Annotated in this window: 57 protein-coding genes and 1 pseudogene (1 of these 58 running past the window's edge); 34 read left to right on the forward strand and 24 right to left on the reverse strand. The window is 70.8% G+C overall.

Annotation, left to right across the window (positions count from 1 at the left end; all coding sequences use genetic code 11):
* Positions 1-55: 55 nt before the first annotated feature.
* The 5 genes and pseudogenes from infB to CSR00_RS12230 form a co-directional block, all read left to right on the forward strand.
* Positions 56-2,401 (forward strand): annotated as a pseudogene (gene infB, locus CSR00_RS12210) (translation initiation factor IF-2); the annotation flags it as partial.
* Between the two features lie 173 nt (positions 2,402-2,574).
* The gene (gene rbfA, locus CSR00_RS12215) at positions 2,575-3,105 is read left to right on the forward strand and encodes a 30S ribosome-binding factor RbfA (RefSeq protein ID WP_099022674.1); all 531 of its coding nucleotides are present in this window, start codon (positions 2,575-2,577) and stop codon (positions 3,103-3,105) included.
* Positions 3,080-4,090 carry a DHH family phosphoesterase gene (locus CSR00_RS12220; RefSeq protein ID WP_099022675.1) on the forward strand — a complete coding sequence of 337 codons (1,011 nt, stop codon included), beginning with the start codon at positions 3,080-3,082 and terminating at the stop codon, positions 4,088-4,090. Before rbfA ends, CSR00_RS12220 begins: the two co-directional genes overlap by 26 nt.
* Entirely contained in the window at positions 4,074-5,411 is a 1,338-nt protein-coding gene (locus tag CSR00_RS12225) for an MATE family efflux transporter (RefSeq protein WP_099022676.1), read from the forward strand. The genes CSR00_RS12220 and CSR00_RS12225 overlap by 17 nt, the downstream gene beginning before the upstream one ends.
* A gap of 72 nt (positions 5,412-5,483) precedes the next feature.
* A complete protein-coding gene (locus CSR00_RS12230; RefSeq protein ID WP_099022677.1) occupies positions 5,484-6,314 on the forward strand; it encodes a PHP domain-containing protein in 831 nt (276 codons plus the stop codon).
* A 22-nt stretch (positions 6,315-6,336) separates the two neighbouring features.
* Here the strand turns inward: CSR00_RS12230 and CSR00_RS12235 are convergent, their stop codons facing one another.
* On the reverse strand, positions 6,337-7,113 hold the full coding sequence (locus CSR00_RS12235) for an enoyl-CoA hydratase (protein ID WP_099022678.1): 777 nt from the start codon (positions 7,111-7,113) through the stop codon (positions 6,337-6,339).
* Between the two features lie 47 nt (positions 7,114-7,160).
* Here CSR00_RS12235 and CSR00_RS12240 point away from each other — a divergent pair, with 47 nt between their 5' ends.
* Entirely contained in the window at positions 7,161-7,427 is a 267-nt protein-coding gene (locus tag CSR00_RS12240; protein ID WP_099022679.1) for a DUF2277 domain-containing protein, read from the forward strand.
* Positions 7,424-7,996, forward strand: a complete 573-nt coding sequence (locus tag CSR00_RS12245) for a DUF1802 family protein (RefSeq protein WP_099022680.1) — start codon at positions 7,424-7,426, stop codon at positions 7,994-7,996. The genes CSR00_RS12240 and CSR00_RS12245 overlap by 4 nt, the downstream gene beginning before the upstream one ends.
* Positions 7,997-8,046: 50 nt before the next feature.
* Here CSR00_RS12245 and CSR00_RS12250 read toward each other — a convergent pair whose 3' ends face one another.
* Together CSR00_RS12250 and CSR00_RS12255 are read right to left on the reverse strand one after the other, a co-directional pair.
* On the reverse strand, positions 8,047-9,735 hold the full coding sequence (locus CSR00_RS12250) for a CocE/NonD family hydrolase (RefSeq protein WP_407662431.1): 1,689 nt from the start codon (positions 9,733-9,735) through the stop codon (positions 8,047-8,049).
* A gap of 35 nt (positions 9,736-9,770) precedes the next feature.
* Positions 9,771-10,385 carry a TetR/AcrR family transcriptional regulator gene (locus tag CSR00_RS12255; RefSeq protein ID WP_099022681.1) on the reverse strand — a complete coding sequence of 205 codons (615 nt, stop codon included), beginning with the start codon at positions 10,383-10,385 and terminating at the stop codon, positions 9,771-9,773.
* A 27-nt stretch (positions 10,386-10,412) separates the two neighbouring features.
* On the opposite strand from CSR00_RS12255, the gene CSR00_RS12260 reads away from it, so the two are divergent.
* Both CSR00_RS12260 and CSR00_RS12265 read left to right on the forward strand, forming a co-directional pair.
* Complete coding sequence (locus CSR00_RS12260; protein WP_099022682.1) at positions 10,413-11,561, forward strand: sulfotransferase family protein; 1,149 nt, start codon at positions 10,413-10,415, stop codon at positions 11,559-11,561.
* Between the two features lie 8 nt (positions 11,562-11,569).
* A complete protein-coding gene (locus CSR00_RS12265) occupies positions 11,570-12,664 on the forward strand; it encodes a DUF7064 domain-containing protein (RefSeq protein WP_099022683.1) in 1,095 nt (364 codons plus the stop codon).
* Here the strand turns inward: CSR00_RS12265 and CSR00_RS12270 are convergent.
* The gene (locus CSR00_RS12270) at positions 12,652-13,245 is read right to left on the reverse strand and encodes a DUF3558 domain-containing protein (protein ID WP_099022684.1); all 594 of its coding nucleotides are present in this window, start codon (positions 13,243-13,245) and stop codon (positions 12,652-12,654) included. The two genes, CSR00_RS12265 and CSR00_RS12270, sit on opposite strands and share 13 nt — an antisense overlap.
* Before the next feature lie 166 nt (positions 13,246-13,411).
* On the opposite strand from CSR00_RS12270, the gene CSR00_RS12275 reads away from it, so the two are divergent.
* Genes CSR00_RS12275 through truB form a run of 3 tightly spaced genes read left to right on the forward strand, consistent with a single transcriptional unit; the run spans position 13,412 to position 15,947 of the window.
* The gene (locus CSR00_RS12275) at positions 13,412-14,374 is read left to right on the forward strand and encodes an ACP phosphodiesterase PptH (protein WP_099022685.1); all 963 of its coding nucleotides are present in this window, start codon (positions 13,412-13,414) and stop codon (positions 14,372-14,374) included.
* Entirely contained in the window at positions 14,371-15,045 is a 675-nt protein-coding gene (gene pptT, locus CSR00_RS12280; RefSeq protein ID WP_099022686.1) for a 4'-phosphopantetheinyl transferase PptT, read from the forward strand. Before CSR00_RS12275 ends, pptT begins: the two co-directional genes overlap by 4 nt.
* Complete coding sequence (gene truB, locus CSR00_RS12285; protein WP_176562035.1) at positions 15,042-15,947, forward strand: tRNA pseudouridine(55) synthase TruB; 906 nt, start codon at positions 15,042-15,044, stop codon at positions 15,945-15,947. Before pptT ends, truB begins: the two co-directional genes overlap by 4 nt.
* Positions 15,948-16,125: 178 nt before the next feature.
* Here the strand turns inward: truB and CSR00_RS12290 are convergent, their stop codons facing one another.
* From CSR00_RS12290 to CSR00_RS12330, 9 genes are read right to left on the reverse strand one after another with little or no spacing between them, the layout of a single operon-like run.
* Positions 16,126-17,199: an MSMEG_0565 family glycosyltransferase gene (locus CSR00_RS12290; protein ID WP_099022687.1), complete on the reverse strand. Its 1,074-nt coding sequence runs from the start codon at positions 17,197-17,199 to the stop codon at positions 16,126-16,128.
* Positions 17,200-17,201: 2 nt separating this feature from the next.
* Positions 17,202-18,044 carry a carbon-nitrogen hydrolase family protein gene (locus CSR00_RS12295; protein WP_099022688.1) on the reverse strand — a complete coding sequence of 281 codons (843 nt, stop codon included), beginning with the start codon at positions 18,042-18,044 and terminating at the stop codon, positions 17,202-17,204.
* Between the two features lie 9 nt (positions 18,045-18,053).
* Positions 18,054-19,487 carry an MSMEG_0567/sll0787 family protein gene (locus CSR00_RS12300; RefSeq protein ID WP_099022689.1) on the reverse strand — a complete coding sequence of 478 codons (1,434 nt, stop codon included), beginning with the start codon at positions 19,485-19,487 and terminating at the stop codon, positions 18,054-18,056.
* Entirely contained in the window at positions 19,487-20,542 is a 1,056-nt protein-coding gene (locus tag CSR00_RS12305) for an MSMEG_0568 family radical SAM protein (protein ID WP_176562036.1), read from the reverse strand. The genes CSR00_RS12300 and CSR00_RS12305 overlap by 1 nt, the downstream gene beginning before the upstream one ends.
* Positions 20,543-20,551: 9 nt before the next feature.
* Positions 20,552-21,979: a class I adenylate-forming enzyme family protein gene (locus tag CSR00_RS12310; protein WP_099022690.1), complete on the reverse strand. Its 1,428-nt coding sequence runs from the start codon at positions 21,977-21,979 to the stop codon at positions 20,552-20,554.
* Between the two features lie 11 nt (positions 21,980-21,990).
* Complete coding sequence (locus CSR00_RS12315) at positions 21,991-23,265, reverse strand: MSMEG_0569 family flavin-dependent oxidoreductase (RefSeq protein ID WP_099022691.1); 1,275 nt, start codon at positions 23,263-23,265, stop codon at positions 21,991-21,993.
* Positions 23,262-23,558: an MSMEG_0570 family nitrogen starvation response protein gene (locus tag CSR00_RS12320; RefSeq protein WP_099022692.1), complete on the reverse strand. Its 297-nt coding sequence runs from the start codon at positions 23,556-23,558 to the stop codon at positions 23,262-23,264. Before CSR00_RS12320 ends, CSR00_RS12315 begins: the two co-directional genes overlap by 4 nt.
* On the reverse strand, positions 23,551-24,450 hold the full coding sequence (locus tag CSR00_RS12325; RefSeq protein WP_099022693.1) for a carbon-nitrogen hydrolase family protein: 900 nt from the start codon (positions 24,448-24,450) through the stop codon (positions 23,551-23,553). Before CSR00_RS12325 ends, CSR00_RS12320 begins: the two co-directional genes overlap by 8 nt.
* Positions 24,451-24,457: 7 nt before the next feature.
* Positions 24,458-24,979 (reverse strand): MSMEG_0572/Sll0783 family nitrogen starvation response protein, encoded by a 522-nt coding sequence (locus CSR00_RS12330; protein ID WP_099022745.1) that lies wholly within the window; start codon positions 24,977-24,979, stop codon positions 24,458-24,460.
* Positions 24,980-25,285: 306 nt separating this feature from the next.
* Here CSR00_RS12330 and CSR00_RS12335 point away from each other — a divergent pair, with 306 nt between their 5' ends.
* Positions 25,286-26,764: a glutamate-cysteine ligase family protein gene (locus tag CSR00_RS12335; RefSeq protein WP_099022694.1), complete on the forward strand. Its 1,479-nt coding sequence runs from the start codon at positions 25,286-25,288 to the stop codon at positions 26,762-26,764.
* A 24-nt stretch (positions 26,765-26,788) separates the two neighbouring features.
* On the opposite strand, the gene mntR is transcribed toward CSR00_RS12335, so the two are convergent.
* On the reverse strand, positions 26,789-27,508 hold the full coding sequence (mntR, locus tag CSR00_RS12340) for a manganese-binding transcriptional regulator MntR (RefSeq protein WP_099022695.1): 720 nt from the start codon (positions 27,506-27,508) through the stop codon (positions 26,789-26,791).
* Between the two features lie 80 nt (positions 27,509-27,588).
* On the opposite strand from mntR, the gene CSR00_RS12345 reads away from it, so the two are divergent.
* From CSR00_RS12345 to bla, 7 genes are all read left to right on the forward strand, one after another.
* A complete protein-coding gene (locus CSR00_RS12345; RefSeq protein WP_099022696.1) occupies positions 27,589-28,563 on the forward strand; it encodes a bifunctional riboflavin kinase/FAD synthetase in 975 nt (324 codons plus the stop codon).
* 127 nt (positions 28,564-28,690) lie between these two features.
* A complete protein-coding gene (rpsO, locus tag CSR00_RS12350; protein ID WP_099022697.1) occupies positions 28,691-28,960 on the forward strand; it encodes a 30S ribosomal protein S15 in 270 nt (89 codons plus the stop codon).
* A gap of 1 nt (position 28,961) precedes the next feature.
* Entirely contained in the window at positions 28,962-29,495 is a 534-nt protein-coding gene (lppU, locus tag CSR00_RS12355) for an LppU family putative lipoprotein (protein WP_407662433.1), read from the forward strand.
* 351 nt (positions 29,496-29,846) lie between these two features.
* Complete coding sequence (locus CSR00_RS12360) at positions 29,847-32,102, forward strand: polyribonucleotide nucleotidyltransferase (RefSeq protein WP_099022698.1); 2,256 nt, start codon at positions 29,847-29,849, stop codon at positions 32,100-32,102.
* Positions 32,080-33,405, forward strand: coding sequence for a M16 family metallopeptidase (locus tag CSR00_RS12365; RefSeq protein WP_099022699.1), 1,326 nt, complete (start codon positions 32,080-32,082; stop codon positions 33,403-33,405). The genes CSR00_RS12360 and CSR00_RS12365 overlap by 23 nt, the downstream gene beginning before the upstream one ends.
* 13 nt (positions 33,406-33,418) lie before the next feature.
* On the forward strand, positions 33,419-34,483 hold the full coding sequence (locus tag CSR00_RS12370) for a nitronate monooxygenase (protein ID WP_218014477.1): 1,065 nt from the start codon (positions 33,419-33,421) through the stop codon (positions 34,481-34,483).
* A gap of 20 nt (positions 34,484-34,503) precedes the next feature.
* Entirely contained in the window at positions 34,504-35,415 is a 912-nt protein-coding gene (gene bla / locus CSR00_RS12375; protein WP_099022700.1) for a class A beta-lactamase, read from the forward strand.
* Between the two features lie 8 nt (positions 35,416-35,423).
* Here bla and CSR00_RS12380 read toward each other — a convergent pair whose 3' ends face one another.
* A complete protein-coding gene (locus CSR00_RS12380; RefSeq protein ID WP_099022701.1) occupies positions 35,424-35,978 on the reverse strand; it encodes a DUF4334 domain-containing protein in 555 nt (184 codons plus the stop codon).
* 228 nt (positions 35,979-36,206) lie between these two features.
* Here CSR00_RS12380 and CSR00_RS12385 point away from each other — a divergent pair, with 228 nt between their 5' ends.
* The gene (locus CSR00_RS12385; RefSeq protein ID WP_099022702.1) at positions 36,207-37,061 is read left to right on the forward strand and encodes a formate/nitrite transporter family protein; all 855 of its coding nucleotides are present in this window, start codon (positions 36,207-36,209) and stop codon (positions 37,059-37,061) included.
* Positions 37,062-37,259: 198 nt separating this feature from the next.
* Here CSR00_RS12385 and ald read toward each other — a convergent pair whose 3' ends face one another.
* Entirely contained in the window at positions 37,260-38,375 is a 1,116-nt protein-coding gene (gene ald / locus CSR00_RS12390; RefSeq protein ID WP_099022703.1) for an alanine dehydrogenase, read from the reverse strand.
* A 102-nt stretch (positions 38,376-38,477) separates the two neighbouring features.
* Between ald and CSR00_RS12395 the strand changes: the two genes are divergently transcribed.
* From CSR00_RS12395 to CSR00_RS12415, 5 genes are read left to right on the forward strand one after another with little or no spacing between them, the layout of a single operon-like run.
* A complete protein-coding gene (locus tag CSR00_RS12395; RefSeq protein ID WP_099022704.1) occupies positions 38,478-38,993 on the forward strand; it encodes an HTH-type transcriptional regulator AldR in 516 nt (171 codons plus the stop codon).
* A 49-nt stretch (positions 38,994-39,042) separates the two neighbouring features.
* Positions 39,043-39,777, forward strand: coding sequence for a 4-hydroxy-tetrahydrodipicolinate reductase (dapB, locus tag CSR00_RS12400; RefSeq protein WP_099022705.1), 735 nt, complete (start codon positions 39,043-39,045; stop codon positions 39,775-39,777).
* A complete protein-coding gene (locus tag CSR00_RS12405) occupies positions 39,777-40,229 on the forward strand; it encodes a hypothetical protein (protein WP_099022706.1) in 453 nt (150 codons plus the stop codon). The genes dapB and CSR00_RS12405 overlap by 1 nt, the downstream gene beginning before the upstream one ends.
* A 31-nt stretch (positions 40,230-40,260) precedes the next feature.
* Positions 40,261-40,716 carry a flavodoxin family protein gene (locus CSR00_RS12410; protein WP_099022707.1) on the forward strand — a complete coding sequence of 152 codons (456 nt, stop codon included), beginning with the start codon at positions 40,261-40,263 and terminating at the stop codon, positions 40,714-40,716.
* Positions 40,717-40,745: 29 nt separating this feature from the next.
* Positions 40,746-41,216, forward strand: a complete 471-nt coding sequence (locus CSR00_RS12415; protein ID WP_099022708.1) for a hypothetical protein — start codon at positions 40,746-40,748, stop codon at positions 41,214-41,216.
* 69 nt (positions 41,217-41,285) lie between these two features.
* Here CSR00_RS12415 and CSR00_RS12420 read toward each other — a convergent pair whose 3' ends face one another.
* Together CSR00_RS12420 and CSR00_RS12425 are read right to left on the reverse strand one after the other, a co-directional pair.
* Positions 41,286-42,212 (reverse strand): HpcH/HpaI aldolase/citrate lyase family protein, encoded by a 927-nt coding sequence (locus tag CSR00_RS12420; protein ID WP_099022709.1) that lies wholly within the window; start codon positions 42,210-42,212, stop codon positions 41,286-41,288.
* 198 nt (positions 42,213-42,410) lie between these two features.
* Positions 42,411-43,148 (reverse strand): dienelactone hydrolase family protein, encoded by a 738-nt coding sequence (locus CSR00_RS12425; RefSeq protein ID WP_099022710.1) that lies wholly within the window; start codon positions 43,146-43,148, stop codon positions 42,411-42,413.
* A gap of 70 nt (positions 43,149-43,218) precedes the next feature.
* On the opposite strand from CSR00_RS12425, the gene CSR00_RS12430 reads away from it, so the two are divergent.
* From CSR00_RS12430 to CSR00_RS12440, 3 genes are read left to right on the forward strand one after another with little or no spacing between them, the layout of a single operon-like run.
* The gene (locus CSR00_RS12430) at positions 43,219-44,019 is read left to right on the forward strand and encodes a thymidylate synthase (protein WP_099022711.1); all 801 of its coding nucleotides are present in this window, start codon (positions 43,219-43,221) and stop codon (positions 44,017-44,019) included.
* A gap of 7 nt (positions 44,020-44,026) precedes the next feature.
* Entirely contained in the window at positions 44,027-44,503 is a 477-nt protein-coding gene (locus CSR00_RS12435) for a dihydrofolate reductase (RefSeq protein ID WP_099022712.1), read from the forward strand.
* A complete protein-coding gene (locus CSR00_RS12440) occupies positions 44,503-45,714 on the forward strand; it encodes a winged helix-turn-helix domain-containing protein (protein ID WP_099022713.1) in 1,212 nt (403 codons plus the stop codon). Before CSR00_RS12435 ends, CSR00_RS12440 begins: the two co-directional genes overlap by 1 nt.
* Here CSR00_RS12440 and CSR00_RS12445 read toward each other — a convergent pair whose 3' ends face one another.
* Complete coding sequence (locus CSR00_RS12445; RefSeq protein ID WP_099022714.1) at positions 45,715-46,299, reverse strand: nucleoside deaminase; 585 nt, start codon at positions 46,297-46,299, stop codon at positions 45,715-45,717.
* Positions 46,300-46,342: 43 nt separating this feature from the next.
* The gene (locus CSR00_RS12450; protein ID WP_099022715.1) at positions 46,343-46,573 is read right to left on the reverse strand and encodes a hypothetical protein; all 231 of its coding nucleotides are present in this window, start codon (positions 46,571-46,573) and stop codon (positions 46,343-46,345) included.
* A gap of 123 nt (positions 46,574-46,696) precedes the next feature.
* Between CSR00_RS12450 and thyX the strand changes: the two genes are divergently transcribed.
* From thyX to CSR00_RS12465, 3 genes are all read left to right on the forward strand, one after another.
* Positions 46,697-47,449, forward strand: coding sequence for an FAD-dependent thymidylate synthase (thyX, locus tag CSR00_RS12455; protein WP_099022716.1), 753 nt, complete (start codon positions 46,697-46,699; stop codon positions 47,447-47,449).
* Between the two features lie 82 nt (positions 47,450-47,531).
* Complete coding sequence (gene dapA, locus CSR00_RS12460) at positions 47,532-48,434, forward strand: 4-hydroxy-tetrahydrodipicolinate synthase (protein ID WP_099022717.1); 903 nt, start codon at positions 47,532-47,534, stop codon at positions 48,432-48,434.
* Between the two features lie 6 nt (positions 48,435-48,440).
* The gene (locus CSR00_RS12465) at positions 48,441-50,117 is read left to right on the forward strand and encodes a ribonuclease J (RefSeq protein ID WP_099022718.1); all 1,677 of its coding nucleotides are present in this window, start codon (positions 48,441-48,443) and stop codon (positions 50,115-50,117) included.
* 8 nt (positions 50,118-50,125) lie between these two features.
* Here CSR00_RS12465 and CSR00_RS12470 read toward each other — a convergent pair whose 3' ends face one another.
* From CSR00_RS12470 to CSR00_RS12485, 4 genes are all read right to left on the reverse strand, one after another.
* Entirely contained in the window at positions 50,126-50,425 is a 300-nt protein-coding gene (locus CSR00_RS12470; protein WP_099022719.1) for a thiamine-binding protein, read from the reverse strand.
* A gap of 104 nt (positions 50,426-50,529) precedes the next feature.
* Entirely contained in the window at positions 50,530-51,399 is an 870-nt protein-coding gene (locus tag CSR00_RS12475; protein WP_099022720.1) for an SAM-dependent methyltransferase, read from the reverse strand.
* A gap of 8 nt (positions 51,400-51,407) precedes the next feature.
* On the reverse strand, positions 51,408-52,244 hold the full coding sequence (locus CSR00_RS12480; RefSeq protein WP_099022721.1) for a mycofactocin-coupled SDR family oxidoreductase: 837 nt from the start codon (positions 52,242-52,244) through the stop codon (positions 51,408-51,410).
* Positions 52,244-52,558: a putative quinol monooxygenase gene (locus CSR00_RS12485; RefSeq protein ID WP_099022722.1), complete on the reverse strand. Its 315-nt coding sequence runs from the start codon at positions 52,556-52,558 to the stop codon at positions 52,244-52,246. Before CSR00_RS12485 ends, CSR00_RS12480 begins: the two co-directional genes overlap by 1 nt.
* A gap of 331 nt (positions 52,559-52,889) precedes the next feature.
* On the opposite strand from CSR00_RS12485, the gene CSR00_RS12490 reads away from it, so the two are divergent.
* Positions 52,890-53,321 (forward strand): acyl-CoA thioesterase, encoded by a 432-nt coding sequence (locus CSR00_RS12490; RefSeq protein ID WP_099022748.1) that lies wholly within the window; start codon positions 52,890-52,892, stop codon positions 53,319-53,321.
* A gap of 183 nt (positions 53,322-53,504) precedes the next feature.
* Positions 53,505-55,262, forward strand: the 5' portion of a protein-coding gene (locus tag CSR00_RS12495) for an FtsK/SpoIIIE family DNA translocase (protein WP_099022723.1). Its footprint extends 864 nt past the window's final position; the window shows 1,758 of its 2,622 coding nt (coding positions 1-1,758); it begins with the start codon at positions 53,505-53,507; its stop codon lies off the right edge, out of view.

Raw genomic sequence — 55,262 nt, forward strand, 5'->3', positions numbered from 1 at the left:
ACCAGAGAGTCACGCAAGGGGTGTCGCGGGCAGCGTCAGCTGTGCATAAGACGCAGGCCCCACCCCCGCCCGGCGTCCGGGGCCGCCCTCGGCGGGCCCCAAGCCGGGTGCACCGCGCCCGCCCCGGGTCGGCAACAATCCGTTCTCCTCGCAGCAGCCCGTCGAACGGCCCGCCCCGCGCCCGCAGGGCCCGCGGCCCGGCCCCGGCCCCGGCGGCCCGCGTCCGGGTCCGCGCCCGACACCGGGCAACATGCCGCCGCGTCCCGCGGCCGGCGCACCCGGTCGGGGTGGCCCCCGGCCCGGTCCGCGTCCCGGCGGTGGCCCGCGTCCCGGTCCCGGTCAGGGTGCCCGGCCCGGTGGTGGCGGCGGTGGTAACTACCGCGGCGGCGGGGCCGGCGGCCCCGGCGGTGGTGCCGGTGGCGGCGGTGGTGGTTTCCGCGGCCGCCCCGGTGGCGGCGGAGGCCGTCCCGGTCAGCGCGGTGGTGCGGCCGGCGCCTTCGGCCGTCCCGGCGGTGCCCCGCGACGCGGCCGCAAGTCCAAGCGGGCGAAACGCGCCGAATACGAGAACATGCAGGCCCCGGTGGTCGGCGGTGTCCGGCTCCCCAAGGGCAACGGCGAGACCATCCGGCTGGCCCGCGGCGCGTCGCTGTCGGACTTCGCCGAGAAGATCGACGCCAACCCCGCCGCGTTGGTGCAGGCGCTGTTCAACCTCGGTGAGATGGTCACCGCCACCCAGTCGGTCGGCGACGACACTCTCGAGCTGCTCGGCAGCGAGATGAACTACAAGGTTCAGGTCGTCTCGCCCGAGGACGAGGACCGCGAACTGCTGGAGTCCTTCGACCTGACCTACGGCGAGGACGAGGGCGGCGAGGAGGACCTGGAGGTCCGCCCGCCGGTGGTCACCGTGATGGGTCACGTCGACCACGGCAAGACCCGCCTGCTGGACACGATCCGAAACGCCAGCGTCCGCGAGGGCGAGGCCGGCGGCATCACCCAGCACATCGGTGCCTACCAGGTGACCGTCGAGCACGACGACGTGGAACGGCCGATCACCTTCATCGACACCCCCGGTCACGAGGCGTTCACCGCCATGCGTGCCCGCGGCGCGAAGGCGACCGACATCGCGATCCTGGTGGTCGCCGCCGACGACGGCGTCATGCCGCAGACGGTGGAGGCCATCAACCACGCGCAGGCGGCCGACGTGCCGATCGTGGTGGCGGTCAACAAGATCGACAAGGAGGGCGCCGACCCGGCCAAGATCCGTGGTCAGCTCACCGAGTACGGCCTGATCCCCGAGGAGTACGGCGGCGACGCCATGTTCGTCGACATCTCGGCCAAGCAGGGCACCAACATCGAGCAGCTGCTCGAGGCGGTCATCCTGACCGCGGACGCGGCGCTGGATCTGCGGGCCAACCCGGACATGGAGGCCCAGGGTGTGGCCATCGAGGCGCACCTGGACCGCGGTCGCGGTCCGGTGGCCACCGTGCTGATCCAGCGCGGCACGCTGCGGGTCGGCGACTCGGTGGTCGCCGGCGACGCCTACGGCCGCGTTCGCCGCATGGTCGACGAGCACGGCGAGGACGTCGAGGAGGCCCTGCCGTCGCGGCCGGTGCAGGTCATCGGGTTCACGTCGGTGCCCGGCGCCGGGGACAACTTCCTCGTCGTCGACGAGGACCGCATCGCCCGCCAGATCGCCGACCGGCGCAGCGCGCGCAAGCGCAACGCCCTGGCCGCGCGCAGCCGCAAGCGGATCAGCCTGGAAGATCTGGATTCGGCGCTGAAGGAAACCAGCCAGCTCAACCTGATCCTCAAGGGCGACAACGCCGGTACGGTCGAGGCGCTCGAGGAGGCCCTGATGGGCATCCAGGTCGACGACGAGGTCGCGCTGCGCGTGATCGACCGCGGTGTCGGCGGCGTCACCGAGACCAACGTCAACCTGGCGTCGGCCTCGGACGCGATCATCATCGGGTTCAACGTGCGCGCCGAGGGCAAGGCCACCGAGCTGGCCAACCGCGAGGGCGTGGAGATCCGGTACTACTCGGTGATCTACCAGGCGATCGACGATATCGAGAGCGCGCTGAAGGGCATGCTCAAGCCGGTCTACGAGGAGCGCGAGCTCGGCCGGGCGGAGATCCGGGCGATCTTCCGTTCATCCAAGGTCGGCAACATCGCGGGCTGCCTGGTCACCTCGGGCATCATGCGGCGCAACGCCAAGGCGCGGCTGCTGCGGGACAACGTGGTGGTGTCGGAGAACCTCACCGTGCAGTCGTTGCGGCGGGAGAAGGACGACGTCACCGAGGTCCGCGACGGCTACGAGTGTGGTCTGACGCTGTCGTACTCCGACATCAAGGAGGGCGACGTCATCGAGACCTACGAGCTGGTCGAGAAGGAACGCGTCTAGGCGGGCCGTCCGGCCCCAGCGCTCCGACGCGCTGAACGACGGTCGCGCTGAACGACGGTGCGGAACGACGAGGGACGCGTGAGGACGGACGCGTGAGGACGGACGCGTGAGGACAGTAGTGACGGTGTGGGGGCCGGTGAGCGTGCGGCCCCACGAGCAGAGGACGGTGAATCATGGCTGACCCGGCGCGTGCCAAACGCCTGGCCAAGCGGATCTCCACCATCGTCGCCTCGGCCATCGAGTACGAGATCAAGGATCCGCGGCTGGCCGGCGTGACGATCACCGATGCGAAGGTGTCCGGTGACCTGCACGACGCCACGCTGTACTACACGGTGATGGGATCCACCCTCGACGACGAACCGGACTATGCCGGTGCGGCGGAGGCCCTGGAACGGGCCACGGGGGTGCTGCGCACGAAGGTCGGCGCGGGGACCGGTGTCCGGTTCACCCCCACGCTGACCTTCGAGCGCGACACCGTTCCCGACGCGGCGCACCGGATGGAGGAGCTGCTGGCCCGCGCCCGCGCGGCCGACGCCGATCTGGCCCGGGTCCGCGAGGGGGCGGTGCCCGCCGGTGAGGCCGATCCCTACCGTGTCAGGGGGGCCGAGGAGGCCGCCGGGGAGACCCGGACCGGGCAGGCGACCGAACTCCGCGGGACCGACACTGCCGAGGACACCGTTGACCACTACCGATCCGACGACTGAGCACGGGCGGCTAGCCGTGGGTGGGCGTGTGGACGCCCACGGTGCCGCGCGGCTGCTCTCCGGGGCCAGGTCGGTGGTGGTGGTGTGTCATGTGTTCCCCGACGCCGACACCATCGGGGCCGGCCTGGCGCTGGCTCAGGTGGTGCGGCGCGCGGGGCGCGCGGTGCAGGTCAGCTTCGCCGAGCCCGGCGCGCTGCCGGAGTCGCTGTGCAGCCTGCCCGGCGGTCACCTGCTGGTGCGCCCTCAGGACGTCGATCCCGGTGCCGACCTGGTGGTCACCGTCGACATTCCCGGCGTCAACCGGCTGGGCGCGCTGGGCCACCTGGCGGAGAGTCGCGCCGGCCGTGAGGTTCTGGTCATCGACCATCACGCCTCGAACCGGCTGTTCGGGACGGCCAACTTCGTCGACCCGGCGGCGGATTCGACGACCATGCTGGTGGCCGAGCTGCTCGACGCCTGGGACGAGCCGATCGACCCCGCCGTCGCCCACTGCCTGTACGCCGGGCTGACCACGGACACCGGTTCGTTCCGGTGGGCCAGCGCGCGGGCGCACCGGCTGGCGGCGCGGCTGGTGGAGATGGGCGTGGACAACGCCGAGGTCAGCCGCACCCTGATGGACACCCACCCGTTCGCCTGGTTGCCGATGCTCTCGCGGGTGCTGGCCTCCGCGCGGCTGGTCCCCGAGGCGGTCGCCGGGCGGGGACTGGTCTACGCCGTCGTGGACTTCGCCGAATGGGCCGGTGCGCGCCCCGAGGAGGTCGAGAGCATCGTCGATATCGTCCGCACCACCGCACAGGCGGATGTGGCGGCGGTGTTCAAGGAGATCGATCCGCAGCGCTGGTCGGTGTCGATGCGGGCCAAGTCGGTCGACCTGACCGCGGTGGCCACCGGGTTCGGTGGTGGCGGCCATCCGCACGCCGCCGGCTATTCGGCGACGGGACCGGTCGGCGACGTGGTGGACGCGCTGCGTGCCGCACTCGGCTGAGCACCCCGCGGCCCCGCCGGCCCCGACCACCAGGCGCATCGCCGGGCTGGCGCTGCCCGCGCTCGGGGTGCTGGCCGCCGAACCCGTCTATCTGCTGTTCGACATCGCGATCGTGGGGCGGTTGGGCGCGGTCGCGCTGGCCGGGCTGGCCATCGGTGGGCTCATCCTGGGCCTGGTGTCCTCGCAGGGCACGTTCCTCTCCTACGGCACGACGGCGCGGTCGGCACGCCACTTCGGTGCCGGTGACCGGTCCTCGGCGGTCGGTGAGGGGGTGCAGGCGAGCTGGCTGGCGCTGGGCCTGGGTGTGTTGATCGTCGTGGTGGTGCAGGCGGCGGCGGTGCCGCTGCTGGGCGCGATCGCCGACGGGGGTGCCATCGCGGAGGCGGCGCTGCCGTGGCTTCGGGTGGCGATCCTGGGTGCCCCGGCCATCCTGGTGTCGTTGGCCGGCAACGGCTGGATGCGCGGCGTCCAGGACACCGCGCGCCCGCTGCGCTACGTCGTCACCGGGTTCGCGCTCTCGGCGGTGCTGTGTCCGCTGCTGGTCTACGGCTGGCTGGGGTTGCCCCGGCTCGGGCTCGTCGGCTCGGCGGTGGCCAACCTGGCGGGGCAGTGGCTGGCGGCGGTGCTGTTCCTGGCGGCGCTGCTGGCCGAGCGGGTGCCGTTGCGCCCCGACGTGGCGATGCTGCGGAGCCAGTCGGTGATGGGGCGCGACCTGTTGTTGCGGTCGCTGGCCTTCCAGGCGTGTTTCGTCTCCGCGGCCGCGGTCGCGGCGCGTTTCGGCGCGGCGGCGGTGGCCGCCCACCAGGTGGTGCTGCAGCTGTGGAGTTTCCTGGCGCTGGTGCTGGACTCCCTGGCCATCGCCGCGCAGGCGCTGGTCGGGGCGGCCCTGGGCGGCGGCCACTCCGAACACGCCAAGTGGGTGGCCCGGCGGGTGACGGTGTTCTCGACGGTGGCCGCCCTGCTGCTGGCGGCGGTGTTCGCGGCGGGCGCCTCGGTGTTTCCCGCGCTGTTCACCGACGACCGCTCGGTGCTCGCCGCCATCGGGGTGCCGTGGTGGTTCCTGGTGGCCCAACTGCCGGTCGCGGGAATCGTCTTCGCGCTGGACGGCGTGCTGTTGGGTTCCGGTGACGCCCGGTTCATGCGCAACGCCACGCTGGTCAGCGCGTTGATCGGCTTCCTGCCGATGATCTGGCTGTCGCTGGCCTTCGACTGGGGCCTGTGGGGGATCTGGACGGGTCTGACGACGTTCATGGTGCTGCGGCTGGCGTTCGTGGGATGGCGCACCCTCTCCGGCCGGTGGCTGGTGGCCGGGACGGGGTGAGCCCCGGACGTTCACCGCTGCGACGGCCGGTGGACGGGCCCTGCTCGCGCCGGTGTGCCACGATCGTCGGCGATGCTGCCGCCCGACAACCACGTCCACACCCGCTGGTCGTGGGACACCGACGCGTCGTCGTCGATGCGGCGGGCGTGTCGGCGCGCCGAGGAACTCGGCCTGCCCGGGGTGGCGTTCACCGAGCACCTCGACTTCACGGACTGGGGCGCCGGGGACGCCGGCGCGGGGGAGCCCCGCCTGACGGTCGGCCCCCGTCCCGGCGTTGCACCGCTGGACCTGCGCGGGTACTTCGGTGACATCGCGCGCTGCCGGGAGGAGTTCCCGGGGCTGCGTGTGCTGTCGGGCATCGAGGCCGGTGAGCCGCATCTGTTCGGCGGCAGCGTGGCCGAGGTGCTGGCCGCCGGGGATTTCGACCGGGTGTTGGGTAGCCTGCACGCCGTCGCCTGCGACGGCGCGTTGTCGACCGTGGAGGCGGCGCTGTTCGAGCACCGTGACCCGTACGACCTGGTGCGCCGCTACCTGGGCGACATGCTCGGTCTGATCGAGGGCTCGGCGGTGTTCGGGGTGCTGGCGCACTGCGACTACCCGCGACGGTACTGGCCGACCTCCCGCGCCGGCGGCTACCGCGAAACCGACTTCGAACCGGAGTACCGGGCGGTGTTCCGGGCGCTGGCCCGCTCCGGGCGGGCCCTGGAGGTCAACACCCGCAGCCCGATGGCCTCGGTCCAGCTGCTGCGGTGGTGGTGGCAGGAGGGCGGGGACGCGGTGTCCTTCGGCAGCGACGCCCACCAGCCCCACCGGGTCGGCGACGCGTTCGACCTGGCCGTCGATGTGGTGGAGGCGGCCGGTTTCCGGCCCGGGCGCGACCGGTTCGACTTCTGGCGACGCTGAGCGGTACGAAGCGCCCGGGTGCTCAGACCACCTGGGAGCGGCCGCGTTCGATGACCGCGGACCGGCTGGCGGCGATGTCGTCGCCGGTGGCGGTGCGCATCCACTGGCGCGCCGACTCGGCCTCGATCCACAGCCCGGAGCCGGTCTGGTCGGCGTCGATGCGGTGGTAGGAGTCCAGCAGGCACCGCACCGCCTGCTGGTTGTTGCCGACGATCGAGGTCGCCACCGCGCGTGCGGCACTGCCCAGCTGCTCGTGCGGCACCACCTCGGTGACCAGCCCGGCCCGCAGCGCGTCGGCGGCCGAGAGGTAGTCCCCGGTCAGGCTCATCCGCCGGGCCAGCCCCACACCGACCTTCTGCGGCAACCGCACCGACAGCCCCCACGTCGGCAGCAGCCCGACCCGGGCGTGGGTGTCGGCGAACCGCGCACGCTCGGAGGCGATCAGGATGTCGCAGTAGAGCGCGATCTCCAGACCGCCGGTCACCGCGGCGCCGTTGACGGCGCCGATCACCGGCTTGCGCATCGGCGGCCACTTGGGCGAGATGTCGGGCAGTTCGGTGGTGCCGCCGAGCTCCTTGAGGTCCAGACCCGCGCAGAAGACCGGATCGGCGCCGGTGAGGATGACGACGTCGACCTCGGGGTCGGCCTCGGCCTCGGCCAGCGCGGGGAACAACCTACCGCGCAGGGCCGCCGAGAGCGCGTTGCGCGCCTCGGGACGGTTGAGGGTCAGGGTGCGGATTCGGTCCGTGGTGTCGATGAGCAGGACGTCGTCGACCGCGGCGTTGGAGGCGTCGTTCATGACCGTCACGGTAGCCACCGGGGCCCGGCGCGCCTACGTTGGTGCCCATGTGCCGCAACATCACCGAACTGCGCGGGCTGCAGCCGCCGGCCACGATGGCCGAGATCGAGGCCGCCGCCCGCCAGTACGTTCGCAAGGTCAGCGGGATCACCCGTCCCTCGGAGGCCAACGCCGCGGCCTTCGAGGCCGCCGTCGCCGAGGTCGCCACCGTCACCGGCCGGCTGTTGGCCGATCTGCCGCCGCGCCGCCAGCCACCGCGAACCGTCCCGCCGCTGCGGCGTCCCGAGGTGCAGGCGCGGATCGCCGCACGATGACCGGCCCGCCGGCCACGGCGCTCAAGGAGTGGAGCGCGGTGGTGCACGCCCTGCTGGACGGCCGCCAGACGGTGCTGCTGCGTAAGGGGGGCATCCACGAGAAGCGCTTCGAGGTCAGCGCCGGGGAGTTCGTGCTGTACCCGACGGTGGCGCACAGCCACGCCGAGCGGGTCCGGCCCGCCCACCGGGACCTGTTGGACGCGGCGGCCGCGGACAGCACCGAGGAGGCGGTGCTGCTGCGCGCGGCGGCCACGGTGGTTGCGGCGGTCGAGGTCAACCGGCCGGAGCGCATCGGGGAGATCGAGGATCTGCACATCTGGACCACGGAGTCGGTGCGCGCCGACCGGCTGGACTTCCGGCCCCGGCACCGGTTGACCGCGCTGGTCGTCGCGGCCCGGCCGCTTCGTGAGCCGGTCCGGTTGGTGCGCACTGCCGAGCAGGCCGGGTGCCGCAGCTGGCTCGAGCTGCCGGGTGCCTCCGCGTGCACCGCCGGGGCGGCCACCACGCCGGTGCACGACGCGGCCGCTCTGCGCGAGGTGGCCGACCGGGTGCGGGTCACGCTGGGCTAGCTGTGACGGGCCGGGCCGAGACGGGCTGGGCCGGGCCGAGACGGGCCGCGTCAGGGGTGCGCGGGACCGCTGGGCAACACCAACCGCGAGCCGCCGCCGTGGTGGACGACGTGGGTGGCCGGGACCATCCGCCGGCCCTCGCCCGGCGGTTCGCCGGTGCCGAGATTGCGGGCATAGCGCGGATGCGAACCCCCGGCCACCAGTACCCGGATCCGGGATCCGGCGCGGAAGCGGTGCGCGATCTCGTCGAGCTCCAACCGCACCCGCTGCGGCCCGGGCCCGCGGACCAGGCGGCGGTAGCCGTCGCTGACGTTGCGGGAGCGCCCCTTGGCGTCGACCTCGCTGACCCGCACGAACAGATCGACGTGCGGGTTGTCCGACTCGTGGTCGAGTTCGACGACGGGCGCGCCGTAGACGTGGAGGTCGGCGGTCAGCGGTTCGCCGGTGAAGCTGAGCACATCGCCGCGTTCGGCGAGTTTGTCGTCGCGCCGGTAGCCTCCGGCGGGCGAGAGCAGCCGCCCGCCGACGGTGGGCGTCGGCGTGCGCGGGTCGAACGTGAACGACGACCTGGTGGCCGGCCGGTCCTCGGGTTCGGTGCGCAGCCGGCCCGGCGCCAGATACAGCACGTGCTCGCCGGTGGCGGGCGGCCAGTCGGGCAGCTGCAGCCACCGGCCGCCGCCGGTCACCTTGACCCGCACCGGGTCGCGCCCGGCCGCCGCGCGCCCGGGCCGCGGGTCCGCGCCGAGGTGCTCCTCGAGCCAGGCCAGCGATTCGCGCAGCACCGCACCGGCCGCCTTACCCATCATGTGGGTGTGCGTCCACGGCCCGATCGTCAGCCTGACGTCGACGTCGCGGGCGCGCAGCCGCCGGTACTGATCCAGCGTCTGGTCGAGGAACAGGTCCTGCCACCCGCCGATGAGCAGCACGGGCACCTCGGCGGTGTCCAGCGCGTGGGTGAACCGGACCCGGTCCCAGAACGGGTCGTCGATGTCGTCGTGCTCGATCCAGGACTCCCACCACGGTGCGGACCCGCCGAGCAGGGCACGTCCGGCGGCGGCCATCGGCACCTGCGCCGCGGTGCGGGCCACCGTGCTGCGGGCCCGCAGCTGGCGCAGGGCCGAACGCAACCGGTTGGGGTCCTCCTGGTGGCTGACCAGGTCGCTCCAGCCGAGGAAGTCGTTGACGGCGAAGGAGCCCGTGCCCCAGGAGTTGGCGGCGAAGTCGTGCACACCGACCACGACCACCGCGGCGGCCATGTCCGGGGGCGGGTCCATCAGCAGCGCCCACTGGGTCTGGCCCAGATAGGACAGGCCCAGCGTGGCGAATGTGCCGGTGTACCAGGGCTGCTCACGCAGCCACCGGGCGGTGTCGACGCCGTCGTCGGCCTCGTTGACCGCCGGGTCGAACTCGCCGCCGGATCCGAAGGTGCCCCGCACGCTCTGCAGGACGACGTGGTAGCCGCGGCGGGCGTAGGCCGCGGCGTACAGCGATGAGAACGGGAACCTGCGGCCGTAGGGACAGCGCACCAGCAAGGTGCCCGCCGGTGTCTCGGTCTCGGGTACGTAGTGATCGGCCAGCAGCTCGACCCCGTCGCGCATGGGGACGCGCAGCCAGCGCTGGACGTGGTAGCCGCCGGTCGGCGGCGGAATGTCGAGGACGCGGCTCAGCATCCGCCCGGCGCGGCGACCCACGGTGGTGCGCAGCGCGGAACCGGGGTCACGCTCGGAGGTCGCAGTCACGCCAGCCAGGCTACGCCCGGGCCGGCCGGGCGCCGTCAGGTCGGCGGGGGACCCGCATCGGTCCGGATCGCGGTGGCGACCTCGTCGAGCAACCAGGACAGGGCGGCGGTGGCCTGCCGGTCCGTCAACTCCCACGCCGTCACGAGCCGCTCGTAGGCCGGAACGCTCCACAACACGTCGAGCAGGGCGGCCGCCACCCGGATGCGTTCGGGTGTCCAGTGCGGCGCCGTCTCGGTGACGGCGCGCAGCACCACCTCGCGGCGTCGCCGGTCCGCGCCGACGAAGGTGGGATCATCGGGTGTCGGGGGCGCCGGCTTGGCCGAGAATCGTTGCAGTGCAGCGAAAATGCGGGCCGCCATGGCGCTCAGGTTGGTCAGGTCGACGTCGTCGTAGTCGATTCCGGCCTCGCCCTCCAGGCCCGCCATGACCGCGTCACGCAGGTGCCGTTCGGTGGGGAAGTGCCGGTAGACCGTGCGCTCGGCGACGCCGGCGCGTTCGGCGACGGCCCGGAAGGTCAGCCGGTCCCAGTCCCAGGTGTCGAACCCCCGGACCAGCTCGCCGCCGGCGGCCACGATGTTCTCCCGCGTCTGGCCGGCCCGCCGGCGGCGGACCGGGCTGTGGTAGGGGCGGGTGGTTGACGGCTCGCTCATATTGGTGGCAGTGTACTGTCACCAATCTTGTTTCGGGGTGCGGAGGACGCGGTGCGCGATCTGCTCGACGAGGCCAGGGCCGCCACCGGTCTCGACGACTTCGGTGACGACTCCTTCCGCGAGGGGCTGGAGATCCTGCTGCGCTCACTGCGTGACGAGGCACGGCTGAACCCGCGCGGCGAGGGCTATGTCTATCCGCGCATCGTCGGCCACCTCACACAGCGGCTGCAGGTTGAGGACTGGTACCGCCGCCATCCCGAGATCGACGAGGTTCCCGTCGAGGCACCGCTGTTCGGGCTGGGTCTGCCGCGCACCGGCTCCACCGCGCTGTCGTTCCTGCTGGCGCAGGACCCGCGGGTCAGGTACCTGCGCAGTTGGGAGTCCGCAGCGCCCTGCCCGCCGCCGTCGACGGTCAGCGGGGCGGACCCGCGGATCCCGCCCGACGTGCCGGTGGTGGCCGGCAGCCGTCACCATGTGCCCGCCGACCCACGCGGGCCGATGGAGTGTCTGGACCTGATGGCGCTGGACTTCACCTCGCAGATCTTCCAGGCCTTCGCCCAGATCCCCACCTACTCGGACTGGCTGCTGCAGCGCGCCGACTTCACCTCCACCTACGCCTACCAGCGCCGGGTGCTGAAGTTGCTGGCCTGGGGGGAACCCACCCGGCAGTGGCGGCTGAAATCTCCGGCGCACGTGCTGTCGCTGGACTACCTGAACCGGGTCTTTCCCGATGCCCGTTTCGTGATGACCCATCGTGACCCCACCGACGTCCTGTTGTCGGTGGCGGCCGTCTACGGGGACATCGTCGCGGGGTTCAGTGACCACACCGACCGCCGCTACCTCGGCGACCTCAACGTCCGGCAGTGGTCGACGGGCATGGAGCGGGTGTGTGCGTTCCGCCGCGGGGGCGCGGACCACCGATTCTTCGACATCGACTTCGCGGCGATGGCCGCCGACCCGGTGGGCGAGGTCGGCCGACTCTACGGCTGGCTGGGCCGGCCCGTCACCGAGGACTTCGAGGCGGGCATGCGCCGCTGGTGGGCCCGCAACGCGGACGCGCGGGACCCGGGTGTGCCCGCCGAGCACGCCGACTACGGTCTGGAGCCCGAGCGCATCCGGCCGTTGTTCGCCGGGTACGTCGCGGCGGCCCGGGGCTGGATCGACGACAGGAAGTGACGACACCGATGGCCATGGATCTCACCGGCGGTATCGACCCCGACCGCGAACTCGTGTTCGCCCAGCGTCCCGAGGATCCCGAGATGCGGGACTCGGCCAGCTTCTGGGTGTTCGACGACGACGGCGCCGTCGGGCTGCCCCGGATCGGAATCGAGGCCGTGGCCTCCCACTGGGACGCCCATGCCGTGCAGGTCAACGTCGCGTTCGGCGATGGGACGGTCTACCGGCTGCGCCAGGACGGACGATCCTGGCCCGTCGCCGGCCCGGACGGGCGTCCGACCGTCCTGGGCGCCGGCCCGCTGGCCTTCACCTGTGTGCGACCGTTCGACACCTGGACGCTGGAGTTCGACGGGCCGGCCGTGGCGACCACCTCGGCGCAGCTGATCGCGGGCGACACCGGGGGCCCGATGGTCGACGTGGCCTTCGCGGTGACGGCCACCATGGCGGTACCGCCGTGGGTGCAGGGTGCGCTGCGCGCCGATGCCGACGAGCAACTCAAGACCTCCCTGGTCGGTGACCTGATGGGTGGACCCCGCTACGAGCAGTTGTTCCGCGCCTCGGGGTGGGTGCGTGCCGACGGCGTCGAGCGGCGCATCCAGGGCAGTGGTCTGCGCATCCGCCGGCAGGGTGTGCGCCGCCTCTCCGGCTTCTGGGGGCATTGCTGGCAGTCGGCGCTGTTTCCCAGCGGCCGGGCGTTCGGCTACATCGCCTACCCGCCCCGGCCGGACGGTGAGCCCGCGTTCAACGAGGGCTACGTGTTCTACAGAGAACGGACCGGCGACCGGACCGGCGACCGGGCCGGCGGGCGGCTCACCCCGGCGCGGGTGGTGGAGGCGCCGTGGCTGACCCGGCTACAGCCGCCGGGCGAGGACGTCGGGCTGGTGCTGGAGACCGAGCAGGGCACCGAACGCATCGAGGGCCGTACGGTCGTCTCCACCCACCACGTCCAGCGCGGCCCGGTGTCGGACGAGGAGGCCGCGCTGACCGCCAACTGGAGTTTCCCGCCGCTGCAGCAGGCCGGTGTCCGCTACCGCTGGGACGGCGAGGAGGCCATCGGCATGCTGGAGCGCTCCAGCCTGCCCGAGCGGGTTCAGTACGTGTAGTACGGCGCCAACTGGTGGGCCCGCATCAGGTTCTCCCGCATGCAGTCCGGACCGTTGGGTGAGTAGACCGGCGAATAGAACAGCGACTGCTGAATCAGCCCGTAGCTGGTCTTGAACGCCACCATGCAGGAGAACCACCAGCGGTTGTTCCAGTCGGTGGGCTTCATCACCCAGTACTGGGCGGCCCGGTGGCCGTCGATGTCCAACTCCACCGCGTCGGGCGGCAGGGATTCCTCGAAACTGCGCCAGATGATCGCCTCGACGGCCATCTGGTAGTTGCCGGCGTCGTAATGGCAGCGCAGGCTGTCCTCGGGCCGCGGCGGGGTGTACCCCAGGCCCAGGCCGTTGGTGACGTCGACCGGGATGTCCCGGCACGGGTCGAACGGGTCCGGATCGGTGAGATTGAGCACGGGTTTGTCGGCGGTGCCCGTCGTCGAGGCCGGCGCGGTCATCGGGGCCCCCGTCGAGCGCAGCGCCACCTGCGAGGCCGCCTGCCGGTCGGGTGGCGCGCCGTTCAGCGCCACCGCCGTGGCCGCGATCAGCGCACCCAGCGCGGCGGTCAGCCGCAGTGTGGCGACCATGACACCCCCTCGTGCTCGGCGACCGACCCTGCCGGGAGTGTACAAGCAGGAGCGGCCCCGTCTGGTGAGAAAACGAGAACAGGTTCTAGTTTGCCATGGCGGGGTCCGGGTGCCCGGGGCGGCCTTGCGGGGAGCGGCGCGCGCGCTCTCGGTAGGCTTGATCCCCGTGGCCAATTACGAGACGCGCGGCAGGACGCGCCCCACGCTGTGGGCGATCAGCGACCTGCACACCGGCCATCTCGGCAACAAGCCGGTCACCGAGTCGCTGTACCCCAACTCGCCGGAGGACTGGCTGATCGTGGCCGGCGACGTTGCTGAGCGCACCGACGAGATCCGGTGGTCGCTGGACCTGTTGCGCCGGCGGTTCGCCAAGGTGATCTGGGTGCCCGGCAACCACGAGCTGTGGACCACGGGCAAGGATCCGGTGCAGGTGTTCGGCCGGTCGCGCTATGACTACCTGGTCAACATGTGCGACGAGATGGGTGTCGTCACGCCCGAACACCCCTATCCGGTCTGGACCGAGGAGGGCGGCCCGGCGACCATCGTGCCGATGTTCCTGCTCTACGACTACAGCTTCCTGCCGGACGGGGCGACCACCAAGAGCGAGGGCCTGGCGATCGCCAAGGAACGCAACGTGGTCGCCACCGACGAGTATCTGCTGTCCACCGAGCCCTACGCGACCAAGGACGCCTGGTGTCGTGACCGGCTCACCTACACCCGCGGCCGGCTCGACGACCTGGACTGGATGACACCCACGGTGCTGGTCAACCATTTCCCGTTGGTCCGCGACCCGTGCAACGTGCTGTTCTATCCCGAGTTCTCCCTGTGGTGCGGCACCACCGCGACCGCCGACTGGCATTCCCGCTACAACGCGGTGTGTTCGGTGTACGGCCACCTGCACATCCCGCGCACCACCTGGCACGACGGTGTCCGGTTCGAGGAGGTCTCCGTCGGCTATCCGCGGGAGTGGCGGCGCCGCAAGCCCTACCGGTGGCTGCGCCAGGTGCTGCCCGACCCGCAGTACGCCCCGGGCTATCTCAACGACTTCGGCGGGCACTTCGTGATCACCCCGGAGATGCGCGAGCAGTCGGAGAAGTTCCGGGAACGGCTAAAGAGCCGCCGGTCATGAGAAGGCTGATCGACGCGCTGCTGCCCGGCGCCGCGGCGCCGGCGATGGCCGCGGCCGAGGTATTCGCCGACCCGCCCGGGCTGGCGCCGCTGCCCGAGGAGGAGCCGCTGATCGCACGCTCGGTTCCCAAGCGCCGCAACGAGTTCATCACCGCCCGGCACTGCGCTCGGCTGGCCCTGGCCGATCTCGGCCTGCCGGCCGCGCCGATCCTCAAGGGGGAGAAGGGTGAACCCTGCTGGCCCCCCGGCGTGGTCGGCAGCCTCACTCACTGCGAGGGCTACCGCGGAGCCGTCGTCGGGCACAGTTCGACGGTGCGCTCGGTGGGGATCGACGCCGAGCCGCACGACGTGCTACCCCGCGGGGTGCTCGACGCGGTGAGCCTGCCCGCCGAACGCGGGGCCCTGCCGGGTCTGCGGCCCGGCCTGCACTGGGACCGGATCCTGTTCTGTGCCAAGGAGGCCACCTACAAGGCGTGGTTTCCGCTGACGCACCGTTGGCTGGGATTCGAGGACGCCCACATCACCTTCGACACCGACGCGTCCGGAACCTCGGGCGGGTTCACCTCCGCGATCCTGATCGACCCGGCCGCCGAGTCCGGGCCGCCGCTGACCACGCTTCGCGGCCGGTGGTCGGTGGATTCCGGCCTGGTGCTCACGGCGATCGTGCTGTGAGCGCGGCCCCGGGCATCGTCGTCGTCGACAAGCCGGGCGGGATGACCAGCCACGACGTCGTCGGCCGCTGCCGGCGGATCTTCGGCACCCGCAAGGTCGGCCACGCCGGCACGCTCGACCCGATGGCCACGGGTGTGCTGGTGGTCGGCGTCGAACGGGCCACCAAGCTGCTCGGCCTGCTGGCCGCCGACACCAAGTCCTACACCGCGACCATCCGTCTCGGCGAGGCCACCACCACCGACGACGCCGAAGGTGAACCGGTGCAGCGGGTTTCGGCCGACGCCGTCGAGGAGTCGGCGGTGCTCGAGGTGGCGGGGCGGTTCCGCGGCGACATCGAGCAGATCCCGTCGTCGGTGAGCGCGGTCAAGATCGGGGGCAAACGTGCCTACCAGCTGGCGCGCGAGGGCAGGGCCGTCGAACTGGCGCCGCGCCGCGTCCGCATCGACGCCCTGGACGTCGGCGAGTTCCGGCGGGAACCAGGCCTGCTCGATGTCGACGTCCGCGTCGACTGTTCGTCCGGTACCTACATCCGGGCGCTGGCCCGTGACATCGGTGCCGCGCTGGGCGTGGGCGGTCACCTGACGGCGTTGCGCCGCACCAGGGTCGGACGCTTCGCACTGGATCAGGCGCACACCCTCGACGACCTCGCCGAGCGGCCGCGGCTGAGCTACTCGCTGGACTCGGCATGCCTGCTGGCCTTCGGGCGCCGCGACCTCGACGAGGAGCAGGCCGTCGCGGTCAGTCACGGCAAGCCGTTGGCCCCGGCCGGCCTCGAGGGCGTGTACGCCGCGGTGGCCCCCGACGGGCGGGTGATGGCGCTGCTGGAGGATTCCGGCACCCGGACCAGGTCGGTGGTGGTGATCCGCCCGGCCACGATGCCCGACGAGCCGAGGCCTTCCTAGGCCGGCCGTCCGGGCACCGTCCGGTCCTCGCCGCCGCGACCGCCCGGACGCATCGAGTGTGCGTGTGGTCCGACGAACGGCGCCGCAGATCGGTCTGGTCGCACGTTCGGTGCGTCAGGGAGGTGTGCCGGGACAAAGCCCGTGCCAAACCCGTGCCAAACCGGTGCCGGATCGGGGATCAGGGGTGCGCGCGGTAGAAGTCCAGGTGCGCGCGGGCCGCGGACTCCCAGGTCATCGAGCGGGCCAGGGCGCGGCCGGGGTCCGGGTCCGCGGGATCGGTTAGCGCGGCCGCCATCGCCGCGGCGAACCCGGGCGTGTCCGCGGCGAAACGCACCGTGTCGCCGAACACTTCGCGCAGCACCGGCAGATCCCGGACCACCACCGGCCGGCCCGCGGCCAGCGCCTCCATGGCGGCCAGGCCGAATCCTTCCTTGGTCGACGGGAACGCGAAGACCTCGCAGGCGGCCACCAGGCTGGGCAGCTCGTCGTCGGCCACCGCCCCCAGGATCACCGGCTCGACACCGAGGTCGTCACAGCGCCGGTCGAGCTCGGCGCGGTAGTCGCGGTAGTCGAACAGCGTCTCACCGCCGGCGATCACCAGGGCGAGGTCACCGTCGGAACGCCGCAGGCGGTGGAAGGCCTCGACCAGATCCAGGGTGCCCTTGCGTGGTTCGATACCGCCCACCGTCAGCACGTAGCGGCCCAGCCGGTCGCGCCAGCGGTGCCGGGCGTCGGATTCGCCCGCGGCATCGATGAACCGCTGCGCGTCGACCCCGTTGGGGATGACGGCCGGCCGCAGGCCCCAGCCCGCCCGCACCTCGGCGGCGACCGCGGCCGAGACGCAGATCCGGGCGTACGGCTCGACGATGGCGCTCTCGTGGCACTGCGCGAGCACCGGGGTGGTGAACTCGTCGAGGTGATGGATGGTGCGGATGCAGCGGCGCACGGCGTTGGCGCTGATGCAGTCCTGGGCGTGCACGACGTCGTAGTCGCCGGGGGTGAAGGTGGCCCGCAGCGTCTCGATGGACCGCACGATCCGGTCGGTCACGGTGTCGCCGGGCTGGTCGACGAACTCCACCAGCCGCACCGACACCGAGGGATCCACCGCCCGGAAGAACCCGCGGTCACCGGCGCGGGCCAGGGTCCAGACGGTCACCTCGGCGCCCAGCCGTGCCAACGCCTCGGCCAGGTGCAGGGTGTGCACCACGCCGCCGCGCGGCTTGGTCGAATAGGTCAGCAGGGCGATGCGCACCGTCAACTCCGGGCCGACTCTGCCCGGTAAGTGTCGGGCCGCAGTTCGGACAGGTGGTTGAGGACCCTTCGGGCACGGGCGATCTCGGCCTGAACGTCGATCTCGACCTTGGCCAGCCCGCCCTTGGAGCGGGTGGTGGCCAGGATGTCGCCGCCGGGACCGACCACCTTGGCCTGGCCCAGAAAACGCAGATTGCCCATCACCCCGGTCTGGTTCGAGGACACCAGCACCACCTGGTTCTCCGCGGCGCGGGCGCTGTCGTAGAGATCGAACAGCCGGGACTGCCGGTCGGCGGGCAGCCGGGACGCCCGGTCGGTGATACTGGCCGGCCAGGCCGAGAGCGCGGCGATGATCTGTGCACCGTCGAGGGCCAGCGCGCGGGAGGCCTCGGGGAAGGTCTTGTCGTAGTCGATGAGCATCCCGACGCGTCCCACCGCGGTGTCGAACGCGGTGAACTCGTCACCGGCCAGGTAGGTCAGCGCCTCGCCGGCGGGCTGGTGCACCTTGCGGTAGCGGCCGAGCACGCCGTCGCCGGACACGCAGATGGCGGCGTTGTACCGTCCGCCCGGGGTGGCCTCGGCGTAGCCGACACACACGGTCATGGGGCCGGCCGCGGCGATCACCGCGGCGATCTCGGGCCCGTCGGGGTCCAGCGCGGGCGGCGGGTCATCCGGATCGGGGGTCCGGAAATCGCCGATGTAGCCGCCCAGGCAGGCGTCGGGGAAGACCAGGAAGTCGACGCCCTCGCGGGCCGCCGACTCGATGATCCCGACGACCTTGGATACGCCACGGTCGAGGTCACGGCCGAAATGAGCCGCCACCGCTGCCAGCGTGACAGGTGCCATCCGCTCCCCTCAAGCCCGTCCCATGCCGGTGACCGCCGCCGGCAACGCCGTCGTGGTCGCCCCGTCCGGCCAGCGTAGGCGCACACCGGGCTCGGCGGTCAACGATCCGCACTCAGCGCTCACGACGCCGTCGGGCAACGCCGGCTGCGATCGGTGCGTCCCGGCGGTGAGCATGCCGAAGCCCGGGAAGCAGGTGAGCCAGTCGCCCATCGCGGCCGCGGCGGGACGGGGGATCGCCGACAGGTCGAGTTCGGCGCCGGTGCCGCTGGCCTCGGCCAGCATGCCCAGCGTCCCGACCACACCGGCCATGCTGACGTCCTTGGCCGCCGCCGGGCGCGCACCGGCGACCAGGCCGGCCATCGCCGCGAGGTCGGCGGCGCTTCGCGAACTCGTCGAATCCCACTGGCGGCCCGAGTAACCGGGGCGCCATCCGCCGGTGACGTCGGTGGTCAGGCGCACGGCGTCGCCGCGCGATCCGCCGCCGGCGGGGACGGGGTCTTCGGTCCGGCCCAACGCCGTGACCGTCAGGGACGCCGGGACGCCGAGTTGGGTGTGCCCGCCGAGAACGGGTGTGCGCCAGGCCGCCGAGGCCGCGGTGATCCCGCGGATCACCCGGTCGAGGACCGATCGGGTCGGCGCACCCACGGTGTCGAGCAGCCCGGTCGGCGCGGCACCCATCGCCGCCAGGTCGTTGACGTTGACCAGGACCGAGCACCAGCCGGCCCATTCGGGGTCGCGCTCCACCATCGACGGAATGATCGCGTCGGTCGCCGCGACCAGATCGGTGTCCGGTACCGGCACCCCGTCGTCACCGACGAAGCCGGCCGGTCCGAGCCCGCCGCGCACCGAGCGCAACGGGGTCAGCGTCGCACCGAGGAACGACTTGGTCGCCCCCGCCAGCGCGGCGAACGGGTTGAGCGGCCAGCGCACCCGGGTGTGCGGCCGGCCGGCCACCTCGGTGTCACCGAGGGTCTCCCAGCCCAGCGTGGTGAACATCCGGTGATACCGCCGCTGGACGACCGCCTCGAATCGCAGCAGGCCCGAGGACTCCGCGAAGGCGCAGGCCGCGCGGACCAGCGCCGGGCCGACACCGGCCCCGTGCGCGCTCGGGTCGGCCACCAGTCGGCTGCCGGTCCACCAGCCCAGGTCCGTCGCGCCGACGGGTGCCAGCCGGACCCCGCCGAGCACGGCTCCGTCCGGGGCGCTGGCCACCAGCACCACCGTGCGGGGGTCGTCGTCGAGGTCGTCGCGGTCGCTTCCGGCGAACAGTCCCTGCTCCACGACGAAGGCCTCCCGCCGCAGGCGGTGGTATCCGTCGAGTTCGGCCGTCGTGCCGGCGGGATGGATCAGAAACGCCGCCGACGGGCGCCGGCCCGCCAGGATGGACAGCTCCGCGGGGCTCTGGTGCGGGCTGACGTCGAAGGCGATGTGGTGGTGGATCATCACGCCCCCAGGTTCTGCAGCACCGAGCAGGCGCCGCAAGCCGCGCAGCCGGCGCGCTGGTCGTGACCGGCCATCCCGGCCAGCCGCAGCAGCGCGGCCACCTCCCGCGAGACCTTCTCGACCAGTGCCGCCTCGGGCGCCGGCGCCCGATCGACGTCGACGGCCAGGGAGCCGGGCTGGGGCCGGAACGGCACCACGAAGGGATACACCCCCATCTCGATCAGCCCGGCGGCACCGGCGACGAGAGCCTCGGGGTCCTCGCCGAGGCCGACCAGCAGATAGGTGGAGACCTGGTTGCGCCCGAACACCCGCACCGCCTCACGCCACGCCGCGTGGTAGCCGGAGAGCGGCACCGTGGCCTTGCCCGGCATCCAGCGCCGGCGGACCTCGTCGTCGAGCGACTCGACGTGGATGCCGATCGCGTCGGCCCCGGCCCGATGCAGCTCGGCCAGCACGCCGAGGTCGGCGGGCGGCTCGCACTGCACCTGGATCGGGAGGTCGGGTACGGCGGCCTTGACGGCCCGCACGCAGCGGGCCAGATGCCTTGCACCGCGGTCACTTCCCGATGAGGTGCCGGTGGTCATGACCATCTGGGTGACGCCGTCTAGGCGGACGGCCGCCTCGGCCACCTCGGCGAGCTCATGGGGCCGCTTGACGGCGGTGGTGGCACCCGAGCGCAGCGATTCCTCGATGGTGCAGAACCGGCAGCGCTGCTCGGCGGTATAGCGGATGCAGGTCTGGACCACGGTGGTGGCCAGCACGTTGCGGCCGTGCAGCCTTGCCAGCTTCTCGTAGGGGACACCGTCGTCGGTGCTGAGGTCGTAGAACCGTGGCCGCCCGACAACCTCGACGTCGAGGCCGGTGTCGCGGCCCTCGTGCAGTACGCGGGTGCCGTCGAAGGCGAACGGGCTGGCCTCATTGCGCGGGATCGCCGCGTTCAGACCGTCGATGACCAGATGGCCGTCGGCGCTGGGACCCGCCCCGGAGCTGCGGCTGACCGGCGGCCTTCCGCGAAAACCCAACAGGGCGAGGTCGACTCGGGTGGACACGGACATGACGACTCCCTAGCTGGTGGAGGAGGGGGAACGGAAGGTGCACCGGCGGACCTTGCCTGCGTGGTTGCGCAGCGGGCTGCGCCTGATGTCGATGCGTGCGGGCCTTTCGGCCGGGGACAGCCGCGCACCGGCGAAGTCGATGAGGGTCTGCGCGTCGAGGTCGGCCTCGCCGATGTCCACCACGGCGGCCACCCCGTGCACGGGGTCGGCGACGGCGACGGACTCGCGCACCGCCGGGTGCTCGGACAGGGCGTGTTCCACGCGCGAGGGATAGACCGCGGTGCCGGCGTTGTCGATGACGTCGGCGGCGCGGTCGACGACGGTGAGGTAGCCCGCGGCGTCGACGAACCCCAGATCACCGAGTGTGTCCCAGCCGTCGGCGGTGCGCCGCGAACGCGCACCCAGGTAGCGGTAGCCGGGTGCACCGGTGCGGCGCATCCAGATCTGGCCGGTCTGGCCCGTCGGGGCGGGGGTCCCGTCGGCGCACTGGATGCGGACGGCGGTGCCGGAGATGGGCCTGCCGACACTTCCGGGACGTTGCAGCCACTCGTCACCGGTGATCATCGTCAGCCCGTTGGATTCGCTGCCGGCGTACACCTCGACGACACGGGAGGCGCCGAGCCGTTCGATCAGGGCCCTCTTGTCAGCCGGGGGACAGGGGGCCCCGAGATGGACCACGGTCTCCAGAGTGCCGGTGTCGGCCATCGGCGGCCGGCGGACCAGGCGATGAATATCACTGGGGGACAGCAGCGCCCAGCTGATGCGGTGGCGGGCCACCAGGTCCTCGAAGCGGTGCTCGTCGAAGGCGTCGGTGAGCACCAGGCGGTGACCGGTGAGCAGGCCGCGGAAGGCGTAGGTGAACTGCGCCGAGTGCCACAGGGGCGCGGTGACCAGCTGTGTGGCGCGCAGCGGCAGGAAGGGCGCGACCGGACGGTCGGGATCGACCAGCGCGGGCGCGGTCGCCACGACGAGCTTCGGGCGGCCCGTGCTGCCGGAGGAGGCCGGCGCCTTCCAGCTGGACGGCCACGCGTCGGGCAGTGCGCCGGCGCGGCGGCGGGCGACGAAACCCGCGGGCAGCCACGGGATGGTCGGGTCGACCGGGGCCGCCCCCACGGCCAGCGCCGGCCTGGCCAGCCCTTCCAGCTCCGCACGCTCGCCGGCGTCGATACCGGGTGGGAGCGGGCTGGGCGTGGCCCCGGCCTTCCAGATCGCCATGCACACGACCACGAACTCGGCGCCGTTGGGCAGGGCCACGGTGACCAGGCTGTCGGTGGTGACACCGCGGGCCAGGTACTCGCGGGCCAGTCGATTGCTGGCGGAGTCGAGCTCGGCGGCGCTGAGCCGCACTCCCTCGTGGTCGCTGATGACCACGATCTGGCCGGGATCGGCCGCGGCGCGCGCGCCGAGCACCCGGCCGAACGAGCGTCGCCCCGTCATGCCCGCGCGCCTCAGTGGCCGACCGCGAGCCGCAGGACGGACTCGTGGTAGCTGCCGATGATGGTCGCCGCGACGTACTGGGCGTCGCGGTCGATGCCCAGGAAGCGGCCCGAGCCCCAGGTGTGCATCCACGGCAGGCCGATGAAGCTCAGCCCGGACACGGTGGTGACGCCCCGGGTCTGCATCGGCCGGCCGCCGCCGTCGAACGCGCTGGCCTCGATCCACCGGTAGTCGGGCCGGTAGCCGATCGCCCAGACGATGCTGGTGACACCCTCGGCGCCCAGATCCAGGGTGGTGGGCTCGGCGGGGGGCGTCCACACCGGCTCATATCTCGACGGCGGAGGGGCCGCGATGCCCTGCCCGTCGATGTAGCGGTCGATGTCGGCGCAGATCGAGTTGTAGACCGAGTCGGCGTGGTCGAGGGCGGCGCCCAGCGTGGGGTCGAAGCGCAACACCGCGCCGCCACCGTCGGCGAGGGCCCCGTAGAGCCGCATCCCGTCAGCGGCGAACTGGCGAAGGTCGACATCGCGTCCCCCGCCTCGGCCGGTGACGTAGTGGTTGGTCTTCTCGATGGCGGCCTTGCCCCCGGGGTACTGCTGGGCCGGCTTGTCGTAGAGCCCCATGTCGGCCAGCCACGTCATGCAGTCGCGGCCCCGATAGAAGCGGGCCACCCGCGGGGCGCTGCCCACCGCGAGGTGAACGCGACGCCCGGCCAGGTGCAGATCCTCGGCGATCTGGGCGCCGGACTGTCCGGTACCGACCACCAGCACGGCGCCCTCGGGGAGCTGACCGGCGTTGCGGTACTGCTCGGAGTGCAGCTGGGTGACGGCGGGGTCGATGGACCCGGCGTAGGGCGGGATCACCGGCAGGGGGTAGCCCCCGGTGGCGATCACCGCGTGCTCGCAGGTGAGAACCTCCTCGCCGGCCCCGGTCCGCAGGGTCAGCTCGAACCCGCCCTCGGCGCGGTTCTGCAGCCGCGTCACCCGGGTGTGCGTGCGCACCGGCGGGGTGAACGTGTCCAGCCAGCCGGCCAGCCAGGCCACCACCTCGTCGCGGGTCATGAATCCGTCGGGGTCCGGCCCGTCGTAGCAGTAGCCGGGTAGCCGGCAGTGCCAGTTGGGTGTCACCAGGGTGAAGTTGTCCCACCGGGTGTCCGCCCAGGCGTGCGTGGGCGTCTCGGCCTCCAGGACGACGTGCTCGACCCCGGCCCGGCCCAGATACCAGCTGACCGACAGGCCGGCCTGGCCGCCGCCGACGATCGCGACAGGGACATGAGAGGTGGTCATGACCGCTCCAATTCGGGCTGCATGGCGGTGACCTCGATCACCGCCTGGGGAGAGAACCGGGTTGCCGCGGAGGCGATCCGCTCGCTGGTCTCGGCCGCCGACGTGCACGCGAACCCGTACTTGGCGCGCACCCGGTCGCTGGCCTCGGTCAGCGCTCGGCCGGACCGGTCGAGGAATTCGGCCACCGTGTAGCTGCTGCCCACGCTGAGGTAGTCGTGCATCACCAGGCTCGGTGAATAGCAGCGCTGCATGCTGCCGTCGGGCCAGCGCACCTCGAAGGTCATCTCAGGCATGGGCCAGCTCCTGCCAGCGCGCGCTGCGTGCGACCCCGGTCTCGGTCAGCGGGGTGTAGACGTCCGGGCGGCGGTCCCGCAGGTGGAACATCCCGCCGCGCATGGCCCGGAACGTCGCGTCGACGTCGACCTCGGCGACGGCCATGCCGCTGCCGAGAAGCGTGGTGGCCAGGACGTTGCCGCCGGGGTCGACGACCTTGGCGTTTCCGACGTAGCGCAGGGAGCCGAAGGTGCCGCTCTGGTTGGACGCCACCCAGAACACCTGGTTGTCGAGCGCGCGGGCGGCGTCGAACAGGTTGAACCGGTAGGTCCACCGGTCGTCCTGCAGGTTCTCGGCGGTCGCGGTGCGCGCCGCCGGCCAGGCCGACAGGCTGGCGATGATCTGGGCGCCGTCCAGTGCCATGATGCGTGCGGCCTCGGGGAATGCCTTGTCGTAGCAGATCTGCAGACCGACCCGGCCCACGGGCGTGTCGAACACGCCGTAGCCCGTACCGGCCGAATAGGACATGCCCTCGCCGAGCGGTTGGTGCACCTTGCGGTAGGAGCCGTAGACGGTGCCGCCGTCGAGAAGGGCGGCCGCGTTGTACCGGGTCTGGCCGTCGTCGGCCAGTTCGCAGAAGCCGATCGCGATCACCAGGTCGCCGACGATCTGCTGGACCCGCGCGATCTCGGGTCCATCGAGCCGGATCGCGGGGGGCAGCGACTTCTCGGCGGCCCGCACGCTGTCGCCGTGGTTGCCCAGCGAGGACAGGTATCCGCCGATGGCCGCCTCCGGCAGTACCAGCAGATCGACGTTCCTGGCGCGCGCCTCCTCGGCCAGCGAGGCGATCAATGAGTAGTTCTGTTCGAGGTCCCGGGTGAAGTTCGCCGAGACTGCGGCAAGCGTGGTCACGTCGGCCCTAGACCATGTAGGTGGAGTTGATGATGGCGCCCTTGCGGGCGTAGTAGATCAGCGCGTCCTGGACGTCGAGGGGGTGCGCGGGGATGACACCCTCGATCAGGTCCTCCTCGCGGCCGCCGTGCAGGCCCAGGCCGAACCGGCAGCAGAACACGGTGCCGCCCTCCTTGATGAAGGTGGCCAACGCGTCGTTGATGTTCTGCTCGCCCGGGAAACCGGAGTCGCCCGTCTTGGGGAAGCCCCGTGTGGCAAGGCAATTGATGGCCGCGGGGCCGTAGAAGTAGATGGCGGACTCGAAGCCCTTGCGCAGCGCCCGGGTGGCCTGCAGGACCGCCACGAAGGCCACCGAGGATTCGTGGGCGATACCGTGCACGAGGGTGAAGTAGCTCTCGCCGTTCTCGGCCTGGTAGTCGGGGAAGATCTTGGTGCTGCCGTAGATGTTCGACCCCTTGGGCAGCGAGGGGTGCGGGATCTCGGCGAGGGACGCCTGGATGTTCGCGGCGATGGATTCCTCAAAAGGCATGGTGTCTCCGGGTTCTGAGTCGGGGTGATCGGCGGTGTGATCAGCGGTGTGATCGGCGTGGGTTGAGCTGTGCTGTGCCGTGGCCAGGAAAACCGGCTGGGTCCCATTGCAGTCGCGGTCGATGTCGAACTGGTTAGCGATGGAATACATCTCTGTTCCGTACAACTCACCGCGGAAACGTCGCGGTAACACCCGGGTCCGGTGCCGGGCCGATCCGAGTCGCCCGATCCGGCTTCTGGCCCTAGTTTCTTCAGGTGGGGCTGGTTGTGCGTTGCCCCGGGCGGGGCGGCCGGGCAGGAGGTGGCCATGGGTGATCGTGTCGAGGAGTCTGCGCTGGTGGTCGGCGACGGCCACGAGGTGCGCCGGCGCCTGCAGCGCTCCGTCGCTCTCCTGCGGCAGATGGTGCGTGACGGGGCGTTCACCGGGCATCGGGACACCATGGGGATGGAGGTCGAACTCGACCTCGTCGATCCGCTCGGGCGGCCGCGGCTGATCAACGACGCCGTGCTGGCGTCGCTGAACCGGCCCGACATGAAATCCGAGCTCGGCCAGTTCAACATCGAGTTCAACCTGGCGCCACGATTGTTGGCGGGCAGTGTCTTTCAACAGAACCACGACACCCTCACCGCCGTGTTCGACTCCTCGGGGGCGCGGATCGCCGGCCTCGGTGCGCGGTTGATCTCGGTCGGGATGCTGCCGACCGCGAGCGCGGCGCACCTCACCGCCGACCGGCTGTCGGCCAACCCCCGCTACGCGCTGATGAGCAGCCGGATCCGCGCGGACAGGCACCGTCCCTTCCGGGTGAGGATTCCCGATGGTGCCGAACCGGTGGAGTTCTCCGCCGACTCCGTCGCCCCCGAGGCGTGCGCGACGAGTCTGCAGCTGCACCTGCGGGTGCCCCCCGAACGGTTCGCCGCCTACTTCAACGCCGCCGAGACCATCGCCGCGGTACAGATCGCGATCGCGGCGAACTCGCCGTTCCTGCTGGCCCGGCAGGCCTGGCAAGAAACGCGTATTCCGCTGCTGGAGCAGTTGTTCGACTCACGCCGGCCCCGCGAGGTGCGCAAACACCGGGCCGCGCGCGTGCAGTTGGGCGACGGCTGGGTGCTGGACCCGGTGGATCTGTTCGATGACCTCGTCGCGCAGTTCCCGCCGCTGTTCCCGACCTTGGAGGCCGAGGATCCCGACGCCGCCTACCGCGCCGGGCGCACGCCGGCACTGCACGAGCTGCGACTGCACACCGGCACCGTGTGGCGGTGGAACCGTGCGGTCTACGACGTGCAGGAGGGCCGCCCGCAGCTGCGGATCGAGAACCGGGTGCTGCCCAGCGGTCCCACCGTGCTCGACATGATCGCCAACGCCGCCTTCTACTACGGGCTGGTGCGCGCCCTCGTCGACTCCGGGACCGCGCCGTGGACGCAGATGTCCTTCGGCGTGGCCGAGCGCGATGTGCACCGTGCGGCCCGCGACGGGCTGGGGGCCGTGCTGAGCTGGCGCGGGGCCGACCGGCCGCTGGCCCCGCTGGTGTGTGACGTGCTGCTGCCGCTGGCGGCGGCCGGACTGGACGCCTGGGGTGTGGCCGCAACCGATCGGGACCGCTATCTCGGTGTCATCGACGCGCGGGTGCGCCGCGGCCGCGGCGGTGCGGCCTGGCAGGCCGAAACCGTGCGTCGGCTCGAGGAGCGCGGGGCGAATCGCGTTGCCGCGCTGCACGAGATGACCAGAAGGTATGTCGAGTGCGCACACACCGACGCCGCGGTCCACGACTGGCCGGTCCATGACTAGCCGCCGTGAGGTCCGGTGCGCCGCTCAGGCGCAGGGCACGATCCAGATGGCCTGCACGGCCGGGTTGCCGAGTTCCACCGTGGTCTTCTGGCCCGTCTTCTCGCCGTCGCGATCGTGGCCCTCGCTGAGCCCGACGGCTACGGTGCCGGCGAAGTCGCGCCGGGCCAGCACCGTGACATGGGAGTCCAGGGCGATGCCGACCGCGTCGAAGTAGCGCAGCATCTCCGGGTCGGCGTCGCTGATGCGGGCCACCCGGCCGTGGTCACCGTTGGTGCAGATCGCCAGCTGGCGCGCGGGCGGGGTGGGCACCTGCCCGTCGAGGTCGGGGATCGGGTCGCCGTGGGGGTCGCGCTGGGGGCGGCCCAGCTTGGCGTCGATGCGTTCCATCAACAGGTCGCTGACGGCGTGCTCGAGGACCTCGGCCTCGTCGTGGACCTCGTCCCAGCGGTACCCGAGCTCGTTGACCAGGAAGGTCTCCAGCAGCCGGTGCCGGCGAACGACCGAGATGGCCGCGCGGCGGCCCTCATCGGTGAGGGTCACCGCACCGTATTTCTCGTGGTCGACCAGCCCCTGGTCGGCCAGTTTGCGGATGGACTCCGAGGCGGTGCTCGCCGAGACGCCGATGCGTTCGGCGAGCATCTTGGTGCTGACCTTCTCGTGGGACCATTCCTGCGCGGTCCAGATGGTCTTGAGGTAGTCCTGCGCAACCGTCGTCAGTTCGTGGACGTCGCGATCAGGGCTCACATGCAAAAGTTTAGGCAATCGTCACCTCATCGGGGGATCTAGCGGCGACGGGCGTTGCGGGGCGCCGTAGGCTGGGGCCCGTGCAGCGGTGGCGGGGACAAGACGAGATCCCCACGGACTGGGGCAGGTGCGTCATCACCATCGGGGTGTTCGACGGTGTTCACCGGGGACATGCCGAGTTGATCGCGCACGCGGTGAAGGCCGGGCGCTCCCGTGGGGTACCGACGGTGCTGATGACCTTCGATCCGCACCCCATGGAGGTGGTGTTCCCGGGCAGCCATCCCGCCCAGCTGACCACGTTGACCAGGCGGGCCGAACTGGCCGAGGAGCTGGGCATCGACGTGTTCCTGGTGATGCCGTTCACCACCGACTTCATGAAGCTGACCCCGGACCGCTACATCCATGAGCTGCTGGTGGAGCGGCTGCACGTGGTCGAGGTGGTGGTGGGGGAGAACTTCACCTTCGGCAAGAAGGCGGCCGGCAACGTCGAGTTGCTGCGCAAGGCCGGCGAGCGGTTCGGCTTCGCCGTGCAGGCGATGTCGCTGGTCGTCGAGCAGCACAGCCGGGAAACGGTGACCTTCTCCTCCACCTACATCCGGTCCTGCGTGGACGCCGGGGACGTGGTGGCCGCCGCCGAGGGGCTGGGCCGCCCGCACCGTGTCGAGGGTGTGGTCGTGCGCGGGGACGGTCGCGGCCGGGTGCTGGGGTTCCCCACCGCCAACGTCGCGCCCCCGATGTATTCGGCGATTCCGGCCGACGGGGTGTACGCGGCGTGGTTCACCGTGCTGGGCCACGGGCCGGTCGTGGGGACCGTGGTACCGGGGGAGCGCTATCAGGCCGCGGTCTCGGTGGGTACCAACCCGACCTTCTCGGGGCGGACCCGCACCGTGGAGGCCTTCGTCCTCGACACCGCCGCCGACCTCTACGGACAGCATGTCGCGGTGGACTTCGTGGCCCGCATCCGCGGCCAGGAACGCTTCGCGAAGGTGGAGGACCTGGTCACCGCGATGGAGCGCGATACCGTCAAGGCCCGCGCGATTCTGTCCGCGCAGTGACGACTGCTAGACTCTGCGCCGACGATGGCGTGCACTGCAGTCCGCGGCGGGCACGTCCTTTTTCTGTGTGAGGCCGCTCGGCCGGTGCACGGGCCAATAGTCGCGGACCGATTGATGGAGTGAATTCGTGGCGCTTACCGCCGAACAGAAAAAAGAGATCCTGGGTGACTACGGTCTGCACGAGACCGACACCGGCTCACCGGAGGCTCAGGTCGCGCTGCTGACCAAGCGCATCACCGATCTCACCGAGCACCTGAAGGTGCACAAGCACGACCACCACTCGCGTCGTGGTCTGCTGTTGCTGGTCGGCCGCCGTCGCCGGCTGCTGAAGTACGTCGCACAGGTCGACGTCGAGCGGTACCGCTCGCTGATCGACCGACTGGGTCTGCGTCGCTGATATCGGCGGTACCCGGGCGCTGACCGCGGCCGCCCTCGCGGCGGCCGCGGCGTTGGGCACGGTGTTGGGCTTGCCGGGATGCTCGTTCGTGCGGGGCCTGCAGGGCGTCGGCGCCAATGCCGTCGACGTGCAGGTGGGCGAATGCCTCAAGGTGGGTGGCACCGCGGACATGCCCGAAGCCACCAAGGTGGCGTGTGGAAGCCCGGAGTCCAACTTCAAGGTCGTCGCCACCGTCGGCGACAGCGATCAATGTCCCAGTGACGTGGACTCCTCGTATTCGCAGCACAGCGCGTTCTCGGATTCCTCGAAGACGGTGTGCATGGATATCGACTGGGTGGTCGGCGGCTGCATGAACGTCGATCCGGGCGGTCAGGCCGACCCCTTCCGGGTGTCCTGCAGCGACGGCTCGGCCCCGCACCGCCAGCGCGCCACCCAGATTCTCAGCGGTGTGGCCGGGGTGGATCAGTGCGCCAGCGGACTGGGTTACCCCTATGAGCAGCGCCAGTTCACCGTGTGCGTCGAGGACATGTCCTAGCTGCGCGGGGCTGCGGGGCAGCGGCCGGGGCAGGCCCCGCTCGGCCCTGCCGGGAACGTGTTTGCGGCGGTGTAGAGTAAGGCTGTTCTGGCCCGATCACGGGCCCGAACGCCGTGCCAGTGTCCAAAACACTAAACGTCTTCGGTGCGGTGCGCATTTCCGCGTGACCGTTCCGGCGCGTCACCACCTCGCAGGAGGAGGACGGAGCACTCATTTGTGGGCGGTCTTCGGTAGTGGCTGCCGGGTCTGTATCCCCGGCAGCTTCGATCGACGGCCGTAGCCGCATCTGGTGCCTCGCCCGAGCGTGACGGCGCGAAACAGCTGAACAACCAGAGAGGCCCACGGACGTCCATGTCTGTAGCTGAAATCGACGAAGGCGTGTTCGAGTCGACCGCCGTGATCGACAACGGGAGCTACGGTTCCCGCACCATCCGTTTCGAGACCGGCCGGCTTGCCCAGCAGGCCGCCGGTGCCGTCGTCGCCTACCTCGACGACGAGACCATGTTGCTGAGCGCCACCACCGCCAGCAAGACCCCCAAGGACCACTTCGACTTCTTCCCGCTGACGATCGACGTCGAAGAGCGGATGTATGCCGCCGGCCGCATCCCCGGGTCCTTCTTCCGCCGGGAGGGGCGTCCCTCCACCGACGCCATCCTGACCTGCCGGCTCATCGACCGGCCGCTGCGCCCGACCTTCGTCAGCGGGCTGCGCAACGAGATCCAGGTCGTGGTCACCGTGCTCAGCCTGGATCCCAAGGATCTCTACGACGTGCTGGCCATCAACGCCGCCTCGGCGTCCACTCAGATCTCCGGCCTGCCGTTCTCCGGCCCGGTCGGCGGGGTGCGCGTCGCGCTGATTGACGGCCAGTGGGTCGCCTTCCCGACCGTCGAGCAGCTCGAGGGCGCCGTCTTCGACATGGTGGTCGCCGGCCGGGCGCTCGAGGACGGTGACGTCGCGATCATGATGGTCGAGGCCGAGGCCACCGACAACGTCATCGACCTGGTCGCCGGTGGCGCGGGCGCGCCGACCGAGGCCGTCGTGGCCGAGGGGCTGGAGGCCGCCAAGCCGTTCATCGCCGAGCTGTGCCGGGCGCAGGCCGAACTGGCCGGCGCCGCCGGCAAGGAGACCGCCGAGTACCCGCTGTTCCCCGAATACGGCGACGACGTCTACTACTCGGTGGCCTCGGTGGCCACCGATTCGCTGGCCCAGGCGCTGACGATCCCCGGCAAGAACGAGCGCAACGAGCGCACCGACGAGATCAAGGCCGAGGTGCTGGAGCGGCTGGCCGAGACCTACGCCGGCCGCGAGAAGGAGATCGGTGCGGCCTACCGCTCGCTGACCAAGAAGCTGGTGCGGCAGCGCATTCTGACCGACCACTTCCGCATCGACGGCCGCGGCATCACCGACATCCGCGCGCTCTCGGCGGAGGTCGCGGTGGTCCCGCGGGCGCACGGCAGCGCCCTGTTCGAGCGTGGCGAGACCCAGATCCTGGGCGTGACCACGCTGGACATGATGAAGATGGCCCAGCAGATCGACTCGCTGGGACCGGAAACCTCCAAGCGCTACATGCACCACTACAACTTCCCGCCGTATTCGACGGGGGAGACCGGCCGGGTCGGTTCGCCCAAGCGGCGCGAGATCGGCCACGGCGCGCTGGCGGAGCGGGCGTTGATGCCGGTGCTGCCGAGCGTCGAGGAGTTCCCGTATTCGATCCGTCAGGTGTCCGAGGCGCTGGGATCCAACGGCTCGACCTCGATGGGTTCGGTGTGCGCGTCGACGCTGTCGCTGCTGAACGCCGGTGTGCCGCTGAAGGCCCCGGTCGCCGGCATCGCGATGGGCCTGGTCTCCGACGACGTCGAGGTGGACGGCAAGAGCGAGCGCCGCTTCGTGGCGCTGACCGACATCCTGGGTGCCGAGGACGCGTTCGGCGACATGGACTTCAAGGTCGCCGGCACCAAGGACTTCGTCACCGCGCTGCAGCTCGACACCAAGCTCGACGGCATCCCGTCGAAGGTGCTGGCCGGTGCGCTGTCACAGGCCAAGGACGCCCGCCTGACGATCCTGGAGGTCATGGCCGAGGCCATCGACGCACCCGACGAGATGAGCCCGTACGCGCCGCGAATCACCACCATCAAGGTGCCCGTGGACAAGATCGGCGAGGTCATCGGCCCCAAGGGCAAGATGATCAACTCGATCACCGAGGAGACCGGCGCCCAGATCTCGATCGAGGACGACGGCACGGTGTTCGTCGGCGCCGCCGACGGCCCGTCGGCGCAGGCCGCGATCGACAAGATCAACGCCATCGCCAACCCGCAGCTGCCCAAGGTCGGCGAGCGCTTCCTGGGCACGGTCGTCAAGACCACCGACTTCGGCGCCTTCGTCTCCCTGCTGCCGGGCCGCGACGGCCTGGTGCACATCAGCAAGCTCGGCAGGGGCAAGCGGGTCGCCAAGGTCGAGGACGTGGTCAAGGTCGGCGACAAGCTGCGCGTGGAGATCGCCGACATCGACAACCGCGGCAAGATCTCGCTGATCCTGGTCGCCGAGGAGGAGAACGGTTCTGGCGCACCCGAGTCGGCGCCCGCCGATGTTGCGACCTCCAACGCCTAGAGGCGAGGTTTCGGCACCCGAACAGACCGTCCGGCGCACCACGCTGCCGGGCGGTCTGCGGGTGGTGACCGAGTTCGTCCCGTCGGTGCGGTCGGCGTCGGTCGGTGTCTGGGTCGGGGTCGGGTCCCGCGACGAAGGGGCCAGCGTCGCCGGCGCGGCACACTTCCTGGAGCATCTGCTGTTCAAATCCACCCCGACGCGGTCGGCGGTGCAGATCGCACAGGCGATGGACGCCGTCGGTGGTGAACTGAACGCGTTCACCGCCAAGGAGCACACCTGCTACTACGCGCACGTCCTGGACACCGACCTCGCGCTGGCCGTGGACATGGTCGCCGACGTGGTGCTCAACGGCCGGTGCGCCGTCGAGGATGTGGAGGTGGAGCGCGACGTCGTGCTCGAGGAGATCGCCATGCACGACGACGATCCCGAGGACGCGCTGGGCGACATGTTCCTCTCGGCGATGTTCGGTACGCACCCCGTGGGCCGGCCGGTGATCGGCAGCATGGACTCGATCGAGGCGATGACGCGCACCCAGCTGCATTCCTTCCACGTGCGCCGTTACACACCCGAACGCATGGTGGTCGCCGTGGCCGGCAACGTCGACCACGACGAGGTGGTCGCGCTGGTGCGCGACCACTTCGGACGGCACCTCGTTGCCGGCAAGTCGCCGCAGCGTCCCCGGCGGGGCACCGGGCGCATCCCGGGCCGGCCGGCACTGCAGCTGGTCAACCGCGACTCCGAGCAGACTCACATGCTGCTGGGCGTGCGCACCCCCGGGCGGCACTGGTCGCACCGGTGGGCAATGTCGGTGCTGAACACCGCCCTCGGCGGGGGGCTGAGTTCCCGTCTGTTCCAAGAGATTCGCGAGACCCGCGGGCTGGCCTACTCGGTGTATTCCACGGTGGACATGTTCGCCGACAGTGGTGCGCTGTCGGTGTACGCGGCGTGCCTGCCGGAGCGCTTCGACGAGGTGGCGTCGGTGACCGCCGAGGTGCTCGACGCGGTGGCCCGCGACGGCATCACCGAGGAGGAGTGCCGCATCGCGAAGGGCTCCCTGCGCGGTGGGCTGGTGTTGGGGTTGGAGGATTCGGCCTCGCGGATGCACCGGATCGGGCGCAGCGAGCTGAACTACGGCGAGCACCGCGACCTGTCGCAGACGCTGGCCCAGATCGACGATGTCACGCCGGAGGAGGTCAACGCGGTGGCCCGTTCCCTGCTGACACGCCATTACGGCGCGGCCGTGCTGGGCCCGGTCTCGGGCAGGCGCGGTCTGCCGCGTGCGCTCCGGGCGGTCACGGGTTAACTGCGTGTCCCGACTGTGGCCGGTTGACCTACGGGTGCCCATCGTGGGCGCACCGATGGCGGGCGGTCCCGGAACCCCGGCGTTGGCCGCGGCGGTCTCGGCGGCCGGGGGCCTGGGGTTCGTGGCAGCGGGCTATCTGAGCGCGCAGCGACTCGCCGAGGACATCGCCGCGGCCAGGGCCCTGGGATCCGGACCGCTGGGCGTGAATCTGTTTGTCCCGCAACCGAGCCTGGCCGATCCGCAGCGGATCGAGGCCTATCGTGAGCGGCTGCGGCCGGTGGCGGCCCGGTGGGGGGCCGAGGTGGGGGCACCCCGTTTCGACGACGACGCCTGGGCCGAGAAACTTCAGGTGGTGGCCGACATGCGGCCCGAGGTGGTTTCGTTCACGTTCGGTTGCGCCGAGCCCGCGACGGTGGCCTCGCTGCGCGGGCTCGGCGTGGCGACGGTGGCCACCGTCACCTCGGTGGAGGAGGCGCAAACGGCCCTGGCGGCGGGTGTGGACGCGCTCATCGTGCAGGGGCCCGGGGCCGGCGGCCACCGCGGCACCTTCGATCCGGGCCGGCGTCCGCCCACCGGTTCGCTGGAGTCGCTGCTTGGCGAGGTGCTCAAGGCGCTCGAGGTGTGCCCGGTGCCGGTGATTGCCGCCGGCGGCGTGGCCGGGGGGGCCGACGTCGCGCGGCTGCTGTCCCTGGGGGCCGTGGCGGTCCAGGTCGGCACCGCGTTGCTGCTGGCCGAGGAGGCCGGAACCAACCCGGTGCACCGCAGGGCGTTGCAGTCCGGAGTCTTCGCCGGCAGCGGGGCCGAAGCCGGGCCCGGAACCAGGCCCGAAACTGTGGTCACCCGCGCATTCTCCGGACGCTATGCCCGCGGCCTGCGCAACGAGTTCACCGACGCCTTCGACGCCCTGGCGCCGCCGGGTTACCCCGAGGTGCACTACGTGACCTCGCCGATCCGGAAGGCCGCCGTGGCGGCCGGCGATCCGCACGGTACCAACCTGTGGGCGGGAACGGGATTCAGGCGGACGCGCGCGTCGTCCGCGGCGGCGATCGTCGCCGACCTGGCCGGGGTGAACCGGTGACGCCACCCGTGACGCCACCGATGATGATGCTGCCGCGACGGCGCGTGCTTGCAGCCGCCCTGCTGATGTCGGCCGCGGCGGGCTGTTCACGGCGCCCCCCGGTGCTCACCGATCCCGCCGAGCCACTGCCCCCGGTCGATGAACGGCTGCGCACCGTGGAGCGTCTGCACAACGCGTCGATCGGGGTGTACGCCGTCGATCTGGACTCCGGGCGCAACTACGCGTCGCTGGCCGACGAGCGCTTCGCCCTGTGCTCGACGTTCAAGACCTACGCCGCGGCGCGTGTCCTGCAGATGGCGGCCGGAGGCGAATTGCACCTGCAGGACGAGGTTTTCGTCGATCCGACCGCCGTGGTCGACTACTCGCCGGTGACGGCGCCGCTGGCCGGCGTTCAGATCACCCTCGAGACCGCGTGCCGGGCGGCGCTGCAGCACAGTGACAACACCGCCGGCAACCTGCTGCTGGCCAGGATCGGGGGCCCGCCGGCGGTCACCGCCTTCGCCCGCTCCATCGGCGATCAGCAGACGCGGCTGGATCGGTGGGAGACCGACCTCAACACCGCCGCGCCCGGCGATCCGCGTGACACCAGCACCCCACGGGCCCTCGGGGAGGGCTACCGCGCGTTGCTGGTCGGAGACGCGCTCGACGAAGCGTCCCGCGGCACGCTGGTCACCTGGATGCGCGGCAACGTGACCTCGGTGCACAGCATGCGTGCCGGCCTGCCGGCGGACTGGACCACCGCGGACAAGACCGGCGCCGGCGGATACGGCAGCACCAATGACGTGGGGGTGGTGTTCCGGCCGGGCGGGGGCCGCCTGCTGCTGTCGGTGATGTGCCGGTCGCGCACCGACGACCCGGCCGCGGAGTCGTCGCAGCGGATGATCGCCCAGGTCACCGCCGCTATGCTGCCGTGGTACAGCAGCGGGACCTGACCGGGCCGTCAGCGCAGCGGCAGTGACTCGTCGCGCTGGAGCACGAAGAAGTACGGGGCACGGACGCCGCGCAGATCCATCGCGCCGATCACGGCGTCCCCGGAGAGCCTGCGGAAGACGTCGTTGACCGGCAGCTGGTCGTAGATCATCGTGGCGGTGTCGGTGCCGCGGTAGCGGGTGGTCCGCAGCCTGGCCTTGGGTGAACGCACCCGCAGCAGGGGCCGCAGCGTCGCGAGGGTGCCGGCGAACGAGCGGTGCTTCAGCGCCGGCAGCCGGGTGACCAGCCCGAGGCCCAGAAACGCCGGCAGGGGGTTCATCGCCCACAGTGCGCCGACGTCGCGGGTGGGGAACAGCAATGGGTGCACGGTCTCGGCGTCCTCGAAACGCTTACCCCACCATCCGCTGGCCGTGAGCATGCCGTCGAGCGGGTGCCCGGTCGGCAGCTCGGCGCCGCGCCACGTACCGATCATGAATTCCGGCTCCACCGGCGGTGCGGCATCGAAGAGGGCCAGGGCCTCGGCGCACGAGGTCGGGATGCCGGGCAGCAACTGGTCGAGCGACATGACCACCAGCCTAGTTGACAGGTGTCAATTCCCGGGCTGTGGGCGCCGTGTCGGTTCCGGCGATCTCACAGGGGTGGCGGCACGGCGGTGAGATGGACGTGACCTGATGCTCTCAGCCGTTTCACAGTCGCGACATATCCACCGGCCACGCTGTCCCCAGTGTCCGGACCCCCGGATCGCCAGCGCCGGCCACCTGTCCGGGGGCAGCCCACGGAAGGAAAACCCGCTTTGTCCTATGTGAATCCGCCGGAGTTCGTCTCCAAGATGATCGACGCCGGCGAATCGAAAGTCTTCATGTCCACCCGTGACACCGTGATCCGCGCCTACATGGCCGGCGCCATCCTGGCGCTGGCGGCGGCCTTCGCGGTCACGATCACCGTGCAGACCGGGAACGCGCTCGTCGGCGCGGTGCTGTTCCCGGTGGGTTTCTGCCTGCTGTACCTGATGGGCTTCGACCTGCTGACCGGGGTGTTCACCCTGGTTCCGTTGGCGCTGATCGACAAGCGCCGCGGCGTCAACCTGCGCTCGGTGCTGCGCAACTGGGGCCTGGTGTTCCTCGGCAACTTCGCCGGCGCACTGACCGTCGCGGTGATGATGGCCATCATCTTCACCTACGGGTTCACCGTGGACCCCAACGAGGTCGGTCAGCGGATCGGTGAGATCGGCGCCGCGCGCACCGTCGGCTATGCCGACCACGGCGCCGGGGGCATGCTCACCCTGTTCATCCGCGGCATGCTGTGCAACTGGATGGTCTCCACCGGTGTGGTCGCGGCCATGATGTCGACCTCGGTGACCGGCAAGGTCGTCACGATGTGGATGCCGATCATGCTGTTCTTCTACATGGGGTTCGAGCACTCCGTGGTCAACATGTTCCTGTTCCCCTCGGGGCTGATGCTCGGTGGCGACTTCTCGATCGGCGACTACTTCCTGTGGAACGAGATCCCGACCGTGCTGGGCAACCTGGTCGGTGGCCTGGCCTTCGTCGGGCTCACCCTCTACGCGACGCACGCCCGCACCGGGCCCACCCGTTCGCGGCCGCAGGACCCGGAGGACTTCAAGGTTCCGGCCGCCGTCGGCGGCTGACGGGAACTCCCCGTCAGTGGGGGGTGTCGCCGGCCGGGCGGCGTCGCCGGTCGACGTCAATGGCGCCGGCCGGCCGGCGACGTCGACCCGGTCGGCGGCCCGGCCGGTCCCGGAGATGACCGACGGCGGGGTGGAATCGTCCACCCCGCCGCCTGTCGGGTCGTGACGTCGTTGGCGGGCCGGGAGCGGCCCGGGGAGTCAGGCCAGCACGGAGGCCGGTTCGGTGAACGGCAGATCCAGATCGGTGGCCACCTGCTGCGACAGCAGCGCGCCCTCGTGGGTCGACAGGCCCTTGGCCAGCGCCGGGTCGGACTGGCATGCGGCGCGCCAACCCTGGTCGGCCAACCGCAGCACGTAGGGCATCGTCGAATGGGTCAGCGCGAAGGTGGAGGTCCTGGGCACGGCTCCGGGCATGTTGGCCACGCAGTAGAACACGGTGTCGTGCACCGCGAAGGTCGGGTCGTCATGCGTCGTGGGCCGCGAGTCCTCGAAGCAGCCCCCCTGGTCGATCGCGATGTCGACCAGCACGGCACCGGACTTCATCTCGGCGACAAGGGAATTCGAGACCAGCGTGGGCGCCTTGGCGCCCGGGACCAGAACTGCGCCGATCACCAGGTCGGCCTCCTTGACGGCGGCCTCCAGGTCGTAGGCCGAGGAGTAGCGGGTGTGGATCCGGCCGCCGAACTCCGCGTCGAGTTCCCGCAACTTGTTCAGGTTGATGTCGAAGATGGTGACGTGGGCGCCCATCCCGCTGGCGATCCGGGCGGCGTTGTAGCCGGCGGTCCCGCCGCCGACGACCACCACGTCGGCCGGGCTGACGCCGGGGACGCCGCCCATCAGCACCCCGCGCCCGCCCTGGGTCCGCATCAGGTGGTAGGAGCCGACCTGAGCCGACAGCCGGCCGGCCACCTCGCTCATCGGGGCCAGCAGCGGCAGGGCGCCGGTGGCGGTCTGCACCGTCTCGTAGGCGATCGAGGTGGTTCCCGAGGCCAGCAGCGCGTCGGTGCACGGCCGCGACGCCGCCAGGTGCAGGTAGGTGAACAGCGTCTGGTCCCTGCGCATGCGGGCGTACTCGGGCTCGATCGGTTCCTTGACCTTGAGCAGCAGCTCGGCGTCGGCCCAGATCTGGTCGGCCGAGTTGACAATTTCGGCTCCGGCGGCCTTGAAGTCGGTGTCGGAGATGGCTGATCCCTCGCCGGCGCCGGCCTGAATCATCACGTCGTGGCCGCGGCGGGTCAGCTCGGCGACGCCGCCGGGGGTGATGGCCACCCGGAACTCGTTGTTCTTGATCTCGGTCGGGACACCGACTCGCATGACCTCTCCTCGGGTCGAATGGGGCTCGTGGGTTGATATAAATTGTGAAGAAGGTTCGGACCAGGCGCAATAGCGTCGATGATGATTCGGTACGCTGATCGTATGGCGGAACATTCAACGAACTCGGCGGTACGTCCACCCCCTCCGTCGAAGGATGTTCAGGCCGCCGACCTCGATGACATCGACCGCCGGATTCTGACCACGCTGCACGGGGACGCACGCATCTCCAACAGCGCCCTCGCCGAGGCCGTCGGAATCGCACCGTCCACCTGTCACGGGCGGGTGCGTCGCCTGCAGGAGCTGGGGGTGATCCAGGGCTTCTACACCGATATCGACCCGGCGGCGATCGGGCTGCCGCTGCAGGCGATGATCTCGGTGAGCCTGCAGGCCAACGCGCGCGGCAAGATCCGCTCGTTCATCGAGCACATCCGCCACCGCCCGCAGGTGATGGGCGTCTACTTCCTGGCCGGGGCCGACGACTTCCTGCTGCATGTCGCCGCGCGGGACACCGACGATCTGCGCGCCTTCGTGGTGGAGAACCTCAACGCCGACGCGGATGTGGCCGGCACGCAGACCTCGCTGATCTTCGAGCACCTGCGGGGGGCGTCGCCGCTGTAGCCGCCGGCGCCCGCCCGGCACCGACGGTCGCCGCGTTAGGCTGCTTGCCATGCGAGTGGCGGTGTTGGGGGCCAAGGGCAAGGTGGGGTCGACGATGTGTGCGGCGGTCGAGGCCGCCGAGGATCTGACATTGTCGGCGCAGGTGGATGCGGGTGACCCGCTGGATCGGTTGACCGAAAGCGGGACCGAGGTCGTCATCGACTTCACCCACCCCGACGTCGTGATGGACAACCTGCACTTCCTGATCACCCACGGCATCAACGCCGTCGTCGGCACCACCGGATTCACCCTGGAACGGCTCGACCAGGTCAGGGCCTGGCTGGCCGAGAACCCGGGCGTATCGGTGCTGATCGCCCCGAACTTCGCCATCGGGGCGGTGCTGACCATGCACTTCGCCCGGCTGGCCGCGCCGTATTTCGAATCGGTCGAGATCATCGAGCTGCACCACCCCCACAAGGTCGACGCGCCTTCGGGTACCGCCGCGCGGACCGCCAAGGTGATCGCCGAGGCCCGAAAAGACCTGCCGCCCAACCCCGATGCGACCAGCACCGGACTCGAGGGTGCCCGCGGGGCCGACGTCGACGGTGTTCCCGTGCATTCGGTGCGGTTGACCGGTTTGATCGCGCACCAGGAGGTGCTGTTCGGCACCGAGGGGGAGACGCTGACCATCCGCCACGACAGCCTGGACCGGAGCTCCTTCGTTCCCGGCGTGCTGCTGGCCGTCCGCAGGATCACGGAGAACCCGGGCCTGACCGTCGGCATCGAGTCGCTGCTGGGCCTCTGATGCGCTCGGTGCGCACGCAGGTGCTGATCGGGTTCATGTGTGTGGCCCTGGTCGTGTACTTCGTGCTGCTCGGGCGGATCGCGGTCGCGCTCATCGCCGACGGCCGCCTGGCGTCGATCGGGCTGGGCGTGGCGCTTCTGATACTGCCCGTCGTCGGAATATGGGCCATGATCGCCACCCTGCGCGCCGGTTTCGCCCACCAGCGGCTGGCCGGGCTGGCGGCCCAGCAGGGCATGGAGCTCGATGTCTCGGAGCTGCCGCGGCGGGCCAGCGGCCGCATCCAGCGCGATGCCGCCGATGCGCTGTTCGACACCGTGCGTGCCGAACTCGACGCCGATCCCGACAACTGGGTGCGCTGGTACCGGGTGGCGCGTGCCTACGACTACGCCGGCGACCGCAGTCGCGCCCGCGACGCCATGCGGACCGCGGTGCGGCTGCAGGAGCAGGCGTGATCGCCGCGGTGGCGGCGCCGCAGGGGAAACGATGACCAAGACGCTGCTGGTGGTCCACCACACGCCCTCGCCGGCCACGCGGGAAGTGCTGGAGGCGGTGCTGGAGGGGGCGCGGGATCCCGAGATCACCGGGGTCGACGTCGTGGTGCGTCCGGCGCTGGCGGCCACCCTGCCCGACATGCTCGACGCCGACGGCTACCTGTTCGGCACCACCGCGAACTTCGGCTACATGTCCGGGGCGCTCAAGCACTTCTTCGACACCGTCTACTACCCGAGCCTCGACCACGTCGCGGGCCGTCCCTACGGGCTGTGGGTGCACGGCAACAACGACACCGTCGGCGCGTCCGCCGCGGTCGAACGGATCGTCGCCGGATTGGCGCTGGAACGGGTCGCCGAGATTCTGGAGCTCACCGGCACCGTCGACGCCGGGGTCCGGGAGCGGGCCTACGAACTCGGTGGCACGCTGGCAGCCACCCTCATGGATTGACCGACCCCGCAGTTCACCGAAGGAGTGCCATGCCCGGAATTGCCGACATCGCCCTGGGGGCCGCCCCGATCGCCGGTGGCGCGCTGCTGGGGATCGCCGCAGGCAATCTGCGTGGGGGCCCGGACATCCGCGCCACCATCAAGGCCGACATGGACCTGTTGGATCGCCTGCCCGAGCAGCAGACCCAACGCCGCGCGGACCTGGAGCGCGTTATCGGCCGTCGTGTCGATGCCCTCGTCGCGGGCGTCGACCGCAACTTCGCGCTGCGCGAAGCCGCGTCGAACTACCGCGGGAACTGGCGCGACATCGTGCTGTTCATCGGGTCGGTGCTGTTCACCATCGTGTGGTGGCAGGTCGATCACAGTAAGTCGAACTGGGAGGTGATGTTCGTGGTGCTGCTCGCGTTGTCGCTGATCACCCTCGTCAACGCCGTTCGCGGTGGCGCCGACGCCTTCGAGTCGATGCTCAGGGGGCGGGGCACTTCGGGTAAGGCGGGCTGAGGCGCGGTTTCGGTGCGCGCAGTCCCGTCCAGCGGGACCGCGCGCACCGAAACCGCGTCTCAGTGGTGTTCAGTAGTGGTAGGTGTCCGAGGGGGCCGGAATGTGGGTGGGGTCTTCCACGTCGTCGAACTCGGATACCTCGATCCCGTAGGCGCGGGCCAGATCGAGGATCTTGTTGGCCCGGGCGATCCGCGGCAGGTCCGAGCCGTTGCGGATCTCACCGCCGTCGCGGTCGAATTCGACGAAGAACTCCTTGGCCCAGGCGATTTCCTCGGGTGAGGGCGACAGGCCCTCGTTGACGGTCGGGCACTGCTCGGGGGTCAGGCAGATCTTGCCGGTCATCCCGAACTCCGCGGACACGGCGGTGGCCTCGCTGAGCTTGAGTGCGCTGGAACCCACGGTCGGCCCGTCGATGGCGCCGGAGAGGTGAGCGGCCTTGGCGGCGATGGTGAACCGGGAGCGGGCGTAGGCCAGGGTCGCCGGATTGTCGCCGAAGCCGGTGTCGCGGCGGAAGTCGCCGATGCCGAACGCCAGCCGGAAGGTTCCCTTCGCCGAGGCGATCTCGGTGATGCGTTCCAGCCCGCGTGCGGTCTCCACCAGCGCGACCACGGGAACATCGGGCAGGCGCCGCGCGGTCTCGGTGATGTGGTCGACGGATTCGACCATCGCCAGCATCACCCCGCCGATCGAGGTGCCCGCCAGGCTGTCCAGGTCATCGGCCCACCAGGGCGTGCCGAAGCCGTTGACCCGCACCCAGTCGCTGTTGCCCTGACCGAGCCAGCGCACGACGTTGTCGCGGGCGGCGACCTTGTCCTTGGGGGCCACCGCGTCCTCGATGTCCAGGACGACGATGTCGGCCCGCGACCGTACTGCCGGTGCGAAGCGCTCGAAATGGGCGCCGTTGACCAGCAGCCAGCTGCGGGCCAGCACGGGGTCGATGCGGAAGCCGACATCGGCGGGGTCGTGGTCGTCGGTGGTGGTGACCTGGTCGTACACGCGTTCATGGTGGCCCACCGTGCCCGGGAGGGCCAAATCGTGGCCTGTGCCCGGGAGGGCCAAATCGTGGCCTGTGCCCGGGAGGGCCAAATCGTGGCCTGTGCCCGGGAGGGCCAAATCGTGGCCTGTGCCCGGGAGGGCCAAATCGTGGCCTGTGCCCGGGCGGGCCGAATCACGGCCGATGCGGGTCCGGGGTGCTCAGCGCAGCGTGGCCCCGAAGAACTCCCGGGTGACCGCCCAGTGGCGGGCCGCCGCCGCCTCGTCGTAGGGCGCGTTGTCGGGCACGGCGAAGCCGTGGCCCGCCGGGTAGAACTCGATGGTGTGCTCGACCCCGGCCCCGGTCAGCGCCTTGTCGAGGGTTTCCGCCTGCTCGGGGGTGAACGACGCGTCGTTCTCGGCGCCGCCCACATAGACCGCCGCACGGATCCGGTCGGCGAGGCGGTGCGGACTGTCGGGATCGTCGGACGCCAGCCCACCGCCGTGGAAGGACATCGCCGCGGCCACGCGGTCCGGCAGCATCCCGGCGACGGTCAGCGAGGTCCGCCCGCCCATGCAGTAGCCGGTGGTGCCGAACGCGGTGCCGGTGACCTCCGGACGCGCCTGCAGGTAGTCGAAGAACGCCGCCGCGTCCATCGCCATCCTGGCCGGGGTGATCTCCTTGATCATGCCGAACAGGCGGGCCCGTTCGGCCTGGTCGCCGAACACGGTGGCCATGTCGAAGGGCGCCCAGCCCGGGGTGCGGTAGTACACGTCCGGGGTGAGCACGGCGTACCCGTAGCCGGCGAGGTGGGTGGCCATCTCCCGGGCGGTGTCGCGCGCACCCGCGGCGTCGCAGTACATCACCACCCCGGGCCACGGGCCGGGACCATCCGGGGTGTGGAAGGTGATCGGGCAGGTTCCGTCGGGTGTGGTCACGGTGTCGGACAGTGTCGGCATTTCTCCGTTCTACTCCGGCTCCCGCGCGCCGGCACGGCTGCCCGCACCGTGACTCTCGTAAGCTGAGCGTGTGCCGATCGCCACGCCCTACGAGGACCTGCTGCGTCTGGTCCTGCGCAGTGGGACACCCAAGGCCGACCGGACCGGCACGGGCACCCGCAGCCTGTTCGGTCACCAGATGCGCTTCGACCTCACGGCCGGGTTTCCGCTGATCACGACGAAGAAGGTGCACCTGAAGTCGGTGGTCTACGAGCTGCTGTGGTTCCTGCGCGGCGACTCCAACGTGCGCTGGCTGCAGGACCACGGCGTGACCATCTGGGACGAGTGGGCGGCCGAGAACGGCGACCTGGGCCCGGTCTACGGCGTGCAGTGGCGCTCGTGGCCGACCCCCTCGGGTGAGCATGTCGATCAGATCAGCGCCGCCCTGGAGATGCTCAAGCACGACCCGGATTCGCGACGCAACATCGTCTCGGCCTGGAACGTCGGCGAGATCCCGCAGATGGCGCTGCCGCCGTGCCACGCGTTCTTCCAGTTCTACGTCGCCGAGGGTCGGCTGTCGTGCCAGCTGTATCAGCGCAGCGCCGACCTGTTCCTGGGTGTGCCGTTCAACATCGCCAGCTACGCGCTGCTCACCCACATGATGGCCGCGCAGGCCGGCCTGGGGGTGGGGGAGTTCATCTGGACCGGCGGTGACTGCCACATCTACGACAATCATGTCGAACAGGTCACCGAGCAGCTCACCCGCGATCCCCGGCCCTACCCCGAACTATCGCTGGCCCCGCGGGATTCGATCTTCGACTACGTCTACGACGACGTCGTGGTGAACAACTACGATCCGCACCCGGCGATCAAGGCGCCGGTGGCAGTGTGATGGCCCCATGTCACTGAGCCTGATCTGGGCGCAGTCCGAATCCGGGGTGATCGGCCGCGCCAACGGCATTCCCTGGCGGCTTCCCGAGGACCAGGCCCGGTTCAAACAGCTGACCATGGGCCACACCGTGGTGATGGGCCGGAAAACCTGGGAGTCGCTGCCGCCCAAGGTGCGTCCGCTGCCGGGGCGCCGCAATGTCGTCGTCACCAGGAATGCCGACTACACGGCGGAGGGAGCGACGGTGGTGGGGTCGCTCGACGAGGTCCCGCTGGAGGACACCTGGGTGATCGGCGGTGCGCAGATCTACGGAGAGGCGCTGCCCCTGGCATCGCGCTGTGAGGTCACCGAGATCGCCGTCGATCTGGACCGCGACGACGAGGACGCGATGGCGCCGGTGCTCGACGAGTCCTGGCACGGCACGGCGGGGGAGTGGCTGACCAGCACCTCGGGTCTGCGGTACCGCTTCCTGCACTACCGCCGTTGATGGCCCGGCTCAGCATCTCGCAGGCCCGCCGGATCGCGGTGTCCGCCCAGGGTTTCCACGAAACCAAACCCACGGGCCCGGTGAACCGCGCACACCTGCGGCGTCTCATCGGCCGCATCCAGGTGCTGCAGATGGACTCGGTGTCGGTGGCGGTGCGGGCACACTATGCGCCGGTGTTCAGCAGGCTCGGGCCCTACGACCGGGACCTGGTGGACCGCGCCGCCTGGAGCCACAGCGCCCGCTCCCCGCGGCTGCTGGTCGAGTACTGGGCGCACGAGGCCGCGCTGATGTCCGTGCAGGACTGGCCGCTGCTGCGGTGGCGGATGCGTGAATACGTCGACGGTCGGTGGGGCAGGGCGATCGTGCGCGACAACCGGCGCCTGGCCGAGGAGGTCGTCGCGGCGGTCACCGAGCTCGGGCCGTCCACCGCCGGGCAGATCGAGGCGCACCTGGCGGCCGAACCCCGCGGCAGCAAAGGCGTCTGGTGGGACCGCAGCGACACCAAATGGGTCGCCGAGGCGCTGTTCGCCTCCGGGGTGCTGACCACCGCCACCCGGGTGGGCTTCGCCCGCCACTACGACCTGGCCGAGCGGGTCCTGCCCGCCGAGGTGCTGGCCCGCGAGGTCGACGACGATGCGGCGGTGGCCGAACTGACGCTGCGGGCGGCCACCGCGCTGGGCGTCGGCACCGAGGCCGACATCCGCGACTATTTCCGGCTGGCCGCCGCCCAGGTCAAGCCGGCGCTGGCCGGGCTGGTGGCCGCCGGTGAGTTGGAGACGGTCGAGGTCGACGGCCGCCCCGGCGTGTCCTATCTGCGGGCCGGGCAGAGGATTCCCCGCTCGGATCGCGGCACCGCGCTGCTGTGCCCGTTCGATCCGCTGATCTTCTTTCGCCCGCGGGTGGAGCGGCTGTTCGATTTCCACTACCGCATCGAGATCTACACGCCCGCCCCGCAACGGCGTTACGGCTACTACGTGTGGCCGTTTCTGCTCGACGGGCAGTTGGTGGGCCGCGTGGACCTCAAGGCCGACCGGCCCGCCGGGACCTTGCAGGTCCTGGGCGCCTACGCCGAGGACGGGCAGGACCGGGGCCGGGTCGCGACGGCGCTGGCCGCCGAGTTGGCGACGATGGCCGGGTGGCTGGGCCTGACCGCGGTCGGCGTCGCCGAGCGCGGCGACCTCGCCGCGCCGCTGCGCCGGGCGGTCGGCTAGCTAGCTCAGCGGAATCGCGTTGTCGCTCTTGGAGTCCTGATACTGCGCCGAGAGCGCGGCATAGCGGTCGCGGATGCGCTGCTGCTGGTCGCGCAGCTGCGAGCGCAGCGGCTCGGCCTCGGTCTCGGCCAGCTCGGGAATCGAGTACGCCGTCCAGAACGCGTTTTTGCGCCGGTAGCCGCCGGGTTCGAGGCCGTAGAGCTCCTTGAGGATCTTCAGATCGTGCGGGATCGCGAAGCTGTCGCGGGAGTCCTCGTGGCTGAAGAAGTAGTAGTAGTTGTCGAACCCGGCCCAGGTGATCGCCGACATGCACATGGTGCACGGCTCGTGGGTGGACACGAACACCAGGTCCCCGGTGGCCGGCGGGTCGGGCAGCGCGTAGAACTGGGCCAGGGTGTGCACCTCGCCGTGCCACAGCGGGTTGACGGTCTCGGCGTTGGTGCCCGCGAGCACCAGCGACAGGTCGGACTTGCGCAGGATCGCCGCCCCGAACACCTTGTTGCCGCCCGCGACGCCGCGCTCGGTGAGCGGCAGTATGTCGGCCTCGATGACGTCGAGCAGCCGCGGGGCGAGGGTGGTGGCCATGACCGACCCTAACGGCGCGGCGGTGAGTCCGCTGGGCGTGCGGTCAGCGCTTCAGCGCCCTGACGAGCAGCTCCTTGATCTCGCCGGTGGTGTCCTCCAACGAGCGGACCCGGGCGTTGGTGTCGGCCACGTCGGCCTTGAGATCGGCGATCGCCAGCGCGTGTTCGCGCTGGTTGGCGCCCAGCGCGTTGACCGCGGCGAGCACCGCGCGGTAGTCGGCCTGCGAGGCCTCCAGGGCGGCGACCCGGGCCTCCAGATCCTCCAGCGTGGCCATGTAGGGGATTCTAGAAGTGCGCGGTGGCCGTGTCAGTTCGCCGGCCAGTTGGCCGTCGGTACGCCAGCCGGGTCCTGGCGGCGGGTACGGCGACGCGCCGGCGCCCCGCGTTAGGCTCACCGCGTGGCCGAGACCGCCCCACTGCGCGTGCAGCTGATCGCCAGGACCGAGTTCGCCGCCCCCGCCGACGTGCCGTGGAGCACCGATGCCGACGGCGGCGAGGCACTGGTCGAGTTCGCCGGCCGGGCCTGCTATCAGAGCTGGTCGAAGCCGAATCCGCGGACCGCCACCAACGCCGGCTACCTGCAGCACATCATCGACGTCGGGCACTTCTCGGTGCTCGAACACGCCAGCGTCACCTTCTACATCACCGGGATCTCCCGGTCCTGCACCCACGAACTGATCCGGCACCGGCACTTCTCCTACTCGCAGCTGTCGCAGCGTTACGTCCCCGAACACGACGCCCAGGTGGTGTTGCCGCCGGGCATCGAGGACGACCCCGAGCTGACCGAGCTGTTCCTGGCCGCCGCCGACTCCAGCCGCGCCGCCTACACGGCGCTGCTGGCCGGGCTGGAGGCCAAGCTGGCCGGGGAACCCAACGCCACGCTGCGGCGCAAACAGGCCCGCCAGGCCGCGCGTGCGGTGCTGCCCAACGCCACCGAGACCCGCATCGTGGTCACCGGCAACTACCGCGCCTGGCGGCACTTCATCGCCATGCGGGCCAGCGAACACGCCGATGTCGAGATCCGCCGGCTGGCCATCACCTGCCTGCGGGAACTGGTCGCGGCGGCCCCCGCGGTGTTCGCCGACTTCGACATCACGATGCTGGCCGACGGCACTGAGGTGGCCACCAGCCCGCTGGCCACCGAGGTGTGATCGCGGCCCTTTTTCGGCTCCGATCGGCGGGTCGCGTCGCGACCGCGATTTCGGTTTGTACCCGCACGGTAACCTTTACGCCGTGAGCACCAGCGGATTCGATGTCAGCAGCGGTTTGGGCACCGTTCTGACCGCCATGGTGACGCCGTTTCGCCCGGACGGCTCGCTCGATCTGGCCACCGCCAAGAAGCTCGCGGCCCACTTGGTCGACGCCGGCTGCGACGGTCTGGTCCTGTCGGGGACCACCGGCGAATCGCCCACCACCACCGACAACGAGAAGCTGCTGCTGCTGCGTGCGGTGCTGGAGGAGGTCGGCGACCGGGCCAGGATCATCGCCGGGGCGGGCACCTATGACACCGCCCACAGCGTGCATCTGGCCCAGGCGTGCGCCGCCGAGGGTGCGCACGGGCTGCTGGTCGTGACGCCGTACTACTCCCGGCCCCCGCAAGCCGGTCTGCTGGCACACTTCACCGCGGTGGCCGACGCCACCGGGCTGCCCAACATCCTCTACGACATCCCGGTGCGCTCGGCGGTGGCCATCGAGTTCGACACCCTGCGCCAGCTGGCGTTCCACCCCAACATCGTCGGGGTCAAGGACGCCAAGGGCGACCTGCACGGCGGCGGGCAGATCATGGCCGAGACCGGCCTGGTGTACTACTCCGGCGACGATGCGCTCAATCTGCCGTGGCTGGCGATGGGCGCGGTCGGCTTCGTCAGCGTGTGGGGACACCTGGTCGCCGGTCAGCTGCGCGACCTGCTGACCGCATTCAATTCCGGCGACATGGCCACCGCACGCAAGATCAACGTCACGCTGGGCCCGCTGGTCCGGGCGCAGTGCCAGCTCGGCGGTGTGACGATGTCCAAGGCCGGCCTGCGCCTGCTGGGCTTCGACGCCGGGGAGCCCCGGCTCCCGCAGGTGCCCGCCAGCCCCGAACAGATCCAGATACTCGCGGCCGACATGCAGGCGGCGGGCGCGCTCCGGTAACACGTGATGGATGCTGATCTGAAACCGCCGGGCCCCCTGCCGCCGAACGGGCTGCGTGTCACCGCCCTGGGCGGTATCAACGAAATCGGCCGCAACATGACGGTTTTCGAGCATCTCGGCCGGCTGCTGATCATCGACTGCGGGGTGCTGTTCCCCAACCACGACGAGCCCGGCGTCGATCTGATCCTGCCCGATCTGCGACACATCGAGGACCGCCTCGATGATATCGAGGCCGTGGTCATCACCCACGCGCACGAGGACCACATCGGTGCGATCCCGTTCCTGCTGAAGCTGCGTTCGGACATCCCGATCGTGGGCTCGAAGTTCACCCTGGCGCTGGTGTCCGCGAAGTGTCGCGAGCACCGCATCAAACCGGTGCTGAGGGAGGTCGCCGAGGGCCAGCGGAGCACGCACGGCGTGTTCGAGTGCCAGTTCTTCGCGGTGAACCATTCCATTCCCGACGCGTTGGCCATCGCCGTGCACACCGGGGCGGGCACGGCGCTGGTCACCGGCGACATCAAGCTCGACCAGCTGCCCCTGGACGGCCGGCCCACCGACCTGCCCGGGTTGTCGCGGCTGGGAGATGCCGGGGTCGATCTGCTGCTGTGCGACTCGACCAACTCCGAGATGCCGGGGGTGGGCCCCTCGGAGAGCGAGGTCGGCCCGAACCTGCACCGGTTGATGCGCGGCGCCGACGGCCGTGTCATCGTCGCCTGCTTCGCGTCCAACGTGGACCGGGTGCAGCAGATCGTCGATGCCGCGGTGGCGCTGGGCCGCAAGGTGTCCTTCGTCGGACGCTCGATGGTGCGCAACATGAACATCGCCCGCGAGCTCGGCTTCCTGACCGTCGACCCCGACGACGTCCTGGAGATCGGCGCCGCGGAGATGATGCCGCCGGAGCGGGTGGTGCTGATCACCACCGGCACCCAGGGTGAGCCGATGGCGGCACTGTCGCGGATGTCCCGCGGGGAGCATCGCAGCATCACGCTGACCGACGGTGACCTCATCGTCCTGTCCAGCTCGCTGATTCCCGGGAACGAGGAGGCCGTCTACGGCGTCATCGACGCGCTGTCCAAGATCGGCGCGCGTGTCGTCACCAATCAGCAAGTGCGCGTTCATGTTTCCGGACACGCCTACGCCGGGGAGCTGTTGTTCCTCTACAACGGGGTGCGTCCGCGCAACGTCATGCCGGTGCACGGCACCTGGCGGCACCTGCGCGCCAACGCCAAGCTCGCCGCCCGCGCCGGGGTGCCCGAGGAGAACATCGTGCTGGCCGAGAACGGCGTCAGCGTCGACCTGGTCGGTGGGGTCGCGTCGATCTCCGGGGCCGTGCCGGTGGGCAAGATGTTCGTCGACGGGTTGATCACGGGCGACGTCGGCGACGCCACCCTGGGGGAACGGCTCATCCTGTCCGCGGGCTTCGTCGCGGTCACGGTCGTGGTGCGCCGTGGGACCGGCAAGCCCGTCGCGCCGGCTCACCTGCACTCGCGGGGATTCTCCGAGGACCCCAAGGCGCTCGAACCCGTGGCGCACAAGGTCGAGAGGGAGTTGGAGAACCTCGCCTCCCAGAACGTCACCGATCCGGTGCGCATCGCCCAGGGGGTGCGGCGCACCGTCGGCAAGTGGGTGGGTGAGACCTACCGGCGGCAGCCGATGATCGTGCCGACCGTGCTGGAGATCTGAGCGGCTCGCTAGCCCTCCAGCTCCCGTTCGATCCGTTCGACCTTGGCCTGCAGCTGGCCGGTGAACCCCGGCCGGATGTCGGCCTTGAGTACCAGGCTGACCCGGGGCGACGCGGCGGCCACGGCGTCGACGGCCCGCTTGACCACCGCCATCACCTCGTCCCATTCGCCCTCGATGTTGGTGAACATCGCGTTGGTCTCGTTGGGCAGGCCCGAGGCGCGCACCACCCGGATCGCCTCGGCGACCGCTGCCCCGACACCGCCGGTCTCGTCGCCGCCCATCGGGCTCACGCTGAACGCCACAATCATCGGTTCAGCCTGTCACAGCCCGCCTGGGGCGATCGCCTCGCGACGGTGTCTGATTTATCGCTGCGCGACGGTGTCTCATTTATCGCTGCGCGACGGTGTCTGATTCATCGCTGCGCGACGGCGATCCATTCGATCGGTGAGGCGGCGACCTCGCGGCCAGTGCCGCGGATGTAGGTGTCGCGGTAGTAGCTGGGGCCGGCGGTCTCGATCAGCCGCCAGCCCGACTCGGCCAGGGTGTCGACCAGCCGTTCGGGTTCGAACCCGGTCTGCCAGAGCTGGCTTTTCTGCCGGAACCGCCGGTAGAGCGACTCCGCCCCGTAGAGATTCACCCCGTCGATGAAGTCCTGCCGGACGAACGTGAAGATCAGGGTGCTGCCCGGGGCGGCGCGGTGCAGCGCGGTGAACAACGCCGGCACGGCCGGCGGGGTCAGGTACTGGGTGACGCCCTCGCAGACGAAGAAGGTGCGGGCATCGGGGCGGTAGCCGTGGGCGGTGAGCGCGGTCATCACGTCGTCGCGCTCGAAGTCGGCGGCGACCAGGCGCACCGAGGGCGGCTGGTCGCCGAGGGCGCGGCGCACCGCCGCGGCCTTGCGGTCTATGTTGACCTGCTGGTCGACCTCGAACACGGGCAGGTTGCTGTGCCGGGCTATGCGGTAGGCGCGGGTGTCCAGGCCCGCGCCGAGCACCACCACCGCGTCGAATTCGTTGAGCGGGTCGGAGATCCGCTCATCGATGTAGCGCTTGCGGCAGGCGATGCTGGCCCAGGTGCCGGGAGCGTGGCGGTCCATCGAGGAGATGAGGGCCTCGCGTAGCCGGCGCGACCGGGTCGCGCGGACGAGGGCGCGCAGGTGCGCGGGCAGAAACGACGCCGCCAGGTCATCGTCGACGAGGCGGCGCTGTGGTTCCTCATTGTGTTCGACGGCGGCGAGGAACTGCGGCCCTACGGCCGTCTGTGCGGTGGCGTTGCGGGCCATCGGTGAACTCAGCGCTTGTTGACGTAGCCGGCGTCGACCGGCAGGGCCACACCCGTGACATAGCGCCCCGTGTCGGAGACCAGGTAGAGCACCGCATTGGCGATGTCGTCGGGTTCCAGCGTCTGCACCGGCAGCGCGTTGCCCATGTCCGGCCCCTGCTGGGTCTCCTGGGCCATGCCCTCGAGCCAGGACCGGGTGAACTCGTTGTCGATCATTGGGGTGTTCACCCCGGCGGGATGCACCGAATTGACCCGGATGTTGTATTGCGCAAGCAGATTGGCGTACACACGCATCAGGCCGACGATGCCGTGCTTGGCGGCCGCGTAGCCGATCGATCCGGCCATCGGCGAGGCCACACCCACCAGGCCCATCACCGAACTCGTGAGCACGATGGCGCCGCCGTTGCCGTACTTGATCATCGGCTTCATCGTGACGTCGACGGTGTGGTACACGCCGGTCAGGTTGACGTCGATGACGTCCTGCCAGGCGTTCTCGCCGGCCATCGGCGCGATGCCGGCGTTGGCGATCACGATGTCAAGCCGGCCCAACTCGCCCGTACCGTCGATCACCGCGGCCTTGAACGCGGCACGGTCGCGGACGTCGGCCTGCCGCGCCACGATGCGCGCGCCGGTCTCCTCGACCAGTTTGACCGTGGTGGCGAGGTCATCGGGTGTGGCCAACGGGTAGGGGACCGAGGCGATCTGCTCGCAGAGGTCGATGGCGATGATGTCGGCACCCGCCGAGGCGAGTTTGAGCGCGTGGGCGCGGCCCTGCCCGCGGGCCGCGCCGGTGATCAGGGCGACCTTTCCCGCCAGGCTCCCGGGCGAGCCGATCTGCTCGTTCATCAGCTGCGCAACTGCCCCTTGGCGGGGTCGCCGGCGACCACCGGCGCGAGCGCCTTGATGTCGGGTGCGCCGTCGAGGTGGTCGCCGATCGTGCCGAACAGCTTGCCGATGGCAGGCGCGGTGCTGTGGGTCTTCAGTGCGTCCTCGTCGGCCCACTGCTCGACGAACACGAACGTGCGGTCGGCCTCGTGCAGGGAGTACAGCTGGCAGCCGGGCTCCTCGTGCACCTCGCTGATGGCCTGCTTGCACGCCTCGCGCACGGTGTCGACGGACTCGGGTTTGGCGGTCAGGGTGGCGACGACGACGACGGGCATGCGCGGATCTCCTCGGTGAGCCGGTGGGGCGGTCGCATCCCACCGTAGAGGTCCGGGCGCACGGACGGTGAGGCAGGTCACCGACGGTGTAGCGGGGTGCTGTGGGGGTGTGGTGGGGTCGGCAGGGGCGGATGGGGAGCAGCTCGCGGGGAGACGTGGCAGGGTCACAGCCATGAGCGACGGCAGCGCTGACGGTGGTGTCACCGATGCCGGCGGTGCCGGCGGTGTCGGGGATGCCGGCGGTGCCGGCGGTGTCGGGGATGCCGGCGGTGCCGGCGGTGTCGGGGATGCCGGCGGTGCCGGGGATGCCGGGGACAAGACCACGTTGTCGATGACCGTGCTGATGACCCCGGACATGGCCAACTTCTCGGGCAACGTCCACGGCGGGACACTGCTGAAGCTGCTCGATCAGGTCGCCTACGCCTGCGCCGCGCGCTACGCCGGCACCTACGTCGTCACCCTCAGCGTGGACCGGGTGCTGTTCCGGGAGGCCATCCATGTCGGCGACCTGGTGTCCTTCTCGGCGTCGGTGAACTACACCGGCACGACGTCGCTGGAGGTGGGCATCCGGGTGGACACCGAGAACATCCGCAGCGGAACCCGCCGTCACACGAACAGCTCCTACTTCACGATGGTGGCCGTCGACGAGCAGGGGCACCCAGTCGCCGTCCCGCCGTTGCGCCCGACCACCGAGATCGCGCGACGCCGCTTCGATCAGGCCCGGGCCCGCCGCGTCGCCCTGCGGGAGGCGTTTTCGGGCTAGCCGCTCGGCGGCGAGCGCACGCCGTGGCGGAAATCCCGGCGGAATCCCACCGCCGCGTGACATTCGTGACCCGCCCGGTGCGTCCGGACCTCCACAGGGGTGAGCATCTGCTCACCCCTGGCAACGAGAGTGAACCGTGTGGCGGATGGTGCAGATGGGGTGTTTGCGACTACGCTGGGCGACATGCCGAGTAAGACCGCGTCGCGATCCGGGAGCCGAACGAGCAGGTCAAAGGCACCTTCGAGTAGTTCGAAGGGTCAGCGGCCCGCGCGTCCGGCCGCGCCGCGCAAGTCGCCGCGCAAGCCCGCTCCCCGGCGGAACGGGTCGATGGTGGCGACGGCGGGCATGGCCGTGGGACGGGCCGGCCGGGCGACCTGGCTGATGCTGGCGCGCGGCGCCGGCAGCACCGCGCGGTCGGTGGGGCGTGCCCGCGACATCGACCCCGGGCACCAGCGGGACGGGTTGGCCCTGGCCTTTCTGGGCGTCGCGGTCGTCATCGCGGCCAGCTCCTGGTTCGACGCCGCACGCCCGGTGGGCGCCTGGCTCGACACCGCGCTGCGAACGATGGTCGGTTCGGCGGTGGTGTTGCTGCCGGTGCTGATCGCCGTGGCGGCGGTGTCCCTGATGCGCTCCGAGCCCGATCCCGACACCCGCCCCCGGATGATCCTGGGCTGGGCGATGTTGGTGCTGCCCGTGCTGGGCCTGTGGCACCTGTGGTCGGGCGCCCCGATGGACCCCGAGGGTCGCCGGGCGGCGGCCGGTTTCGTCGGGTTCGCGATCGGTGGCCCCCTCTCCGATGGGCTGTCGGTCTGGATCGCCGTGCCACTGCTGATCATCGCGGCGCTCTTCGGTGTGCTGCTGGTGACCGGAACCACGATTCGCGACGTCCCCGAGACGGTGCGCTCCATGTTCGCCGCCGGTGGCTTCCGGCGCGGGTACGACGACACCGACGACTACGACGACTACGACGACTACGACGAGGACCCCGACGGGGCGCCGCGAGACGGCGGTCCGGCCGGCGACGACTTCTCCGACGGGTACTACGACGAGCCGGGTGGCCACGCCGGCGAGCCCGCCGCCTGGCCGGGAGCCCCCGCGGGCGGCACCCCCTACGAGAACTACCCGCTCGACGAAGACCTCTCCATGGATGCGGCCATGGACGCGGGCATGGACGCCCCGACGATCCCGGAGCCGGCGGCCAAACCGGCCCGGAAGAAGCCGGCCAAGACCCCGGGGCAGGACAACCGGCAGGACACCCGGCAGGACACGCGGCAGGACATGATGGCCCTGGACCGCGTCGTGGACGGTCCGTACACGCTGCCGCCGCTGGAGCTGCTGGTGGCCGGGGACCCGCCGAAGCGGCGCAGCGCGGCCAACGAGCAGATGGTCGACGCGATCACCTCGGTGCTGCAGCAGTTCAAGGTCGATGCCGCCGTCACCGGATGCACCCGGGGGCCCACCGTGACGCGCTACGAGGTGGAGCTCGGGCCCGGGGTCAAGGTGGAGAAGATCACCGCGCTGCACCGCAACATCGCCTACGCCGTGGCCACCGAGAGTGTGCGCATGCTGGCCCCCATCCCCGGTAAATCGGCGGTGGGTATCGAGGTGCCCAACACCGACCGCGAGATGGTGCGCCTGGCCGACGTGCTGACCGCGCCGTCCACCCGCCGTGATCATCACCCGCTGGTGATCGGCCTGGGCAAGGACATCGAGGGCGACTTCATCAGTGCGAACCTGGCCAAGATGCCGCACCTGCTGGTGGCTGGTTCGACCGGTTCGGGTAAGTCGAGTTTCGTCAACTCGATGCTGGTCTCGCTGCTGGCCCGGGCCACCCCGGACGAGGTCCGGATGATCCTCGTCGACCCGAAGATGGTGGAACTGACTCCCTACGAGGGGATCCCGCACCTCATCACGCCCATCATCACCGAGCCGAAGAAGGCC

Source organism: Mycolicibacterium palauense, from assembly GCF_002592005.1.
GTDB classification, from domain to species: domain Bacteria; phylum Actinomycetota; class Actinomycetes; order Mycobacteriales; family Mycobacteriaceae; genus Mycobacterium; species Mycobacterium palauense.

Excerpts from the sequence above, each read along its gene's own strand:
- CSR00_RS12245 (WP_099022680.1), top strand. The coding sequence starts at position 7,424 with ATGACCGGCCCGCCGGCCACGGCGCTCAAGGAGTGGAGCGCGGTGGTG.
- CSR00_RS12395 (WP_099022704.1), top strand. The coding sequence starts at position 38,478 with ATGGCGGAACATTCAACGAACTCGGCGGTACGTCCACCCCCTCCGTCG.
- CSR00_RS12475 (WP_099022720.1), bottom strand. The coding sequence starts at position 51,399 with ATGGCCCGCAACGCCACCGCACAGACGGCCGTAGGGCCGCAGTTCCTC.
- CSR00_RS12265 (WP_099022683.1), top strand. The coding sequence starts at position 11,570 with ATGGCCATGGATCTCACCGGCGGTATCGACCCCGACCGCGAACTCGTG.
- CSR00_RS12490 (WP_099022748.1), top strand. The coding sequence starts at position 52,890 with ATGACCGTGCTGATGACCCCGGACATGGCCAACTTCTCGGGCAACGTC.
- pptT (WP_099022686.1), top strand. The coding sequence starts at position 14,371 with ATGAGAAGGCTGATCGACGCGCTGCTGCCCGGCGCCGCGGCGCCGGCG.
- CSR00_RS12465 (WP_099022718.1), top strand. The coding sequence starts at position 48,441 with ATGGATGCTGATCTGAAACCGCCGGGCCCCCTGCCGCCGAACGGGCTG.
- CSR00_RS12380 (WP_099022701.1), bottom strand. The coding sequence starts at position 35,978 with ATGTCGCTCGACCAGTTGCTGCCCGGCATCCCGACCTCGTGCGCCGAG.
- CSR00_RS12435 (WP_099022712.1), top strand. The coding sequence starts at position 44,027 with ATGTCACTGAGCCTGATCTGGGCGCAGTCCGAATCCGGGGTGATCGGC.
- CSR00_RS12305 (WP_176562036.1), bottom strand. The coding sequence starts at position 20,542 with ATGTCCGTGTCCACCCGAGTCGACCTCGCCCTGTTGGGTTTTCGCGGA.
- CSR00_RS12300 (WP_099022689.1), bottom strand. The coding sequence starts at position 19,487 with ATGATCCACCACCACATCGCCTTCGACGTCAGCCCGCACCAGAGCCCC.
- ald (WP_099022703.1), bottom strand. The coding sequence starts at position 38,375 with ATGCGAGTCGGTGTCCCGACCGAGATCAAGAACAACGAGTTCCGGGTG.
- CSR00_RS12480 (WP_099022721.1), bottom strand. The coding sequence starts at position 52,244 with ATGAACGAGCAGATCGGCTCGCCCGGGAGCCTGGCGGGAAAGGTCGCC.
- CSR00_RS12255 (WP_099022681.1), bottom strand. The coding sequence starts at position 10,385 with ATGAGCGAGCCGTCAACCACCCGCCCCTACCACAGCCCGGTCCGCCGC.
- CSR00_RS12330 (WP_099022745.1), bottom strand. The coding sequence starts at position 24,979 with ATGCCTTTTGAGGAATCCATCGCCGCGAACATCCAGGCGTCCCTCGCC.
- rbfA (WP_099022674.1), top strand. The coding sequence starts at position 2,575 with ATGGCTGACCCGGCGCGTGCCAAACGCCTGGCCAAGCGGATCTCCACC.
- CSR00_RS12240 (WP_099022679.1), top strand. The coding sequence starts at position 7,161 with ATGTGCCGCAACATCACCGAACTGCGCGGGCTGCAGCCGCCGGCCACG.
- CSR00_RS12320 (WP_099022692.1), bottom strand. The coding sequence starts at position 23,558 with ATGCCTGAGATGACCTTCGAGGTGCGCTGGCCCGACGGCAGCATGCAG.
- CSR00_RS12415 (WP_099022708.1), top strand. The coding sequence starts at position 40,746 with ATGCCCGGAATTGCCGACATCGCCCTGGGGGCCGCCCCGATCGCCGGT.
- CSR00_RS12360 (WP_099022698.1), top strand. The coding sequence starts at position 29,847 with ATGTCTGTAGCTGAAATCGACGAAGGCGTGTTCGAGTCGACCGCCGTG.
- dapB (WP_099022705.1), top strand. The coding sequence starts at position 39,043 with ATGCGAGTGGCGGTGTTGGGGGCCAAGGGCAAGGTGGGGTCGACGATG.
- CSR00_RS12445 (WP_099022714.1), bottom strand. The coding sequence starts at position 46,299 with ATGGCCACCACCCTCGCCCCGCGGCTGCTCGACGTCATCGAGGCCGAC.
- CSR00_RS12315 (WP_099022691.1), bottom strand. The coding sequence starts at position 23,265 with ATGACCACCTCTCATGTCCCTGTCGCGATCGTCGGCGGCGGCCAGGCC.
- CSR00_RS12270 (WP_099022684.1), bottom strand. The coding sequence starts at position 13,245 with ATGGTCGCCACACTGCGGCTGACCGCCGCGCTGGGTGCGCTGATCGCG.
- CSR00_RS12310 (WP_099022690.1), bottom strand. The coding sequence starts at position 21,979 with ATGACGGGGCGACGCTCGTTCGGCCGGGTGCTCGGCGCGCGCGCCGCG.
- CSR00_RS12235 (WP_099022678.1), bottom strand. The coding sequence starts at position 7,113 with ATGAACGACGCCTCCAACGCCGCGGTCGACGACGTCCTGCTCATCGAC.
- CSR00_RS12450 (WP_099022715.1), bottom strand. The coding sequence starts at position 46,573 with ATGGCCACGCTGGAGGATCTGGAGGCCCGGGTCGCCGCCCTGGAGGCC.
- CSR00_RS12470 (WP_099022719.1), bottom strand. The coding sequence starts at position 50,425 with ATGATTGTGGCGTTCAGCGTGAGCCCGATGGGCGGCGACGAGACCGGC.
- CSR00_RS12230 (WP_099022677.1), top strand. The coding sequence starts at position 5,484 with ATGCTGCCGCCCGACAACCACGTCCACACCCGCTGGTCGTGGGACACC.
- bla (WP_099022700.1), top strand. The coding sequence starts at position 34,504 with ATGATGATGCTGCCGCGACGGCGCGTGCTTGCAGCCGCCCTGCTGATG.
- CSR00_RS12365 (WP_099022699.1), top strand. The coding sequence starts at position 32,080 with ATGTTGCGACCTCCAACGCCTAGAGGCGAGGTTTCGGCACCCGAACAG.
- CSR00_RS12295 (WP_099022688.1), bottom strand. The coding sequence starts at position 18,044 with ATGGCACCTGTCACGCTGGCAGCGGTGGCGGCTCATTTCGGCCGTGAC.
- CSR00_RS12425 (WP_099022710.1), bottom strand. The coding sequence starts at position 43,148 with ATGCCGACACTGTCCGACACCGTGACCACACCCGACGGAACCTGCCCG.
- CSR00_RS12410 (WP_099022707.1), top strand. The coding sequence starts at position 40,261 with ATGACCAAGACGCTGCTGGTGGTCCACCACACGCCCTCGCCGGCCACG.
- CSR00_RS12335 (WP_099022694.1), top strand. The coding sequence starts at position 25,286 with ATGGGTGATCGTGTCGAGGAGTCTGCGCTGGTGGTCGGCGACGGCCAC.
- CSR00_RS12405 (WP_099022706.1), top strand. The coding sequence starts at position 39,777 with ATGCGCTCGGTGCGCACGCAGGTGCTGATCGGGTTCATGTGTGTGGCC.
- CSR00_RS12485 (WP_099022722.1), bottom strand. The coding sequence starts at position 52,558 with ATGCCCGTCGTCGTCGTCGCCACCCTGACCGCCAAACCCGAGTCCGTC.
- CSR00_RS12440 (WP_099022713.1), top strand. The coding sequence starts at position 44,503 with ATGGCCCGGCTCAGCATCTCGCAGGCCCGCCGGATCGCGGTGTCCGCC.